Here is a 56,746-nt window from a genome sequence, read left to right on the forward strand (position 1 = left end):
ACCCGCGGCTACGCCACCAGCTGACCCCCACACCACCACACCACACCGCATGCCGAAGGGCCGGACCCCACCACCGGGGTCCGGCCCTTCGGCGTGAGCGTCCACGCGTCCTCAACCAGCAACTACCGAAGACGATGAGCCGTCCCGGCCGCCAGCGACTCAGCCAGCCGGCGGGCCGGCGGACCGCGCTGGCTCAGCACCCACCGCGGGCTCGGCGTCCACCGCCCGCTCGGCGTCCACCGCCCGCTCGGCGTCCACCGCCCGCTCGGCGTCCACCGCCCGCTCGGCGTCCACCGCCCGCTCGGCGTCCACCGCCGGCCCAGCACCCACCGCCCGCTCGGCGTCCACCGCCCGCTCGGCGTCCGCCGCGGGCTCGGCGTCCACCGCGGGCTCGGTTGCCCCGATGCGGTGAGCTCGTCGGCGTAGCCACCAGGTGCTGGCCAGACCGGCGAGCACCGCGAGGACCAGTCCGGCCCAGGAGATGTCCTTGAGCCAGTGCTCGGCCGCCCGGCCCACGCTGAACAACAGGTAGGTGGTGCCGAACGCCCAGACCAGCCCACCGGCGGCGTTGGCCAGCAGGAATCGCCGGTACGGCACCCGCAGTGCCCCAGCGAGCGGGCCGGCCAGGATCCGCAGCAGCGCGACGAAGCGGCCAAAGAACACAGCCCTTACGCCGTAGCGGGCGAAGCTCTGCTCGGCTCGGACGAGTTGGGCGGGTCCGAGATGGCGGGGGAACCGCCGGCCCAGTCGGGCCAGCAGTGGCCGACCACCGCGCCGGCCGACCGCGTACCCGATGGAGTCGCCGACGATCGCGCCGGTGGCCGCGGCGGTGGCCACCCACTCCGGTTCCACCACGCCCGTGGCGGCGAGCAGTGCGCTGCTGACCAGGACGATCTCGCCCGGCAGAGGGATGCCCATGCTCTCCACGCCGATGACGCCGCCGACGAGCAGGTATACCGCGATCGGTGGCAGCGACACGAGCCAGTGCTGGACGTCGAACACGGTTGACCCCTTCTCCGACCGGGCCCCGAACCCTACCCGCGGCCAGCTGGCTCGGTGGTCCTCCGCATCCCCCGTAGGCCGTCCTAGGAGGCTAGGGGTGAGGGTGGGCTGGAGGCCGACACTCGGGTTGCGCAAATAGCAAGACGGACGTACGGTTTTGTTAAGAGCGTGATCGGGCGGTAAGTGTCACCTAACCTCGGCGGTACCCCGACCGGTGCGACAGACTGCTCAGGACTACTTACGGTCGCTGGTGTGAAGGAGTACGACGTGGCGAGCCTCGACACCTTCGGTGCGAAGACCCAGCTACGCGTCGGAGACGCGAGCTACGAGATTTTCAAGATTGACAAGGTGGACGGCCACGCACGACTGCCGTACAGCCTGAAGATCCTGCTGGAGAACCTGCTGCGGACCGAGGACGGCGCGAACATCACCGCCGACCACATCGAGCAGCTCGGCGCGTGGGACTCGAGCGCCGCCCCGAGCGTCGAGATCCAGTTCACCCCGGCGCGGGTGCTCATGCAGGACTTCACCGGCGTGCCCTGCGTGGTCGACCTGGCCACCATGCGCGAGGCCGTGCGTGACCTGGGCGGCGACGCCAGCAAGGTCAACCCCCTCGCCCCGGCCGAGCTGGTCATCGACCACTCGGTGATCGCCGACCTGTTCGGCCGCGAGGACGCGTTCGCCCGCAACGTCGAGCTGGAGTACGAGCGCAACAAGGAGCGCTACCAGTTCCTGCGCTGGGGCCAGACCGCGTTCAACGAGTTCAAGGTCGTCCCGCCGGGCACCGGCATCGTGCACCAGGTCAACATCGAGTACCTGGCCCGCACCATCATGGAGCGCAACGGCCAGGCGTACCCGGACACCGTGGTCGGCACCGACTCGCACACCACGATGGTCAACGGCCTGGGTGTGCTGGGCTGGGGCGTCGGCGGCATCGAGGCCGAGGCCGCGATGCTCGGCCAGCCGGTCAGCATGCTGATCCCCCGGGTGGTGGGCTTCAAGCTCTCCGGTGAGATGCCGGCCGGCACCACCGCCACCGACCTGGTGCTGACCATCACCGAGATGCTGCGCAAGCACGGTGTGGTCGGCAAGTTCGTCGAGTTCTACGGCCCCGGCGTGAGCGCCGTGCCGCTGGCCAACCGGGCCACCATCGGCAACATGTCCCCGGAGTACGGCTCCACCGTGGCGATCTTCCCGATCGACGCGGAGACGGTCCGCTACCTGGAGCTGACCGGTCGCGACGCCGCGCAGGTCGCTCTCGTCGAGGCGTACGCCAAGGAGCAGGGCCTCTGGCACGACCCGAACCACGAGCCGGACTACTCGGAGCGCCTGGAGCTGGACCTCGCCACCATCGAGCCGTCGCTCGCCGGCCCGAAGCGCCCGCAGGACCGGGTGCCGCTGGGCAGCGCCAAGACGCTGTTCCGCTCGGCGCTTACCGACTACGTCTCCGACGACTCGGCCGGCGAGCGTGACTTCAAGCCGGGCGTTCCCCGCGAGGAGCTGCCGCGCGGCGCCAACGGCCCGGCCGACGAGGCCAGCGCCGAGTCCTTCCCGGCCAGCGACCCGCCGGCCAACGAGTTCAGCGACCCGGCCGACGAGCCGCGTGACCTGGAGACCGCGGCGGTCGGCGCGGGCGGTCGGGCCAGCAAGCCGGTACGGGTCACCGGCGCCGACGGCGTCGAGTACGAGCTGGACCACGGCGCCGTGGTGATCGCCGCGATCACCTCCTGCACCAACACGTCCAACCCGCAGGTGATGATCGGTGCCGCGCTGCTGGCCCGGAACGCCGTCGACAAGGGCCTGAGCCGCAAGCCGTGGGTGAAGACCACCCTGGCGCCGGGCTCGAAGGTCGTCATGGACTACTACGAGCGGGCCGGCCTCACCCCGTACCTGGACAAGCTCGGCTTCAACCTGGTCGGCTACGGCTGCACCACCTGCATCGGCAACTCGGGACCGCTGCCCGAAGAGGTGTCCGCCGCGGTCAACGAGCACGACCTGTCGGTCGTCTCGGTGCTGTCGGGCAACCGGAACTTCGAGGGCCGGATCAACCCGGACGTCAAGATGAACTACCTGGCGTCCCCGCCGCTGGTGGTCGCGTACGCGCTCGCCGGCACCATGGACATCGACCTGGCCAACGAGCCGATCGGTGAGGACACCGAGGGCAACCCGGTCTACCTGCGGGAGATCTGGCCGAACAGCACCGAGATCCAGGACGTCATCGCCCAGGCGATCGGCGCGACCGGGTTCAGTGCCGCGTACGCCGATGTCTTCGCCGGCGACGAGCGGTGGCAGTCGCTGCCCACCCCGACCGGCGACACCTTCGCCTGGGAGAGCGACTCCACCTACGTGCGCAAGCCCCCGTACTTCGAGGGCATGCAGCAGGAGCCGAGCCCGGTCGTGGACATCGCCGGCGCGCGGGTGCTGGCGAAGCTGGGTGACTCGGTGACCACCGACCACATCTCGCCCGCCGGCGCGATCAAGGCCGACTCTCCGGCCGGCACGTACCTCGCCGAGCACGGCGTGCCGCGTCACGAGTTCAACTCGTACGGTTCCCGGCGGGGCAACCACGAGGTGATGATCCGGGGCACGTTCGCCAACATCCGGCTGCGCAACCAACTGGTCCCCGGGGTGGAGGGTGGCTTCACCGTCAACCACCTCACCGGCGAGCAGACCTCGATCTACGACGCCTCCGTGGCCTACCAGGAGGCCGGCATCCCGCTGGTCGTGCTGGCCGGCAAGGAGTACGGCTCGGGTTCGTCGCGGGACTGGGCTGCCAAGGGCACGATGCTGCTGGGTGTGCGGGCGGTCATCGCCGAGTCGTACGAGCGGATCCACCGCTCCAACCTGATCGGCATGGGTGTGCTGCCGTTGCAGTTCCCGGTGGACGTCACCGCCGAGTCGCTCGGTCTCACCGGCACCGAGACGTTCACCATCACCGGGGTGACCGCCATCAACGACGGCGACACCCCGCGCACGGTGCGGGTCAGCACCGACACCGGCGTGGAGTTCGACGCGGTGGTGCGGATCGACACCCCCGGTGAGGCGGACTACTACCGGCACGGCGGCATCCTGCAGTACGTGCTGCGCCGCATGATCGCCAACTGATCGCGTAGACCTGAGAAGGGCCGCTTCCCGCGCTGGCGGGGAGCGGCCCTTCTCCGTCTGCCGGCGGACGCTCGCGCTCGAGCCGGCAGACCGAGCGGGCGAAACGCCGATCGTCCCGGTGCCCCGGAGTGCTGCGTCGAGCCCTTTGCTCTGCTTCACTCGGCGCAACGCTGACAGCCCTTTCTGTTGCGCCCGTTGAAGCAGAGCAAAGGGCGTACAAGTGGTGCGACCAGCTCAGGAGCCCGACCGGTTTTCGTGCTCAGCGCAGCCTCAGCGCGACCGCGCGGGCCTCCTCGTCGGTGAGCGGCAAAAACCACAGGAAGCGGCGGACGATGGCGACCGGATCGGGGCCGCCCGGTCGGCCGCGCAGGTCGCGGATGGGTTCCGGCCCTGGGCCGAGATCGAGCGCGAAGCGCTGTCACTGCGGTGGTTCGAACTCGCGTGGGTACCCGGCCTCTTCCAAACGAAGGCGTACGCGCTGGCGACGCTTGTCGGCGAGGCGTTGACGCCTGCCGAGGCCGACGATCTCGCCGAAGCGCGGCTGAGTCGGCAGGCCGTCCTGCGTCGGGAACGCCCGCTGCGCATCATCGCGGTCCTCGACGAGGGAATCCTCCGGCGCACCCTCGACGGCGACCGGGCCATGATGCGCGAGCAGTGCGAACAACTGGCCGCGCAGGCCACGCTGCCGAACGTGTCGCTGTTCGTCGTGCCCGCCGACGTCGGCATGTATCCGGGCCTCGGCGGGCCGTTCACCATCGCGGAAATGCCGGACGGGGGGCGGGTCGCGCACGTCGACAGCCAGGCACAGGCGCAGCTCATCGACAAGACCGCAGACCTTGCTAGCCTGGATCGACGGTGGGAGCGCATTCGCGATGGAGCCCTGTCGCGTGCGCAGTCCCTCAATCTCCTCAGAGAAGCGGCGGCATCATGGACCTGACCGGCGCTCGGTGGCGCAAGAGCACCAGGAGTGGCAACAACGGCGGGAACTGCGTCGAGGTGGCCGACAACCTCGCGGGCGTCATCGGCGTACGCGACTCGAAAGACCCGGCCGGTCCGGCGCTCGCCTTCGACCCGACGGCCTGGACCCGATTCCTGGTGTGGGCCAAGCGCGGCTGACCGCCACTGCCCTAGCCGGCGAGTTCGGCCGCCCGGTCGAGCAGCGCACGGCGCTCGGCGATCGATCCCACCGCTGCCGCCGCCTCCCGGAACAGGATGGCAGCGCGTGTCCGGTCACCCTGGCGGGCAACCAGATCGGCCCGTACGGCCACCGCGAGCGGGTTACCGACCAACCCTCCCCCGTCGTGTGCCGCGTCGAGTAGGTCCAACCCGGCGGCCGGCCCGTACGCGTAGCCCCGGGCGACCGCACGGTTGAGCGCGATCACCGGCGAGGGGCGGATGTCGGCGAGCGCGTCGTAGGCCCGAGCGATCGCCGGCCAGTCGGTGTCATCGGCCGAGGCGGCGGTGGCGTGGCACGCGGCGATCCGGGCCTGCCACGCGTACGGCCCGTCGCGGCGTACCCGATCGAGCGCGGCGAGGCCCTCGGCGATGCCGGCGCGGTCCCACCGGTCGCGGTCCTGCCGCTCCAGGGTGAGCAGGGCGCCCGCGGCATCCCGGCGGGCGTCGCGGCGGGAGTGCTGGAACAGGAACAGCGCCAGCAGCGCGGCCACCTCGGACTGCTCCGGCATGAGCCGGTCGAGGAGCCGGGCCAGTCGGACCGCCTCGTCGGCGAAGGCCGGCTCGCCGTCGGCGACGTAGCCCCGGGTGAACAGCAGGTAGAGCACGGCGAGGACGCCGGGTAGCCGCTCGGTCAACGCCGGCCCGCTCGGCACCCGGTACGGGATGCCGGCCTGGGTGATGCGGGTGCGCGCCCGGGTCAACCGGCGGGTCATCGTCGACTCGCTGACCAGCAGCAGGCGCGCGATGTCAGCGGTCGGCACGCCGCAGACGGTTCGCAGCGTCAACGCCACCCGGGCCTCCATCGCGAGCGCCGGATGGCAGCAGGTGAAGATGAGTCGCAGCCGGTCGTCCACCACGTCCTGCCCCATGTCTGGCTCGGGCTGCGGATCGGACGGCGTGAGCAACGCCAGGTCGTGCAGCTTGCGGCGTTCCACGGTGGCCCGACGCAGCACGTCGAGCGCCCGGTTACGGGCCACGGTCATCAGCCAGCCACCGGGGTTGGTCGGCACACCGTCACCGGGCCAGCGTTCCAGGGCCACGGCCAGCGCCTCCTGAGCGCAGTCCTCGGCCAACGCCCAGTCCCCGGTCACCCGGATCAGGGTCGCGACGATCCGGGGGTACGCCTCGACGCCAGCGGCAGCGACGGCCTCCGCCGTCGCCACGCCGGCCGGTGCCTGGACACGCACCGGCCGGCGCTGCGAGGTGGACAACGTCGTCAGTCGCTCAGGTCCGCGAACGGACGCAGTTCCAGTCGTCCTTCGCGGGCCATCGGGTGGCTGCGCGCCACCTCGATCGCCTCGTCCAGGTCGGCGCAGTCGAGCAGGTCGAAGCCCACGATCACCTCGGCGGTCTCCGCGAACGGCCCCTCGGAGACGAGCAGCTCACCGTCGCGGACACGGACGGTGGTGGCCGCGCTGGTCGCCGCCAGCACGTTACCGGTCAGGCGGCGACCACGAGAGTCTTTCTCCGCCACCCATTTGTGGATGTCGGGCAACTCGGTGGGGTCGGTGTCCGGCTCGGTGTCGCTGCACACGAACATCAGGTACTTCATCTGGTCGCTCCCTGGTCTCTCGGGGTATCGCCAGCATGACGATCGGGCAGCCGCGTTCCGGACACCCTTCCCGAAAAAAACCCGGTCAGTTCCCGTTGGCGGCGCGGCGGCGAGCCTCGCGGGTCTTCATGGCGTGCTCCATCAGCGTGACGAGCACCTCCTTGCTCGACTCGCGCTGCCGGGCGTCGCAGAGCAGCACCGGCACCCCCGGGTCCAGGTTCAGCGCGGCCTGCACCTCGTCGAGCCGGTACTTGCGGGAACCCTCGAAGCAGTTCACCGCGACCACGAAGGGCGTGCCCCGGCCCTCGAAGTAGTCGATCGACGGGAAGCAGTCGGCGAGGCGGCGAGTGTCCGCCAGCACCACCGCGCCGATGGCGCCCAACGCCAACTCGTCCCAGACGAACCAGAACCGGTCCTGGCCGGGCGTGCCGAACAGGTACAGCACCAGGTCGTCGCTGATGGTGATCCGGCCGAAGTCCATGGCCACGGTGGTGGTGGTCTTGCCCTCCACCCCGGACAGGTCGTCGATGCCGACCCCCGACTCCGTCAGCACCTCCTCGGTGCGCAAGGGCCGGGTCTCGCTGACCGCGCCAACCATTGTCGTCTTGCCCACGCCGAAGCCGCCCGCGACCAGGATCTTGATCGCGGTGGGCAGTGGGGTCGCTCCCGCCGGCCGGTCAGAGTGCCCGTAGTCCATTGATTACCGCCTCGAAGATGCTGTTGTCGGGAAGGCCGGCTGTGGTCTGCGGCTCGCGGACCTGCACGAGGCTGCGAGCCGCCAGGTCACCGAGGAGCACCCGGATGGTGCCCACCGGCAGGTCGAGATGAGCGGCGATCTCGGCGACGGACTGTATGCGTTGGCACAGCCCGACGATCGCCAGGTGCTCCGGACCGAGACCAACCTCCGGCGTCACCTCGGCTCGGGTCGCGGTGACCAGGGAGATCAGGTCGAACGTGCCGGTGACCGGTCGGGCCCGCCCGCGTGTCACCGCGTACGGCCGAACGACCGGGCCAGCGTGGTCATCCACCCACTGATGGTCTGCGGACTCCCCCTGGACCGTCATCGCCGCTACCTCTCGCCGGCCGGCTGTTCGGTGCGGGACGGCGACGCGACGTACTTGCCGACGCGGGTGACGAGCATCGCCATCTCGTAGGCGATCAGGCCGACGTCGGCGTCCTCGGTGGCGAGCACCGCCAGGCAGGCGTTGCGGCCGGCCGCGGTGACGAACAGGAACGACGACTGCATCTCGATGATGGTCTGCTGCACCTGCCCGCCACCGAAGCGCTTACCCGCGCCCCGGGCCAGGCTCTGGATGCCGGCCGCCATCGCCGCGAGGTGCTCGCCGTCGTCCCGGTTCAGCCCCTGGGAGGAGGCCATCAACAGTCCGTCGCTGGACAGCGCGACCGCGTGCTCGGCCTGCTTCACCCGGCCCACCAGATCATCCAGCAACCACGTCAGGTCGGCACTCGAAGCCGTCTTCTGGGTCACTTCGTCGTCCTCTTCTCGCCCGGCTTGTCGCCGTACTCGTCTGGGGTTGACCGTCACGCTGCGCGGAAACCGCATCAACGGCGTCCGGTCAGGTCACTTCCGGATCCTCGGCCGGCTCGGGCGCCGCTGTTGGCGGGGCGTCGGAGGCGCCGCCCAGCAGCCGCGCCGCGTCGGTCCGACCGCGCCGGGTGCCGGTCTGGTAGGAACTCATCATCTTGCGCACCTGCTCCGGCTGGCGCACCACGTCGTCGTGGTCGCTCTCCGTCGCGGGTTCGTCGCGCAACTCCGGCACGATGCTCGCCTGCCGGACCCGGACCGGCAGGCCCGTGTTCGTCCGGTCCGCCGCGGCGCGCTCCGGTGCGGACCCGTCGTCATCGTCCACATTCGACTCCGTGGTGTCCGTGCCGGTCGTCGGCCGGGTGCCGTTGACCGCGGGCAGACCGGTGGGCAGCGTCGGCCCGTCCAGGGCCGGCTGTCCCAGGGCGCGACGGACCCGGGTGGGCAGCTCCGGCGTTTCGGTGTCCGGCGTCGCCCGCTGCCGGGTGGGCAACACCGCGTCCGCCTCGGTGCCGTCGGCCTGGTCCGTCCCGGTGGCGATCGACGTCGACGCCGCCGCCTCGGCCGTGACCTGCGGCACGCCCGAATCGGCCGTTCCCGGTGCCGTCGGCCGCGCGGCCAGCGCGAAGGTGGCGGGGCGGACGCTGTCGGAGAGGGCTGCGGGCAGTGGGATCGCCGGTGCGCCGGTCCGCATCCCACCCGAGTTCCCGGGGTCCGCGGTGCCCTCGGTGATCAGCTCCGTCGGGATCAGCACGACCGCGGTGGTGCCGCCGTACGGCGACTCCTTGAGCCGGACCCGGACACCGTGCCGCTCGGTCAGTCGGCTCACCACGTAGAGCCCGAGCCGCGCGGCGTTGGCGAGGTTCAGCTCCGACTGGTCGACGATGCGGTCGTTCGCGGCGGCCAGGTCGTCCTCGCTCATGCCGAGGCCCCGGTCCTCGATCTCGATGGCGAAACCGTTGGCCACCAGTTGGCCGCGCACCTCGACGGTGGTGTGTGGTGGCGAGAACGACAGGCCGTTCTCGATCAGCTCGGCGAGCAGGTGGATGACGTCGCCGACCGCACGGCCGGCGAGCGAGACCGGCCCGAGCGGCAGCACGTTGACCCGCGTGTAGTCCTCCACCTCGGCGACCGCGCCGCGCACCACGTCGACCATCGGCACGTTGCGCCGCCAGGCCCGGCCCGGGGTCGAGCCGGAGAGGACGATCAGGTTCTCCGCGTTACGCCGCATCCGGGTGGCCAGGTGGTCGACCCGGAACAGATCCTCCAACTCCTCCGCGTCGTGCTCGCGCCGCTCCATCGCGTCCAGCAGGGTGAGCTGGCGGTGCACCAACGCCTGGGTACGCCGGGCCAGGCTGAGGAAGACGTCGCGGACGCTACGCCGCAGCTCGGCCTGCTCGACAGCGGTCCGCAGGGCGGTCTCCTGCACCGCGTTGAACGCCTTGCCGACCTGGCCGACCTCGTCGTCGCCGAAGTCGAGGGGAGGCGCCTCGGTGGCCACGTCAACCTCCTCGCCGTGGCCGAGGCGCTCCACCACCCGGGGCAGCCGCTCGTCGGCGAGCTGCCAGGCGGCCTGACGCAGTCGTTCCAGCTGACGCAGCAGGGCCCGGGCCGTGGTGATCGAGACGACGATGGAGGCGATGACGGCGAGCAGACCGAGGCCGGCGGCGAGCACCAGCCGGATGACGACCCAGATCGCGACCGGGGTGGCCCGCTGAACCAGCGCGTCCCCGCCGGCCAGCGTGGCAGCCTCCTGCTCCTTCAGGGCGGGAGCGAGGGCTGCCTGCCAGTCAGCGGCGCCGACCGGCAGCGGCGCGTTCGGTCGAGCACTGGCGACCAGGCGGTCCTCAAGCGCCCGGAGCGTGGCGAAGGCCGGCCCCTCGGTCATCTGGACGTACCGCTGACGGTCGGCGTCGGGCAGTTCGGGCAGTGCCTCGGAGACGAGGAACCGTTGCGCGCCCACCAGGTGCGCGAACTGGGCTGCCTCCTTGTCGCTGATGCGACCCGCCGCCGCGACGCCGGCGAAGAGGGCGTCCTCCTGCGACATCAGTTCGCGCACGCGGAACAGCTGGGTGAGGGTGACGGTGTCCTTGGCGATCTGCTCGTCGTCGAGCTGACCCATGGCTCCGTACACCCGGAACAGCCCGTCGAGGACCCCGGTGTACGCCGCCGCCGCTCCAGCCCGGTCCACCGTGCCGGCGACGACTGCCTCCCGCATCTGGCCGAGCCCATCCAGCCCGGTGATGACCCCGTCGATCCGCGTGATCAATTCGTCGCTCGACGCGAATCGGGCGCGCCAGTTGCGGGACGCCTCGGCGAAGGCGGCGGACTTCTCCTCGCTGCGCTCGTGCTGGGCCTGCAGCTGCTGCGCCAAGCCCGGGTCGCGACGTCCAAGGTAGGCCACCGACAACCGGCGCTCCTGCTGGAGCTCGGTGACCAGCGATTCACTGGGTTGGGCAACCTGCGCGTCGAGCGTCTGCACACCGAGCACGTTGAACCCGTCGCGCAGGGTCACCCACGCCGCGAACGCCCAGAGCGCGGCGAGTGAGACCAGCAGGGCCACAATTTTGGTGCGCAAACTTGCACTGCGGGAAGCCATCCCACCCGTCCCTCGACCGTTTCGATTGGCTGAATGAGCCCAGCCCCCGGCCCGGCGCACGCTAGCAGTGTCCGGAATTTCACTCAAGCGGTGCAGTCCAGCGGCTTGCTGGGATATGGGCGGAACCGTTCACCCGGGACGCAGCCGCCGCCCGGGCAGCCACCACTGCCGCTCGTACGATCAGTAACGGATGGTAGAGGTCCTTGTCATGCCACAGTGGACTCTCCTGGGCCGCATCCTGCATTGTGGACAGATAGTGAGCAGCGGCGACCGTCGCGGCACGGATCCTGGCTGACGGCGGCACTGCCAGCAGCACCAGCAGGCCGTAGGCGGTCTCCTCCGCCGTGCCCTGCCATCGTCCCCACGAACCGTCGGCCCGCTGATTCTCGAGCACCCACGAGACGGCCCGCCGCAGCGCCGCGTCGGCCGACGGACCGCCGTACTCCAGCAGTGCGAGCACCACGCAGTAGGTGGCGTAGTAGGGCGAGGCGTGCCAACGATCAGTCCATCGACCGTCGGCGTGTTGGTGGTCGATCAGCCAGCCGGTGAGCCGGCGCAGCACCGGTGCCGCGACCGGGTCGTCGCCGCCGAGGCATCGCCCGAACGCCTCCACCACATGCGCGTTCGTGGTCACCGACGCGCCGTCCTCGCCCTGCCAGGTGCCGAAGTGCTCCCCCGTGTCGAACCGCCGCAGGCACGTCGGATCGGTCGGGTGACCCAGGAGGGCCAGCGTGTAGAGCGTCACCGCCGTCGTGTCGGCGTCGGTGGGCAGCCCCGGCCCGGTTGCCGCACCGTCCGGCCCGAGGGCGTCGCGCAGCCCGGCCGGCAGTTCCGGCGGCACCCTCGTCAGCACACCGGCCCGTGCCAGGGTGCTCAGCACCCACGACCGTTCGAACACGGTGATCGGCGTGGCACACGGGACCGCTCCGCCGTGCTCGCCGAGCGCCCGGATCAGGTAGTCCAGCGCGGCGGATTGAGTACCGTCGGGGTTACCGACCCACGCGGCGGTGGCGGCCGGCGAGGCTCCGACCGGGCCGGCGGCGGTGGCGGTGACACCTGTCGCACGCCGGGCGGCCGGCCCAAGGATCTCCAGCGCGTGCAGCAGCTTGGGCGGAATCGGCCGACCGGAGCCGACCAGCAGGCGTACCCGGTCGAGCCGCTGCCGATCCATGCCCGCGGGCATCGGCGGCGGGCCGACGCCTCGCCAGTGGGCCAACCACGTCGGCGGATCTTCGAGGTGGCCGGCGATCCAGTCGACAAGTGCCGGGACGATCAGGTCCGCAGCCGGCAGGTCCGGCACGGGACAGGTCGAGGGGCCGGCCACCCGATCGAACACCAGGCGTAGCGCCCGGTCGATCGCGTCGTGCACCGCCGCCGGGGACCAGCCCACCGGCTCGTCGTGCAGCGACGCCGCGAGCAGCCCCTCCACGGCGCTCAGGGTGGGCACCAGCGCATACCCGTCCGGCCCGCCCCAACCTCCGTCCGGACGCTGCCCGGTGAGCAGGTACTGGATCCGGTCGGCGTGTCGGGGCAGCCAGGGAGCCAGGGAGACCAGACGGCCAGTCTCGTACGGCGACGCGGATGTCCGCCCGGACGGGTGCCGGCCCAGCTCGGCAATCAGCTCCTCGACGGCGCGCGTCGACCCGGCATCCTCCGCCGCGCCGGCGTCCCGGGCCAGTGCCTCGGTGCTCACGACACACCCCAGAAGTCGGTGCTCCGGTAGAAGCCGGTGGTGTAGCCAAGCTGTCGGGTCAGGTATGCCGCCTCCCTCGGGCAGTCGGCCCGCAACTCGCCGAGCAGGTCGGTCGCCTCCGTGACCAGCCGCGCCAACTCCTGCTCCACCACTGCCCGGTCCTCCACCAGCATGATCGCGTTCAGGTCGCCCCAGCGGAGGTCCCGCTCGTAGGTGCTCAGGTCGTTGACCAGCCGAAGAGCGCGTTGCACCGCGTCACTGGCGAGGACCAGCCGGTCGAGCCCCGCCTCCGTGTCGGCCCCGCCGGTGCGAATCCAGTGCACGACGTTCACGACGGTGCAGGCCAGGTTGTCCGCGTTGTGCAGGTACTCGGTGAGGGTGGGCCGCGGCTGGAGGTCGTTCCTCATCGTCGTCTTCCACAGCCACTCCTGCCGCATCGCGTGCAGGGTCCGCCGGGCCGCCGCCCGCCACGCCCCGCCCAGTTCGGCGAAGGCCGGCTCGGCGGCCAGGTCGGCGAGAAGATCGGCGAGGAGGTGACCCAGCGGGTCGTCCGTCGTCGCGGACGCACCGTCCGCGACGAGGAGCTGCCGGCGTACCAGGTGGTCAAGCTCGACGGCGGAGGCGGCCAGCCGGTCCACCTGCCAGTCCAGCGCGAACCCCCAGAGGACCGCCCGGTTGGTCAGACGCAGCTCGGCTGCCTCGCACCAGGGCGCGCTGAACGCGATGGCCAACGCGATGCTGCTGGTCAGAGCGCCATCGAAGGGCCCCTCGGCGAAGAGGTCCGGATGGGCGGCCAGGCACCGTTGCAGGTCCCGTTGGCCCTGAGCGGCCAGGGCACAGACGCGGCCGTGCTCGGCCGCCTGCTGAAGTGCGTCCTCAACCATGCGTGGTTGTGCCACCCGCTAGGCCAGGGCCGGTTGCCGATGGGGGGTGAGCAGCAGCGGCACCCGTTTCCCTGGTCGGAGCGTCGCGGCGAGCCGCGGCGATGGCATCCCGGGCGTGCAGAGCCGGTAGCGGAAGCGGCTGAGCAGCGTCGCCACGATCAGTGGTGCCTCGACCTGGAAGAAGTACTGGCCGATGCACTGGTGGGCGCCGCCCCCGAACGGGTAGTAGGCGTACCGGTGGGCGCGCCGGGGAGCGTCGGGGGCGAAGCGCTCCGGGTCGAAGACCGTCGGCCGGTCCCAGAGGCGGGCCAGTCGCTGGGTCACGTACGGACTCAGGATGACCGTGTCACCAGCCCTGACCCGGGTGCTGCCGACGACGTCGTCGGCGATCGCGGTGCGCGGCACCAACCAGGCGGACGGATAGGCGCGGACGAGTTCGTCGAGCACCATCCGGGTGTAGCGCAGCTCGCCAAGCTGTTCGTGGCTGATCACGTCGCCCGGGCCGACCACACGATCAAGCTCCGCGTAGAGCCGCGCGGCGACGTCGGGCTGTTGCTCCAGCAGCGGGAAGAGCCAGGTGAGCACCGTGTACGTGGTCTCGGTGGTGGTGACGAAGATCGACACCAGGTCGTCGCGTACCCGCTGCTCGTCGAGCTTGTGGCCGTGCGCGTCACGGCCCCGGGCCAGCGACGCGACGAAGTCGTCGCTTCCGTCGTCGTGTGCTCGCTCGGCACGGACCAACGGCAGCAGAATGGTGTCGATGTTCTGGACCGCCCGCCGCAGTGCGCGGTCGCCGGGCATCGGCACGGCGTCCGGCAGGAACGGGATGAGCAGCCGGAGGCGCAGTGCGGTCGCCGCGGTGTCCTGTTCCGCGACGATCCGCATACCGTCGGCGACGGGGAGCTTGTCGCCGAAGAAGACCCGGCTGACGGCCTGGCAGATGATCCTCGAGATCTCGCTGGCCGCGTCGACCGGTTCGCCGTTGCGCGCCGGGACGCCCAGCTCGTCGACCGCATCGCTGATTGCCTGGCTCAGACCGTCCACCACCGCGTCGATCCGCTTCGCGGTGAAGTGCGGCTGGAGCCGTCGGCGACTCGCCTCCCACTGCGGGCCTTCGGCGAGGATGCCGTCACCGCCGATCTTCTTGACCGACTTCCACAACATGCTGTCGCCGGCCCGCGTGTAGTTGGCGGCGTTGTCGCGCAGCACGTGCTGGACGTGTGCGGGCTCGACGACCAGGTACGGCCGGATGGTGCCCAGGTTGAGCTTGACGACCTGCCCGGGCGACGCGTCGGCCAGCCCGACCATCGCGCCCAGTGGATCCCGGAGCAACGCGGGCAGCGCGCGCCGGAGGACGGCCACATGCGGGCCGCGGCGTGCCGAGATGGTCGGCTCAGTCATCGTTCACCTACACGGATCCTCTCCGGTGGCATCGCACTGCGGGTTGCGCTCCGTGCTGCCTCGGCGATGGCGCGTGACCATCAGGGCAGAGCATCGCATTCACGAATCTGCTTCACCAGCGCAGCCATCGGGAAGATTCCTCGCGTCGGTCGAGCGATGTGCGCCCGTGATCCGGAACCGCTCGGGACGACCGGAGGATCCCGCAGGTGGCACACTGCGGGGCGAGCACCGGGTGAGCCGGCCCGCGTTGAGCGTGAAGAACAGCACATTGACGCGTCGCTGGGTGGTGTGTTGCGGCCTGCCGTCGGTCTCCCAGGGTGCCCGCAGAGGTACGAATCCAGGCGCTCGCGAAGACGCTGTGCCAGGCTCAGGAGCATGGACGACAAGACCATCCTGAACCGGATCACCGAGCTGGTCGACGAGGAACACAAGCTGCGGGCGGACGCCCAGGCCCACGAGTCGGGCACCGAGGGCGAGACCAGTGAGCGGTTGCGCGCCCTGGAGGAGTCCCTCGACCAGTGTTGGGACCTCCTGCGCCGCAGGCGGGCCGCCCGGGACACCCACGGCGACCCGGACGCACAGGGCGAACGACCCAAGCCGGAGGTGGAGCGCTACCTCCAGTAACCCCGGCGGGTCGGGCGGCCGTGCCGCCCGACCCGCTCCGATCAGCGCAGGCCCGCCTCGCGCAGCAGCTCACCTGTCAACGTGCCGGGGTCGACCTGCTCGGCGGGCAGACCACGGGCCGCGAACCAGGTGCTGACCACCCGCACGTCCCGGGCCAGGAACTCCGGCCCCTGCGGGTTCGCCACCACGTCGACCACCTGCGGCAGGTCGATCACCACCAGACGGCCCCGGTGCACGAGCAGGTTGTACGGCGACAGGTCGCCGTGCGCGTAGCCGGCGCGGGCCAGCACCCGCAGCGCCTCCACCAACTGAGCCCACAGGTCGCGCAGCTCGGCCGGATCGGGTCGCAGTTGTGCCAGCCGGGGCGCCGCCTCCCCCGACTCGGCGTCACCGACGAACTCCAGCATCAGCTCGGTGCCCCGCAGCTGCACCGGGTACGGCACGGCGATCCGGTCGTTCCCGGCGCTGATGTCCCAGAGCCGGGCCAGGGCGGCGAACTCGGCGGCGGCCCACTGCCCGGCGATCATCTGCCGGCCGAACGCCGTCCGGCTGGCCATGGCCCGGTTCTCCCGGGAGCGGCGCACCCGGCGGCCCTCCAGATAGCCGGCGTCCCGGTGGAACAGGCGGTGCTCAGGCTCGCGGTAGCGCTTGACCGCCAACAGGCAGGACCTGTCGGTGTCGGGTACGGCCCGGCGGACCAGGTGGACGTCCGCCTCCTTGCCGGTCTTCAGCACACCCAACTCGGTGTCCTTGGCGGCCAGCTCGGTGATCAACCAGCCCGGGTGCGGCTGGGGTCCGTGGACGGCGTCATCCCAGGACGACCAGCGCTCGCCGGTGTCCGGGTCAGGGTCGCTGTCCGGGTCCGCGGGCGGCTCGGTGGGCCGCCCGCGCTTCAGAAACTGTGGTTCGTCGTCGTCGAAGCGGCTCTTGCCGCGGCTCCGGCGCTCGAGCGCCGGAAGGTCGTGATCGCGCACTGTGGTGAGGTTCCCTTGGTCGAGGCTGAAGAAGGCAGCTGACAGCGAAAGGCGACGACGGCCATGGCCGACCTCCTTCTCCCTCGACCGGGCACAAGCCCGGGATGCACCATGCGCCGACAATGCTCGCCGCAGCCCGTCGGCGGGTCAATCGAATTACTCCCGGGCACCGCCCGCGCCGCCCGACCAGGATCCGAGGCAGCAACATCGGGGATGTTGCCGCCTCCGCGCGTCCCGAGGCAGCAACATCGGGGATGTTGCGCGAATCTTGGGGCGGGCGCGCGGGACGGGCGCGCGGGACGGGCGCGCGGGACGGGCGCGCGGGACGGGCGCGCGGGACGGGCGCGCGGGACGGGCGCGCGGGACGGGCGTTCAGCGGGCGAGGATGGTGGCTACCGCGGCGATCAGCCCGTCCGCAGTGCGGCTGGGCGCGAACCGGACGTCCGACCAGGAGCGCCCCCGGTGCAGCCAGACACTGGGCAACCCGACCGCGGCGGCGCCACCGATGTCCGCCTCCGGGCTGTCGCCGACCACCCAGGCGCCGCGCAGCGGCATCCGGACCCGCTGGGCGGCGAGCGCGAAGATCCGCGGGTTGGGCTTGCTGACCCCGCACTCCTCGGAGATCACCCAGTCCGCGACGTAGCGGTCCAGGCCGGTCCGGCGAATCTTGGCGTCGTCGACACGTACCGTGCCGTTGCAGACCACCACCGGCACCCAGCCGGCGTCGTCGGCGATCCGCAGCGCGCAGGCGGTGAGCGGGTCGAGCCGGGTCTGCGCCACCACCCCGTCGTGCAGCTCCTCCACCAGGTCGATCGAGGGGATGCGCAGCTCGTAGCGGTCCCGGATGGCGTCGGCGAGATCCCAACGGTCGGTCAACCCGTCGGCGTCGATCGAGATCAGCCATTCGATGTCGGTGGGGGGCGCGCCGATGCCGTCCAGGAAGCGCTCACCCCAGCGGCGGAACGGCCCGGCCCGATCCAGCAGGGTGTTGTCCAGGTCCAGCAGGAGCAGTGGCACTCGGGCACCCTACGGGACCGATGTGTCCGCCAACAGATGCAGCGGGTACCGACCTGACGATGTGCTCAGCCGGACATCGACGACCGGGGGCCGCCCTGGTCCGCGAGCCGGTCGGCGAGCATCGAATGGGCCGCCCGGGTGGCCGCGAGCTCGGTCGGGTCAAGCGTCGCCACCAGCACCGCCGTACCGTCGTCGGCACCCCGGTCCAGCACCCGTCCCTGCGGGTCGTAGATCGCCGCGCCGCCGTTGAACCGCCACGGGTCGACGCCGCCGACCGCGTTGGCGAAGACCACGAACATCGTGTTGTCCAGTGCTCGCGCGGCGTAGTAGAGGTCGCGGCGGTGCTCGGAGCCGGCCAGGTATCCGCTGGGGCACAGGTAACCGTGTGCGCCGTCGAGGGCTGCGGCCCGGCCGTGCTCCGGGAAACAGCCGTCGTAGCAGATGCCGAGGCCGAGCCGCCAGTCGTCGACGAGCAGCGTGGCGCCCCGATCGCCGGCGCTGAACAGCTCGCGCTCGTCGCCCCACAGCTGCTGCTTGTCGTAGCCGACCCGGACCGCGCCGGTCCGGTCGACCACCAGCGCGGCGATGGTCCGGCGGCCGTCCGGGTATCGGGCGGCGGCACCGACCAGCGCGGTGACGCCGGCCTCGCGCGCCGCGGCGCGCAGCGGGTCGAGCCGGGGATCCGCGACCATTCCACCCGGACCGGCCGTGACGTCCGTGCCGGCCGGGTCGGCGGCGAGGGTCGGCGGGTGGTACGCGCAGAGGAACAGCTCCGGCAGAACGGCCACCCGGGCGCCCCGGTCGGCGGCTCGGCGAACCAGGTCGGCGGCGGCGACCGCGTTTCCGGCGACGTCTCCCGGCGTGGGCGTGGCCTGGATGGCGGCCACGGTCAGCGGGGCGGTGGGCACGGGGCGGGGCGTGGTCACCGGGCGATGGTAGACGGCGACATTCCAAGCCGTACGTACGGTTTGCATGCCCCCGGGGTGACCTGCGACGATCGACGCGTGCCCAGAGTAAGCCAGGACCAGCTCGACGCGCGCCGGCAGGAGATCCTCGCCGCCGCACGGGCGTGTTTCGCCCGGCTCGGCTACGAGGGAGCCACCGTACGCCGCCTCGAGGAGGCCACCGGCCTGTCCCGCGGCGCCATCTTCCACCACTTCCGCGACAAGGACTCGCTCTTCCTGGCCGTCGCCGAGGACGATGCCGCCGCCATGGTGGAGACGGTGGCCCGCAACGGTCTGGTGCAGGTGATGCGCGACCTGCTCGCCCGCGCCATGTCGCCGGACACCACCGGCTGGCTGGGCAGCCAGCTGGAGGTCTCCCGCCGGCTGCGCACCGACCCGGCGTTCGCCAAGCGCTGGGCCGAGCGGTCCGCCGCGATCGCCGAGGCGACCCGCGACCGGTTGGCGCGCCAGCGTGACGCCGGGGTGCTGCGCGAGGACGTCCCGATCGACGTGCTGGCCCAGTTCCTGGAGCTGGCCTACGACGGCCTGGTGCTGCACCTGGCGATGGGCCGACCGGCCGGTGACCTGGGGCCGGTGCTCGACCTCGTCGAGGAGGCCGTTCGCCGCCGCTGACCGCCGGGGGCACCGGTCCGCCGGCCGTGGCGAGGCTGCTCCACAATGGGGCCGCCGATCCCCTCCGGCGACAGGAGCAGTCGATGATCGTCAACGCCGCTTCGGGCGACACCTGGGGCATCCCCAGCCCGGCCTTCCTCCGGTTCTACCTCGTGGCGGCCGTCGTGCTGGTGGCGATCGGGGTGTACTACCGGATCCGCCTGCTGACCGCCCCGGGGGGCCGGCCCACCACCCTCGACCCGCTCGGGCCGCAGCAGGTCGCGTACCTCAACGGCGGCCCCCAGCTCGCGGTGCACGCCGCGTTGGGCGGGCTGCGCGGCAGCGGCGCGATCGCCGTACGACCGGACCGCCGGCTGACCACCGTCGGTGCCGCGCCGACCGGGCTCACCCCGCTGGACCAGGCCATCCACTGGGCCGCCCACCAGCACGCGCGGGTCCGGGACCTGCCCCAGGACGAGCGCGTCCGCACCGCGCTCGACCAGCTCCGCACCGGCCTGGAGCAGCGCGGGTTGCTGACGACCGAGGCCTGGCGTGAACGGGCCAGCCTCTGGAACAAGATCAGGCTGGCCCTGCTGGGCGTCGGCGTACTCCGGCTGTTCTTCGGCCTGGGCAACGGCCGTCCGGTGGGCTACCTGCTGCTCACCCTGGCCGGGCTCCTGGTCGCCGTGCTGCTGCTGGGCCGGGCACCCCGGCACACCCGGGCCGGACGGGCCGCGCTGCGCGACATCCGACGCCAGCACACCCACCTCGCGCCCGCCTCCGCGCCGGCCTACGCCACCTACGGGGCGGCCGGCGCGGCGATGGGCGTGGCCCTGTACGGCACCGCCTCGCTCTGGGCGCTCGACCCGGGATTCGCCGAGCAGGCCGAGATCCAGCGCCAGGCCATCTCCAGCAGCGGCGGTTGGACGGGCGGCTCCGACGGATCGTCCGGTGGCGGAGGCGACAGCTCCGGTGGCGGCGGCTCCTGCGGCGGCGGTGGAGGTGGCGGTGGAGGTGGCGGCTGCGGCGGTGGCGGCGGGTGCGGCGGATGACCGGGCCGTCCGGGGTGGGCATCGGCTGGCGACCCGAGATCGCCGGCTTCGTGGCCGACCTGCCCGGGCTGCGCTTCGTCGAGGTGGTGGCCGAGGCGGTGTCCGCGTCCGGCCCGCTCCCACCCGGCCTGGCGCAGCTGCGGGAGCGCGCGGTCACCGTCGTACCGCATGGGGTGCGGCTCTCCCTCGGCGGCGCCGAGCCGGTCGACCCGGCCCGGGTCGCCCACCTGGCCGCGGTGGCGCACCGCCTGGACGCCCCGCTGGTCAGCGAGCACATCGCGTTCGTCCGCGCGGGCGGCCTGGAGGCCGGCCACCTGCTGCCGCTGCCGCGCAGCCGGGAAGCAGTCGACGCGGTCTGCGCCAACGTGGCGCGGGCACAGGCTGAGCTTCCGGTGCCGATCGCGTTGGAACCGATCGCCGCGTTGCTCGACTGGCCCGACGACGAGCTGGACGAGGCGGACTTCCTCACCGAGATCCTCGACCGGACCGGGGCGCTGCTGCTGTTGGACGTCGCCAACGTGCACGCCAACGCCCGCAACCGGGGCGCCGACCCGCTGGCGTTGCTGGACCGGCTGCCGCTGGAGCGGGTCGCGTACGTCCACGTGGCCGGCGGAGCGGAACGCGGCGGCTTCTACCACGACACCCACACCGACCCGGTGCCGTCGGCGGTGCTGGAGCTGGTCGAGGCGCTCTGCGCCCGACGGCGACCACCGGGGCTGCTGCTGGAACGCGACGGCCACTACCCGCCGGCCGCCGAACTCCGCGCCGAACTGGACGCCCTGGCCGCCGCGGCGGGCCTCCCGGCCGTGACATGACGGGCGCACCCGACGGCGACGCCGCTCCCGCGCCCCGGGCGGGACTCGCCGAGCGACAGGCCGAACTGGTCGCGGCGCTGGTCGCCGGGGGTGAGCCACCGACGGGATTCGCACCCGGCCCGCTGGCCGCCACCCGCGCGGCCCTGCTGGGCAAGCGGGCCGGCGAGGTGGCCCGGCACTGGCCACTGCTCGCCGCCGGCCTCGGTGCCGGGTGGTCGAAAACCTTCGCCGACTGGGCCGCCCGACGACCCACCGCCGGATCACTGCGCGACGGTTGGGACCTGGCCCGCGCACTGCGCGACCAGCAGGCGCTCCCCCCGGTGGCCGCCGAGGAGTTGGCCGTCCGGGAGGCGCGGCTGCGCTACGACGGGCTGCGGGCGCCGCGTCCGCGCCGGGCGCCGGCGGTGGGCCGCGTCGGCGGCGCCGTCGCGGTGCAGGTCGCCGGCCGGGTACGCCTGCTGCGCCCCGCCCCACGGGTATCCACCCCTGCTGGCGACGCCGTGCCGGATGCGGCAAGATCGGAGTCATGGACCTCGGACTGACCGACCGCGTGTACGTGCTCACCGGCGCCTCCCGGGGCCTGGGTTACGCGACCGCGCAGAGCCTGGTCGCGGACGGTGCCCGGGTGGTGCTCTCGGCCCGGGATCCGGAGGCAGTGGCTGCCGCCGCGGAGCGTTTGGGTGGTCCCGAGCACGCCGTCGGGGTGACCGCCGACCTCACCGACCCGGAGACCCCGGGGCAGCTCGTCGCCGCCGCCCAGGAGCACTTCGGCCGGCTCGACGGCGCACTGATCTCGGTCGGCGGCCCACCGGCGGGCAACGCCGCCGCGATCACCGACGAACAGTGGCGGCTCTCCTTCGAAACGGTCTTCCTGGGCACCATCCGCGCGGTCCGCACGGTCGCCGCCGCGCTGCCCGAGGGCGGTGCGATCGGGCTGGTGCTCTCCACCTCGGCTCGCGGCCCGGTGCCCGGCCTGGGCATCTCCAACGGTCTACGGCCCGGCCTGGTCGGCGCGGCCAAGGACATCTCCGACGACTACGGCCCGCGCGGCGTACGGGTGGTCGGCCTGTTGCCCGGCCGGATCCTGACCGACCGCAACCGGGAACTCTTCGCCGCGACCGGCGACCCGGAGCAGGCCCAGGCCGCCGCGGAGGCCAGCATCCCGCTGCGCCGCCTCGGCGACGCCGCCGAGTTCGGCCGGGTGGCCGCGTTCGTGCTCTCCCCCGCCGCGAGCTACCTCACCGGGATCACCCTGCCGGTCGACGGCGGGGCGCTGCGCGGGCTGTGACCCTCGACGGGGCCCGACCTGCCGCTGCGGTGACGCCCCCGCCCGAGCCGGCCCAGCCCGACCGCCCGGCCGTTGATCGACTCGGCTTCAAGGAAACCGGGCTGTCGGAGCGACCTGGACACCCCGACATCAAGGAACCCGAGTCGATCAAGGCGGCGACCGGGACGACACGGCCGAGCCGGGCGGACCTGGCGGCGGCCGCTGACCGGACCATTCCCGACGTCCTCGCGCCGGGGCTGGCGGTGCTCTTCGTCGGCATCAACCCGGGCCTCTGGTCGGCCGCGACGGGCTGGCACTTCGCCCGGCCCGGCAACCGCTTCTGGCCCGCCCTGCACCGGGGCGGGTTCACCCCCCGGCTGCTGCACCCGAGCGAACAGGCCGAGCTGCCCGCGCTCGGGCTCGGCATCACCAACATGGCGGCCCGGGCCAGCGCCCGCGCGGACGAGCTGAGCACGGAGGAACTTCTCGCCGGCGCGGCGATCCTCACCGAGAAGGTGGCCCGGTACCGGCCGCGCTGGGTGGCGGTGGTGGGGGTGACCGCGTACCGGATCGGTTTTCAACGGCCGAAGGCCACCTTCGGGCCGCAGCCGGAGCTGCTGGTCGGCGCCCGACTGTGGGTGCTACCCAACCCGAGCGGCCTGAACGCGCACTTCAAGCCGGTCACCCTGGGCCTGGCCTTCGCCGAGCTGCGCGTGGCGACCGACCTACCGGACCGTCGGCCCGCCGGACCACCCGACCGATGATCGACTCGGATTCAAGGAAGTCGGGCGGTTGGGGCGACTATGACGCCCCGACTTCCGGGAACCCAAGTCAATCAACACGCGGGGCTCGCCTGAGTGACAGTTACGGACGCGACCCGTGGTCGGTTGCCGTCAGTTGGCGGCGGCGGGTGGCAGCACCTCGTCGGCGCGGTACGTGCCCAGGGGCATGACCACCGGCTCGGGGCCGGTCGCGTCGACGAACGGGGTGGGCGAGTCGGCGACCGCGAACTGGGTCCGGTACAGCTCGGCGTAGAGCCCGCCGACCGCGACCAACTCGTCGTGCCGCCCGCGCTCGACGATGCGCCCGCCGTCGAGGACCAGGATCTGGTCGGCGTCGCGCACGGTGGAGAGCCGGTGGGCGATCACCAACGCGGTACGCCCGGCCAGCGCCACCGACAGCGCCCGCTGCACCGCCGCCTCGCTCTCCGAATCCAGGTGTGCGGTCGCCTCGTCGAGGATCACGATCGACGGGGCCTTGAGCAGCAGTCGGGCGATGGCGATGCGCTGCTTCTCGCCACCGGAGAAGCGGTAGCCGCGCTCCCCCACCGTGGTGTCCAGACCGTCGGGCAGCGCCCGGACCAGGTCAGCCACCTGCGCCCCGGCCAGGGCGGCCCAGATCTCGTCGTCGGTGGCGTCCGGCTTGGCGTACCGCAGGTTCTCGGCGATCGTCTCGTGGAACAGGTGCGAATCCTGCGTGACGACGCCGATCTCGTCGCGCAGCGAGGCCAGGCTCGCGTCCCGCACGTCCACCCCACCGACGAGCACCTGCCCGTCGGTGACGTCGTAGATCCGGGAGATGAGCATCGACAGCGTCGACTTGCCGGCGCCGGACGGGCCGACGAGGGCGACCATCTGCCCCGGCTCGACGCTGAACGAGACGCCCTTGAGCACCGGCTCGTTGACGGTGCGGTCGAGCGTGGCGACCTCCTCCAGGGAGGCGAGGGAGATCTCGGCGGCGCTCGGGTAGCGGAACCGGACCTCCCGGAAGGCGACCCGGCCGGCGCCCCGGGGCACCGCCACCGCGTCGGGCTTCTCCACGATCCCCGGCTTGAGGTCGAGCACCTCGAAGACCCGGTCGAACGAGACGAGCGCGCTCATCACATCCACCCGCACGTTGGAGAGCGCGGTGAGCGGACCGTACAGGCGGGTCAGCAGCAGCGCGAGGGTCACCACGGTGCCCGCGCTGACGCCGCCGGTCACGGCGAGCCAGCCACCGAGGCCGTAGGTGAGCGCCTGCGCCAGTGAGGCGACCAGCAGCATCGCGACGAAGAACGTACGGGAATACATGGCGGACTGGATGCCGATGTCCCGCACCCGCTCGGCCCGGTCGGCGAACCGACGGGCCTCGATCTCGGGCTGGCCGAAGAGCTTCACCAGCAGCGCGCCGGCCACCCCGAACCGCTCGGTCATTGTCGCGTTCATCTTGGCGTCGAGGTTGTACGACTCACGGGTGATGTCGGCCAGCCGCCGCCCGACCCGTCGGGCCGGGATGATGAAGATCGGCAGCAGCACCAGCGAGAGCGCGGTGATCTGCCAGGAGAGGGTGAACATCACCGCGGCGGTGAGCACGAGTTGGATGACGTTGCTGACCACGCCGGACAACGTCGACGTGAACGCCCGCTGGGCGCCCAGCACGTCGTTGTTGAGCCTGCTGACCAGGGCGCCGGTCTGGGTACGCGTGAAGAACTGCAGAGGCATCCGCTGCACGTGGTCGTAGACCCGGGTGCGCAGGTTGAAGATGATGCCCTCGCCGATGCGGGCCGAATACCACCGCTGGGCCAGCGAGAGCAGCGCGTCGGCGACCGCCAGCGCGGCGATGAACAGGGCCAGCCGCACCACGAGCCGGCCGGCCTCGGCGTCGCCCCGGTTGATCGCGTTGATGACGTCGCCGGCGAGCACCGGTGTGGCCACGCCGATGACGGCGGCCAGGACCACGGTGACCAGGAAGACGATGATGTCGCGCCGGTAGGGCTGGGCGAAGGCCACGATGCGTCGGGCGACCCCGCGCTTGAGCCGATGGGTGGAGACCTCGTCGCTGTTGCGCATCGACCGGAGCATGCTCCACCCGGCCATGCCACCGCCGGACATCGGGTTGGACATCGCTCACCTCCGGGGTCGTCGGGCGGACTGCACCGTCAGGCCAATTCTCCCGACAGCTGTGACAACCTCGGTCGTAACCCGGATCTTCCCGGCCGGTCCTTACCTATTCTCCCTGGCCAGCCAGATCGCGCAGTCGGCGGGTCTGCGCCTCCCGCTCGGCGCGCTGCTGGTCGGCGTGCGACCGCCCGGCCGCACCCACCAGCAGTGCCTTGATCTCCACCACCGCGTCCCGGGCCCCGGCGAGCAGCCCGGCGGTCAGGTCCTGGACCGCGCCAGCCAACTCGGCCGGTGGCACCACCAGGGTCGCCAGCCCGATCCGGTCCGCCTCGGCGGCGTCCAACCGGCGGCCGGTCGCGCAGATCTCCAGTGCCCGCGCGTAGCCGACCAGTTCCACGAGACGCTTCGTGCCGGCCAGGTCGGGCACCAGGCCGAGGGTCACCTCAGCCATCGACAGCTTCGCGTCCGTGCTCAGCACGCGCAGATCGCAGGCGAGCGCGAGCTGGAAGCCGGCGCCGATCGCGTGGCCCTGCACGGCGGCGACGGAGATGACGTCCGGCCGGTGCAGCCAGGTGAAGCCAGCCTGGAACTCCGCGATGCGTTCGGCGCATTCCTGCTCGGGCAGCGTGGCCAGCTCCGCGAAGGAGCCAGGGCCGGAAGCGCCAGCCACCGCGAGGTCGAGGCCGGCGGAGAACGCACGCCCCTCGCCCCGGACCACCACCACCCGCACGTCACCGGGCAGCTCACGGGAGAAGTCGCTCATCGCCCGCCACATGGCAGGCGTCTGAGCATTGAGCACGTCGGGCCGGCACAACGTCACCGTGGCGACCGGCCCGTCGCAGGTCAACCGAACCCCGGTCGCCTCGGTGGTCACCGGGCGGTCCGGGGCGTGGCGCTTGTCGACGACGCGGGGAGGCGGGTCACGCCTTCTTGCGGCGCCGGGCACCGCCGCGCTGACGCAGCTGCACCCCTGACTCGGTGAGCACTCGGTGGATGAACCCGTAGGAACGGCCGGTCGAGGCCGCCAACGCGCGGATGCTCTCCCCCGACGTGTACCGCTTTACCAGGTCCTTGGCGAGCGTCTGACGCTCGGCTCCGACGATCCGGCGACCCTTCTCAGTGCTGGTGGCTGTGCCAGTGGCTGCCATGCTGTGTCCTCACGTCCCAGACTGTGCGGTTCGGATACGGTCCCACCTATTAGACCGCCTCGAACGATCATGCGCCAGATATCAACTCTTCGCCAACCGACACGCTATGCAATGTCAGCTTCCCGATAGAGTGATCCTGGCAATCGACCCGGCGCGGTGTCCAGGCGTACCACGGCCGTGTGCTGGCGGCCGGCCACGACCCGTAGCCTTCGGTCGTGATCGACCTGTTGGGCACCGCGGCCGGAGCGGCAGTGGTCTTCGCCGCCACCGACATCGACGACATCGTCATCCTGACTCTGTTCTTCGTCGCGGCCCGCACCACCGGTCGGCCCCGACCCTGGCAGATCGTCGCCGGCCAATACCTGGGCATCGGCGCGCTCGCGCTGGCCAGCGCGGTGGTCGCGGCTGGCCTGCTGGTGGTGCCGGACCCGTGGACGGGGCTGCTCGGGTTGCTGCCGATAGCGCTGGGCGTACGCGCGCTACGGGGTTCCGACGACGACGAGACCCCCACCGTCGTCACCGGCCTGCTCGGGGTGGCCGGGGTGACGATCGCCAACGGCGCCGACAACGTGGCGGTCTACGTACCCGTCTTCCGTGCCCTCGGCCTGGCCGACAGCGCGATCTTCCTGCTGGTGTTCGTGCTGCTGATCGCCCTGTGGTGCGCCGCCGGCGCGTGGCTGGGCGGGCACCCCCGCGTGGTCCGGCTGGTCGAACGTGCGGGCCACTGGCTGGTGCCGGCGATCTTCGTCGGCGTCGGGGTGGTGATCCTGGTCGGCTCCGGCGTGCTGGGCCGACTGGTCGACCTGCTCGGCTGAGAACCTCGCCCGGCCCGACCGCGGGTGACGACGCCGGGCGCGTTCCGCGAGGCGGAGCTGGACCGCCCGGCGGCGACGCCGGTCAGGCCAGCTCGACCAACTCCAGCAGGTCGTCGCTCCAGGCGTCCTCGTCGCCGTCGGGCAGCAGGATCGCGCGGTCCGGCTTGAGCGCGAGCACCGCGCCCGGGTCGTGGGTGACCAGGACGATCGCGCCCGGATAGTTGGCGATGGCGTCGAGCACCTGCTCCCGGCTGACCGGGTCGAGGTTGTTCGTCGGCTCGTCCAGCAGCAGCACGTTGGCACCGGAACAGACCAGGGTGGACAGGGCCAGCCGGGTCTTCTCACCACCGGAGAGCACCCCGGCCGGCTTGTTCACGTCGTCACCGGAGAACAGGAACGCGCCGAGGATCTTGCGCAGGTCGGTGTCGGACTGCTCGACGGCGGCGGCCCGCATGTTCTCCAGCACGGTCCGCTCCACGTCGAGGGTCTCGTGCTCCTGGGCGTAGTAGCCCAGCCGCAGGCCGTGACCCGCGTGCACCTCGCCGGTGTCCGGGGTGAGCAGCCCGCCGAGCATCCGCAGCAGAGTGGTCTTGCCGGCGCCGTTGAGCCCGAGGATGGCCACCCGGGAGCCCCGGTCCACCGCGACGTTGACGTCGGTGAAGATCTCCAGCGAGCCGTACGACTTGGACAGGCCGGTCGCGGTGAGCGGGGTCTTACCGCACGGCGCGGGGTTGGGGAACCGCACCTTGGCCACCCGGTCGGCGACCCGTACGTCCTCCAGGCCGGAGATCAGCTTCTCGGCGCGGCGGGCCATGTTCTGCGCGGCCACGGTCTTGGTGGCCTTGGCCCGCATCTTGTCGGCCTGCGCCATCAACGCGCCGGCCTTCTTCTCCGCGTTGGCCCGCTCCCGACGGCGACGCCGCTCGTCGGTCTCGCGCGCCTCCAGGTACGCCTTCCAGCCCAGGTTGTAGACGTCGACCACGGATCGGGTGGCGTCGAGGAACCAGACCTTGTTGACCACCGACTCCAGCAGCGCGCCGTCGTGGGAGATCACGATCAGGCCGCCCTTGTGGTTGGCGAGGAAGCCGCGCAACCAGGTGATCGAGTCGGCGTCGAGGTGGTTCGTCGGCTCGTCGAGCAGCAGGATGCCGCCGCCGTTCTCGCCTGCGTCGCGGAACAGGATCCGGGCCAGTTCGATGCGCCGGCGCTGACCGCCGGAGAGGGTGCCGATGGTCTGCGCGAGCGCCCGGTCGGGCAGCCCGAGGTTCGCGCAGATGCGGGCGGCCTCGGCCTCGGCCGCGTACCCGCCGAGCGCGGCGAACTGGTCCTCCAGCGCGCCGTAGCGGCGGACCAGCTTGTCGCTGGTGTCGTCGGCGAGGCGTGCCTCGATCTCCTGCATCTGGGACATCAGGACGTCCAGGCCGCGCGCGGAGAGCACCCGGTCGCGGCCGGTCACCTCCAGGTCGCCGGTGCGCGGGTCCTGCGGGAGGTAGCCGATGGCGCTGCGCGCGTCGATCTGGCCGGCGTACGGCTGCCCCTCGCCCGCCAGCACCTTGAGCGTCGTGGTCTTGCCGGCGCCGTTGCGACCGACCAGGCCGATCCGGTCCCCCGGCTGCACGCGCAGGGTGGTGTCGGACAGCAGGATCCGGGAACCGGCACGCAGTTCCAGGCCGGTGGCTGTGATCATGTTTTCGGGCTCGCTCTCGGGGTCTGGAAGGCTGACTCGGGGCACGCGAAACGGCCGGCGGGCTCAAGGGGCCCGACGGCGCGGGGCGGTTCAGCCTTCGCAGCGCAGCACCTGACAAGTGTACCGGGCGCCGCTGAAGGGTCCGCCCGGATTACCGATCAAGATCATCGGGTACCGAAAGCGCTGTCCGGACCCCGTCCGGCACTTCACCGACACAACGACTTTCACACGACATTCAGCGCATACGGCGATCGGGGTCAGCATGGAACTCAACGAGCGGGCCGAACTCGACACCTCCCAGGTCAACGACCGGGGTCGGGGCGGTGGTGGGGGCGGTGGCTTCGGCATCCCGATCCCCGGTGGCGGCGGCCGGGGCGGCATCATCGGCATCGTGGTGGCGGTGCTCGTCGCGCTGCTCGGCGGCGGGTTCGGCCTGAACGCGATGACCAACGGCGACGAGGGCGGGGGGCAGGCCGGCGGCAGTGACCTGTCGCAGTTGTGCTCGCGCGACAACCCGCAGCGCTTCGACGACCTCCGCTGCCGCAACCTGGCCTTCGTCAACAGCATCCAGGCCTACTGGCAGACGGCGTACCCGGAGCTGGGCAACGGTAAGTACGAGCCGACCGACACCAACTACTTCCAGGCCGCCGTGAGCACCGGCTGCGGCCAGGCCGACTCGGGCGTCGGCCCGTTCTACTGCCCCGCCGACCGGCAGGTCTACATCGACCTGAGCTTCTACGAGGAGCTGGCCTCCCGGTTCGGCGCCAAGGGCGAGTTCGCCCAGCCCTACGTGCTCGCCCACGAGTACGGACACCACATCCAGAACCTGCTCGGCACCAACGCCAAGGCCGGCCAGGGCGACCAGAGCGGCCCCCGCTCCGCCTCGGTGCGGCTGGAGTTGCAGGCCGACTGCTACGCCGGCTCCTGGGCCAAGCACGCCAGCGAGACCAAGGACAAGACCGGCCAGGAACCGCTCTTCACGTCGATCACCCCGGGCGACATCACCGAGGCGCTGAAGGCCGCCGAGACGATCGGCGACGACAGCATCCAGGAACGCTCCGGCGGGCAGGTCAACCCGGACTCGTTCACCCACGGCACCTCGGAGCAGCGGCAGCGCTGGTTCCAGCAGGGCTTCGACAGCGGCGACCCGAAGACCTGCGACACCTTCGGCACAGACCAGCTCTGACCCGCGCTCCGGTCGCCGTCCGCGTCGATCACTCGGTTGTGGTGTCCGGGAGGGGTCCACCACAACTCCCTGATCGGGGCGGGCGGCGCGGGCGTGTCAGTTCAGCTGGGACACCTGGTAGTGGCTGATCAGCCAGTCGTCGTCGATCGGGCGCAGCAGCACGCCGAGGTGGACCGTCAGCGGCGGGCGGTCGGCGAAGCCGAACTCGACCTCCAGATAACCGAGGACAAGATCGTCGGCGAGCCGCCGGGTCTCCCGGATCTCGTAGGCGGCGGTCAGGCCGAGCGGCTGGGCGGCGTAGTACGCGGCAACCCCGGCACGGCCCACGGTGTACGGGCGCAGCCCCTGGAAGATCGCGTCCTCGGTGAAGTACGACGCGACCCGGTCCGGCTCGTGGGCGTCGACCGCCGACTTCCAGCGGTCGAGGACGGTACGCAGGATCTGCGCCTCGGACATGAGGATCTCCCTGGGAGTGTTGCGGCCACGGGTTACCGCGGCGATGGGCCCATCCTCGGACCGGCAGCACGGCAGCACACCAGGAACGCCGTTCTTCCCTCCGTCGAGCGCCGAGGTCACTCGGGAGCCGGGTCGCGCAACCGGATCCACACCGCACGGGCCGCACCCACCGCCGCGACAAGCACCGCGTGGCGCGGCTCCGGCACGTCGAGCAGCCGCTCGGCCCGCAGCGGCACCAGCGGGGCCAACCGCCGGTCGGCCAGCACCGTGTCCACCGCCTTCCGGTCACCGCCGCAGACCAGCGCGGTCAGCGCCGCCGCCTCCGGCAACAGCAGCCGTACGGCCAGGTCCGCCGCATCGCCCAGCGCCGCCTTCGCCTGGTTGTCGCGCCGCCGGGCGAACCGGTGCTGCGACCATCCCCCCGCCGCGGTGCGCCCCTGCACGTACCGGGTGTCCACCTTGGAGACGACAAGATCGGTGCCCTCGGCCACACCGACGGCCACCGCGCCCTTGCGGGCCAGCAACAGACCGATCCGGCGGGGCGCGACGGCGTGGGCCACGAACCCGGGGACGTCGTCGCTGGCCGGCGCGCCCGGTGGGGCGTACAGCTCAGCTGTTGATCCGTCGGGGGCGGTGAGCAGCAGGCCGTACTCCCGCACGGTCGTGCCGGGCGGGCCGTGCCGGTCGGCGAAGCCCTCGACCCAGCGGCCGATTCGGGCCGGGTCGACCTCGACCCACCGACCGCCCCCGGCTGCTGGTCGACTGCTCACCGCCCGACCGTACGGCACGACGGACGCGAGCGGGCCCTCGGGCGGGGCCGCTCAGCGCGGCAACAGCGCGACCACTGCCAACGTGGCGATCAACGCGCTGGACACCAGGCCGGTGACCAGTCGTCCGCGTGGGCTGCTCAGCGCCCGGCCGACCACGGTGCCGCCGCCGGCGATGACCAGCTGCCAACTCGCCGACGCCAGGAACACACCCGCCACGAAGAGCACCACCGCGCCCGGGTCCGCGTCGGCGGTGTCCCGACGGCCGAGCACCAGCGCGGTGAAGTACAGCACCGTCGCCGGGTTCAGCAGGGTCAGCCCGAGCAACGCCGCGTAGGCCCGCCCGGGCGTGCTCAAACCACGCCCGACCGGTGCCGTCGGCGTCTGCCGCGAGCGGTGGGCGGACCAGGTCCGCCACAGACCGTGCCCGGCGAGCCCCAGCAGGACGACGGCGGCGACCACCCGCAGCGGCCCGGCGACCGGCCCGATGATCCCGGCCAGGCCGGCGCCACCGAGCGCGGCGACCGCCGCGTAGATACCGTCGGCCGTCGCCACCGCGAGCGCCGCCGCCGCACCGACCCGAAACGAGGTACGCGCACTCAGCCCCAGGATCAGGATCGCGATCGCGCCGACGGGGATGGCGACGCCGTAGCCAGCCACCAGACCGGCCAGGAACGCCCCGCTCACGATCGTCGGTGCCGGATCGAGGCTCGTCTCCGGACCGGCCGCTGTCGACGCACGGCAGTGGCCGCACGGACAGAGACCTGCATCGGGTACGCCTCAATCACACGCGCATCCTGCGCGCCGAAGCCACGCCCGCGCCACCGCATTTCCCGGCCCCATGCCGTGCAACCGCGCCGCGCGCCATGCACGCTCCCGTGCCCTCACAACCCCTGCCCCGCGCCGAGCCCCGCGCCAGCGCCATGCGTCCCCACGCCATGCACGCCGTGCCCAGCGCCATGCGCCATGCGCCAGCGCCATGCATCCCCACGCCAGGCACCCCCGTCCCACGCCGTGCACCCCCGTGCCTGCGCCCTCACGCCCCGCGCCACGCACCCCGCGCCGTGCCGGCGTCATCCCTGGTCCCTCCCCGGGGCAGTGACCAAGATCCGTGCAACTTCGGGGATGTTGCTGCCTCAGAGGCGCCAGAGGCAGCACTATCGCTGATGTTGCGCGGATCTTCGGTGGGCTTGAGGCTCTCGAACGAGAGATCGTGCTTGATCCTGGTTTTAGTGGCCTCAGCGACGTGCCGACACCACTACAACCACGATATTGCGCGATCTTGCAGGGTGCGACGGCGCGACGCAAGGACACGCAACGCGGGCGCAGGGCGCAAGGACGCAGAGCGCACGGCGCAAGGACGCGGGCGCAGACACCGCGAGGACGCAGAGCGCAGACACCGCGCAGGGACGCGGACGCAGGACGCACCTGCGCACGGCGCAGGGACGCGGGCGGGCCTGGCGAACTCCCTGCGCGCGGGGCCAGGGGCGTAACGCATCGAGCGCGACACCCCGCGGGGTGTCGCGCTCGACGGGCAGAGCCGACCGGAGTCGGCTCAGACGTTGAAGCCGAGGGATCGGAGCTGGTCCCGACCCTCGTCGGTGATCTTGTCCGGGCCCCACGGCGGGAGCCACACCCAGTTGATCCGGATGTCGTTGACCAGGCCGCCGCCAGGGCCGGTGGTCAGCGCCTGCCGGGTCTGGTCCTCGATCACGTCGGTCAACGGGCAGGCCGCCGAGGTGAGTGTCATGTCGAGGGTGGCGACGTTCTCGTCGTCAACGTGCACGCCGTACACCAGGCCCAGGTCGACCACGTTGATGCCCAACTCCGGGTCGACGACGTCCTTCATCGCCTCCTCGATGTCGGCGATCATGGCCTTGCTGACGCCGCCCGCCGGGGCGACCGCGTCGCCGCCCGCCGGGGCGACCATGTCGCCGCCCGCCGGGGCGACCGCGTCACCGGCAGCCGGGGCGACCGCGTCACCGGCAGCCGGCGGCACTGCGCCGTCGCTCGTCACGGCGTCGGTCGTCAGGGCGTCGGTCTGCGACGCCGCGACGGCGTCACCGGCCTCCGGCGTCGCCGCGGTAGCGGTGTTCTCGCTGCTCATGCCGTCCCTCCGCATCGCTTCGTGATGCCACCAGGCACCACGGTGTCATTCGCTCGCTGACGCTCGCTCACGCCTTCACCTCCGGGCTCGCGCCCACACCGGCGCGTGCCGCGGCGTCCTTGAACGCCATCCACGGCAGCAGCGCGCACTTGACCCGGGCGGGGTAGCGGGCCACACCCGCGAAAGCAACCCCGTCACCGAGCACGTCCTCGTCCGGCGTGACCTGGCCACGTCCGGACATCAACTCCACGAACGCCTCGTGCACCTCGAAAGCTTCCCCGGCGCCCCGACCGCGCAGCAACTCGTGCAGCACGCTCGCCGACGCCTGGCTGATCGAGCAGCCCATCCCGTCGTACGAGATGTCGTGCAGGACCGTGCCGTCGGTGGCCACCCGGACGGTGACCTCGTCGCCGCAGGTCGGGTTGACGTGGTGCGCCTCCGCGACCTGGTCACCCGGGTCGTCGGCGTCGCGCAGGCCACGCCCGTGCGGGCGCTTGTAGTGGTCCAGGATGATCTCCTGGTAGAGCTGGTCGAGCTGCATCAGTCGAACACCTTCCGCACCTGCTCCAGACCGGCCACCAGAGCGTCGATCTCCTCGGTGGTGGTGTAGAGGTAGAACGAGGCCCGGGTCATCGCCGGGACACCGAACCGGCTGCACACCGGCTTGGCGCAGTGGTGGCCCACCCGCACCTGCACGCCGAGCGAGTCGAGCACCTGACCCACGTCGTGCGGGTGCACGTCACCGAGCGCGAACGAGATGGTGCCGCCCCGGCCGACCGGCACGGTCGGACCGAAGATCCGCAGGTCGGGCACCGCACCGAGGGCGTCCAGCGCGTACGCCGTCAGTTCCTTCTCGTGCCACTGGATCGACGGCATGCCGATCCCGGTGAGGTAGTCCACCGCGGCGCCGAGCGCGACCGCCTCGGCGATCGGCGGCGTGCCGGCCTCGAACCGGGCCGGTGGCGCGGCGAACGTCGAGCGGGCCATGGTGACCGTCTCGATCATCGACCCACCGCCGAACACCGGTGGCATGGCCGCCAGCAGCTCACCCCGACCCCAGAGCACACCGATGCCGGTCGGGCCGAGCATCTTGTGGCCGGTGAAGACGATGTAGTCGGCGTCCAGGTCGACGACGTCGATCGGCAGGTGCGGCACCGACTGCGAGCAGTCGAGCAGCAGCAGCGCGCCCACCTCGCGGACCCGCGCGGTGATGCGGGAGGTGGCGTTGACCGTGCCGAGGATGTTGGACATGTGCACCAACGAAACGATCTTCGTCCGTTCGGTGACCAGATCCTCCAGGCCCGACTCGTCCAATCGCCCCTGCTCGGTGACCGGGAACCAGCGCAGGGTCGCGCCGGTCCGTTCGCAGAGCAGCTGCCACGGGACGATGTTCGAGTGGTGCTCCATCTCGGAGATCACCACCTCGTCGCCCGGCCCCAGCCGGAACCGCGGGTCGGCGTCCGGGCGCAGCGAGGCGTTCGAAAAGGCGTACGCCACGATGTTGATCGCCTCGGTGGAGTTCTTGGTGAACACCACCTCGTTGACGCTCGGCGCGGAGATGAACGCGGCGATCTTCGCCCGCGCCCCCTCGTACGCCTCGGTGGCCTCGGTGCCGAGGGTGTGCACCGACCGCGACACGTTGGCGTTGTGCCGCGCGTAGTGCTCGTCGAGCACGTCGAGCACCTGCCGGGGTTTGTGCGAGGTGTTGGCGCTGTCGAGGTAGACCAGCGGGTGCCCGTTGATCTCCCGATCGAGGATCGGGAAGTCGGCGCGCACCCGGGCCACGTCGAAACGCGGCACGTCGTCGTACTGCGGCATCCCCGCAGGGATCGCGATGCTGGTCATCTCGGCAGCGCCTCTCCCGCTCAGGCCTTGGCCGTGCCGGCCCCGGCGGCGTACCGCTCGTAGCCCTCGGCCTCAAGCTTGTCGGCCAGCTCCGGGCCGCCCTGCTCGACGATCCGGCCGGCCACGAAGACGTGCACGAAGTCCGGCTTGATGTAGCGCAGGATCCGCGTGTAGTGGGTGATCAGCAGCATGCCGGTGTCGCCGTTGTCGCGGACCCGGTTGACGCCCTCGCTGACCACGCGCAACGCGTCCACGTCGAGGCCCGAGTCGGTCTCGTCGAGGATGGCGATCTTCGGCTTGAGCAGCTCCAGCTGGACAATCTCGTGCCGCTTCTTCTCACCGCCGGAGAAGCCCTCGTTGACGTTGCGCTGGGCGAACGCCGGGTCCATCTGCAGGCGCTCCATCGCGCCGCGCAGCTCGCCACCCCAGGTGCGCAGCTTCGGCGCCTCGCCGTCGATGGCGGTCTTCGCGGTGCGCAGGAAGTTGGCCACCGAGACGCCGGGCACCTCGACCGGGTACTGCATGGCCAGGAAGAGGCCGGCGCGGGCCCGCTCGTCGACGGTCATGGCGAGCACGTCCTCGCCGTCGAGGGTCACCGTGCCGCCGGTGATCTCGTACTTGGGGTGACCGGCGATCGAGTACGCCAGGGTGGACTTGCCGGAACCGTTCGGACCCATGATCGCGTGGGTCTCACCGGACTTCACGGTCAGGTCGACGCCGGCCAGGATCGGCTTGAGCTCACCCTCGGGCAGCTTGACCGACACCTTCAGGTCGCGGATCTCCAGGGTGCTCATTATCGGGTCACTCCATTACTCGGCGTCAGGCTGAGGTAGATGTCGCCGTCGCGGACTTCGACGGGGTAGACGGGGACGGGTTCGGTGGCCGGCAGGCCGCTCGGCGCGCCGGTGCGCAGGTCGAAGCGCGAGCCGTGCAGCCAGCACTCCAACGTGCAGCCGTCGACCTCGCCCTCGGAGAGCGCGACGGCGGCGTGCGAGCACTCGTCGTAGGCGGCGTAGAACTCGCCGTCCTCGCCGTGCACAAGCGCGATCGGGGTGCCGTCGACGTCCGCGCTGACCGCGGTGCCCTTCGGCACGTCCTCGGTGGAGCAGATGCGGATCATCAGGCGCCCGCCTTGGTGAGCCGGGCCTCGATCGCGTCGCCCAGGCGCTCGCGCAGCGACTCCACCGGGATCTTGTTGATCAGCTCGGCGAAGAAGCCGCGGACCACCAGGCGGCGGGCCTCGCTCTCCGGGATACCCCGGGCCATCAGGTAGAAGAGCTGCTCGTCGTCGAAGCGGCCGGTCGCGCTGGCATGGCCGGCGCCGGCGATCTCGCCGGTCTCGATCTCCAGATTGGGTACGGAGTCCGCCCGCGCGCCGTCGGTGAGCAGCAGGTTCCGGTTGATCTCGTACGTGTCGGTGCCGGTCGCCTCGGCCCGGATCAGCACGTCGCCGACCCAGACGGTGTGCGCGTCCTCGCCCTGCAGCGCGCCCCGGTAGCCGACGTAGCTGCGGCAGTCCGGCACGGAGTGGTCGACCAACTGCCGGTGCTCCAGGTGCTGCCCGGAGTCGGCGAAGTAGACGCCGTACAGCTCGGCCTCGCCACCCCGATCGGTGTATTCCACACTCGTGAACTGCCGGACCAGGTCACCACCGAGCGAGACCTGGATGTGGACGACCCGGGCGTCGCGGCCCAACTTGATGGTGACGTGCTGCGCCTGGACCGCGTCCTCGGCCCAGTCGGCGACCGTGACCAGGGTCAGCTTCGCGCCGTCGGCGACGAACACCTCGACGTTGTCGGCGAGCGTGGCCGAGCCCTCCTGGGAGAAGACGACGGTGGCCTCCGCGAACCGACCCACCTGGACCTGGGTCCGGGCGAAGGCCAACTCCTCGGGGTACGCGCCCAGCAGCCGGACGATCACCGCGTCGGACACGACGGCGTCGGCCGCCACCTCGACAAGCGCGACGCGCGCCGCCCCGCCGTGGGCCAGCGCGCTGACCCGGTCGGTCGGCACCGACGCGGACACGACGCTGGGATCGGTCGGCTCGACGAGCCGCACCGACACCCCGGCCGGCAGGTCCGGGTGCTCGACGGTGACGCCCCGGCCGGTGGCGGCCGAGGTGTCCGCCGTGGCCAGGCCGCGCAGGCGCTTGAGCGGGGTGAAACGCCACTCCTCCTCCAGGCCGGTGAGGGCCGGGAAGTCAGCGACGTCGTACGAGCGCAGCGCCTGCGACTTGGTGCTGGGCGGCGCGGAAGCCTGGGTAGTCATGTCTTCCTTGGTCTGTCTGTTCCGTGACGACGAGGGTGGGGCGGGGTGCGGGCGGGCCGAGGTTCCGGCCCGCCCCGCGGGAGCGGCGGCGTCAGCCGACCGCGCCCTCCATCTGAAGCTCGATCAGGCGGTTGAGCTCCAGGGCGTACTCCATCGGAAGCTCCTTGGCGATCGGCTCGATGAAGCCGCGGACGATCATGGCCATCGCCTCGTCCTCGCTCAGACCCCGGCTCATCAGGTAGAAGAGCTGGTCATCACTGATCTTGGAGACGGTCGCCTCGTGCCCCATCGACACGTCGTCCTCGCGGATGTCGACGTACGGATAGGTGTCCGAGCGGGAGATGGTGTCGACCAGCAGGGCGTCGCACTTGACCGTGCTCCGGCTGTGGTGCGAACCCTCCAGGACCTGCACCAGACCCCGGTACGAGGTGCGGCCGCCGCCACGGGCGATCGACTTGGAGATGATGGTCGAGGAGGTGTGCGGGGCGGCGTGCACCATCTTGGCGCCGGCGTCCTGGTGCTGGCCCTCGCCGGCCATCGCCACCGAGAGCACCTCACCCTTGGCGTGCTCGCCGGTCATGTAGACCGCCGGGTACTTCATGGTCACCTTGGAGCCGATGTTGCCGTCGACCCACTCCATGGTCGCGCCCTCGTGGCAGACGGCGCGCTTGGTGACCAGGTTGTAGACGTTGTTCGACCAGTTCTGGATGGTCGTGTAGCGGCAGCGCGCGTTCTTCTTCACGATGATCTCCACGACCGCGCTGTGCAGCGAGTCGGAGGAGTAGAGCGGCGCGGTGCAGCCCTCGACGTAGTGCACGTACGCGCCCTCGTCGACGATGATCAGCGTCCGCTCGAACTGGCCCATGTTCTCCGTGTTGATCCGGAAGTAGGCCTGCAGCGGGATCTCGACCTGCACACCCTTCGGCACGTAGATGAACGAGCCACCGGACCACACGGAGGTGTTCAGCGCGGCGAACTTGTTGTCGCCGACCGGGATCACCGTGCCGAAGTACTCCTTGAAGACATCCTCGTGCTCGCGCAGCGCCGTGTCGGTGTCCAGGAAGAGGACGCCCTGCTCCTCAAGGTCCTCACGGATCTTGTGGTAGACGACCTCGGACTCGTACTGCGCCGCGACACCGGCGACCAGCCGCTGCTTCTCCGCCTCCGGGATGCCCAGCCGGTCGTAGGTGTTCTTGATGTCCTCGGGCAGGTCCTCCCAGCTGGTGGCCTGCTTCTCGGTGGACCGCACGAAGTACTTGATGTTGTCGAAGTCGATGCCGGTGAGGTCCGCGCCCCAGGCCGGCATCGGCTTGCGGCCGAACAGCCGCAGACCCTTCAGCCGCAGGTCGAGCATCCACGCCGGCTCGTTCTTCTTGGCCGAGATGTCCCGCACCACCGCCTCGTTGATGCCGCGCTGGGCGACCGCCCCGGCGGCGTCCGGGTCGGACCAGCCGTACTCGTACCGACCCAGGGCGGCAAGCTGCTCTTCCTGGGTCAGGGGCTGGACAATCTGCTCGGTCATCTATCTGTCCTCACAGTGGTGACGGGATTACCGGATTGAGCACGCCCCGGCTGGGTCGGGATGTGCGTGGTGCACACCCCGTCGCCGTGCGCGATGGTGGCAAGGCGCTGTACGTGGGTGCCGACCAGACGGGAGATCACCGCGGTCTCGGCCTCGCACAGCTGAGGGAACTCGGCGGCCACGTGCGCCACCGGGCAATGGTGCTGGCAGAGCTGACCGCCGGAGGCGATCGTGGTCGCGTTGGCAGCGTAACCCTCGGCGGTGAGCGCCGCGGCGAGTGCCTCGGCTCGCGCGAGGGGATCGTCGCCGGCGTCCTCCATGGCCGTCCGGCAGCGCGACTCCAGGGCGGAGACCTGCTCGGTGGCGAACGCCTCGACCGCCTCCGATCCACCGTTGCGGACGATCCACCGCAGCGCCGCGGTGGCCATGTTGTCGTAGTGATGGGTGCCACAGCGGACCCGGCCGGCCTCGGTCAGCATGAACACCTTGGCCGGACGCCCCCGACCGCGGCTGCCCCGCACGGCCTGCTCGCGGGCGTACACATCGCCGTCGGCGAGCATCGCGTCGAGGTGCCGGCGGATCGCCGCCGGGCTGAGCCCGAGGGCGACGCCGAGCTGCGCGGCGGTGGTGGCACCCTGCTCCAGCAGCAGTTGGGTGACCCGGTCGCGGGTGGAGATCTCCGCCGCGTTGATCCCACCGGGCATCACCGACGCGGCCACGACCGGCGCGGACGCGGACGCGCCGACGGCCGGGACAGCCGTCGGCTGGTGCCCGGGGAGCGCCGCCGCGTTTTTCACAACGCCAACGTTACGTAATTACCCGGAGGGTCGCAAACCCGGGCCCCGGTGATCCGAACCACCGAGCCGACGGAGTCGGCCGAACCTCGATCACTACAGTGCGTAGGATTTGCGCCGTGAACCGAATCGCCCGTCCGGTCCCCGGCATCCTGCTGCGCCGCCTCGCGCTCGCCTCGATCATCGCGAACGTGGGCATCGTCCTCACCGGCGGGGCCGTCCGGTTGACCGCCTCGGGCCTCGGCTGCCCCACCTGGCCGCGGTGCACCGACGATTCGTACGTCACCACCCCCGAGATGGGTGTCTACGGGGTGATCGAGTTCAGCAATCGGATGCTCACCTTCGCGGTGGGCCTGATCGCGCTGGCCACCGTGCTGGCCGTACTGCTGCACCGGCCCCGCCGACCCGGGCTCCTCGCCCTGGCCGTGGCGGTCTTCCTGGGCATCCCCGCCCAGGCGGTGATCGGTGGCATCACCGTGCTGACCAACCTCAACCCCTGGGTGGTCGGCCTGCACTTCCTCGCCTCGATGGCGGTGATCGCCGCCGCGTACGCCCTCTGGCGGCGCATCGGCGACCCGGACGGCCCGACCGTGGCCGTGGTGCCCACGCCGCTGCGCGCGCTGGCCCGGGTCACCACCGGCGTGGCGGTCGCGGTGCTGGTCATCGGCACCTGGGTCACCGGCAGCGGCCCGCATGCCGGCGATCACGGCGCCGCCCGCAACGGGCTCGACCCGGAGTCGATCTCGCAGGTGCACGCGGACGCCGTCTTCCTGCTGATCGGCCTCTCGGTGGCGCTGATCTTCGCGTTCCGCGCAGTCGGCGCGCGACGGGCCACCCGCGCCGCGATCGTCCTGGTCGCCGTGGAGCTGGGTCAGGGCCTGATCGGCTTCGTGCAGTACTTCACCCACGTGCCGGCGATCCTGGTCGGCGCACACATGCTCGGCTCCTGCCTGGTGCTGCTGGCCGCGCTGTCGGTGCAGTGGTCGACCCGCGAGCGCCGACCGGTCACCCCGGCCGCCGAGACCGCCCCGGCGAACACCGCACCTCCGGTCGCAGCCACCGCCTGACCGCCTGGCTGCCCCCGGCCCCGCCGGCCACCGCCCGGCCGCCTGGCCGGCATCGGCGTGCCCGCAGGCACCGCGCACCGCGCGCACCGCGCGCAGCCCGCACCCCGCACCGCGCGCACCGCGCGCAGCCCGCACCCCGCACCGCGCGCACCGCGCGCAGCCCGCACCCCGCACGGCGCGCAGCCCGCACCCCGCGCACCGCACGCACCGCACGCACCGCACGCACCGCGCGCACCGCGCCAAGATCTGCGCAACTTCCCCGATGTTGCTGCCTCAGACACGCAGGAGACAGCAACATCCCCGATATTGCGCGAATCTTGACGACGCACAGCGCCCCCGAGAGGCCGGCAAAGAGTTCGGGGCGCCCGCGCCGTCAAGATCGTGCTCGACCCTGGATGTAGTGGGATCGGGCGTACGTGATGCCACTACATCCAGGATTTTGCGTGACCTTGTCGGCGCAGACGCTCCGCGTCGGCCTGACGCAGCAAACCGCCACCCGCGATCCGGCACGTGGGTGTCACGGCCGCACGATCCGCACTCCTTCGGGGAAGGTTCGCCGTGATCGACTCGGTTTCCTTGATTCCGCGCTGTCCGGGCCGGTCCGATGGGCCGACTTCCGGAAAGCCGAGTCGATCACGGTGAGGCCGAGTCAATGACAGGGACCTGTGGGCGCGGTGCCATCGCCGGGCGCTCGGCAGCGCGGGTCAGGCCTCGCGGGCCAGGTGGGTGGCGATCGCGGTGGCGAGGCGGTCCGGTGCCCCGTCGGCGTACCCGATGAACAGCGACGGCTCGGTCAGCTCCAGCTCGACCAGGACCGGCTCCCCGTCCGGGCCGGGGATCAGGTCGACCCGGGCGTAGAGCAGTTGCCGCGTGCCGCCGGGCACCGCGGCGAGGGTCCGCTCGGCCACCGCCAGTTGTGCGGGTCGGGCGGTACGGGCGGTGATCTCCTCGGCCTTGTAGAGCCCGTCCGGGCCGAGGTCCGGACCGGTGAGCATCGGGCCCTTGCGGATCGCGTGGCTGAAGGCGAGCCCGTCCGGGCCGGCCAGGAAGAGCAGCGCCGTCTCACCCTCGGTGTCGATCGCCCGCAGGTACGGCTGGACCATGGTCACCCGGCCGGCGTCGGAGAGCCGGCGGACGTGTGCGGTGGCCAGGTCCCGGTGTTCCGGGTCGGCCAGGTCGTACCGGCCGGTGTCCTGACTGCCGGCGCTGACGGCGGGCTTGAGCACGTACTCGCCGGCCTCGGCGGGTGGCTGCCAGCGCTCCCCCGGCTCGACCCACGACGTCGGTACGGTCGGCACCCCGGCGGCGCTCAACTCAGCGAGGTAGCGCTTGTCGGTGTTCCAGCGGACCACGTCGGCCGGGTTGACAAGCGCCGGGACGGTTGCCGCCCAGGCGACGAACTCGTCGCGGCGCAGCGCGTAGTCCCAGGGGGATCGGAGCACGACCAGGTCGAAGGCGGACCAGTCGACGTCGGGGTCGTCCCAGACCTCGGTCGCGACGGAGATGCCGCGGGCCTGGAGCGGAGTGAGGACCAGCCGGTCGTCCGGGTCGAGATCGACGAGGTCGGCGCAGGTGACGAGAGCGACCCGGGGTTCCCCCCGGGTCGACTGGTGATGGGTGGTCAATTGAGCTGGCTGTTCAGCGGGCCATCGTGCGGCGGGCCATGGACCGCCAGAGGTCGTTGCTGGGACGCATCTGGTCCATCAGTTCACGCTCCCAGGCGTTCTCGACGGTGACTCCCGCCTTGGCGCACGCCTCCCGCGCGGTGACGGTGTCGTCGGCGAACTGGTCGCCCCACTCGCCGTCGGAACCCACCAGGACGATTCGTGCGCCACGCTTGCCGACGTACTCGATGACCGCCTTCGCGCCGCCGTGGCCGGCGGCGAATGCCTGAAGGCCCGCGACCAGGCCTTGGGGTGCCTGCTCGGCGGTCTGCTCGGCCGTCAGCGTCGTATCGGAACCATCTGCCATGACGCGAAGCCTAAGCAGACTCGCACCCGCTCGGGCGAGAACCATGAACCTTTTGTGATGCCAATTACCTACAGGTTTAACGACGACCACAGCGCACCTGCCCGGTTATATCCGGACTTTTGCCCACAAACATAGCGGGCAAATCGCCGTCCGGCCGGCACAGTTGAGCGGTTCCGACTCATGCTGAAAGTTACTCTGATGTGACGTTAAACGCGGACAACTCATCCATGGCCATGATTAGTCAGAAGCGCGTCGCCAGGCACAGCCGGCGCGGGCGGATCAGATCAGCGCGTCGAGCGCGACGGCGACGAACACGATCGTCAGGTACGTCGTGGACCAGTGGAACAGTCGCATCGGCTTGACCGCCTCGCCACGGGTCGCGCGGCGGCAGAGTCGGTGCGCCTCGAGCACGAAGATGGCACCCACCACCAGGGTCGGCACCCCGTAGATCGCGCTGAGCCCCAGCGGCCAGACGGCCAGGGAGGTGAGCACGGTGAGCCACGCGAAGATCAGGATCTCGGCGTTCACCCGGCGGACCGAGGCCACCACCGGCAGCATCGGGATCCCGGCGCGGGCGTAGTCGTCCTTGTATTTCATGGCGAGCGGGTAGAAGTGCGGCATCTGCCAGAAGAAGACCACCGCGAAGAGCCCCCACGCGGCCGGCGCCAGCGAGCCGGTCACCGCCGCCCACCCGATCAGCACTGGGGCCGCCCCACAGGCGCCGCCCCAGAAGGTGTTGGTCGGAGTGGACCGCTTGAGCCACAGCGTGTAGATGACGTCGTAGTAGACGATCGCGGCGAGCGTCAGCCCGGCGGCGAGCAGATTGGTGAACGCCGCCATCAGGGCGATCGACACCGCCGCCAGGACCAGACCGAAGACCAGCGCGTTACGCGGTGACACGGTGTGCGCCGGCAGCGGCCGACGCTTGGTACGCCGCATCAACTGGTCGATGTCCCGGTCGATGTAGCAGTTGAGCACGCTTGCCGCGCCGGCGGCGAGCGAGCCACCGATCAGCACGACGGCCATCAGCCACAGCGACGGGAGCCCGCCGTCGGCGAGCATCATCGCCGGGACGGTGGTGACCAGCAGGAGTTCGACGATCCGCGGCTTGGTGAGCGCCACGTACGCCGACACCATCGCGCGTACGTCCCGCCGGGCCACCGGACCCTCGGCAGCCCGTGCCGGGTGCTGCCCGGCCGGATTGCTCGCGGGGCGCTCGGTGATCATGCTCACGGATTGCCACCTTCCGGCATCGGGCACGGGGAGATCGGATCGGTCGGGACCGCACGGGCCCGCACACCGACCCACACACTACGCGTTGTCGTTTTGGCTGCCCGGCCGACCCGACAACGGTGCGGGCCGTCACACCACCGGGTTGAACCAAGCATCCGGAACGTCACCTCGCGCACACCATGCGGAGATCCCCGGGCGCACGTTTAGGGACGCTCGATAAGGTCATCGGTGAGGGTTCCGCCCATCTGCCGAGGAGCACAACCATCGTGGCTGCCAAACGACCCGAGCACTCCGCACTGAACTGGTCCGACCTCGATCGCCGGGCCGTCGACACCGTCCGCGTGCTAGCTATGGACGCCGTAGAGAAATCCGGCAACGGCCACCCGGGCACCGCGATGAGCCTCGCGCCCGCGGCGTACCTCCTCTTCAACCGCGTCATGCGGCACAACCCGGCCGACCCGAACTGGCCCGGCAGGGACCGGTTCGTCCTCTCCGCCGGGCACTCCAGCCTGACGCTCTACATCCAGCTGTTCCTGTCCGGCTACCCGCTGAGCCTGGACGACCTCAAGTCGCTGCGGCAGTGGGGCTCGCTCACGCCGGGTCACCCCGAGCACGGGCACACCCCGGGCGTGGAGACCACCACCGGCCCGCTCGGGCAGGGCCTGGGCAACGCGGTCGGCATGGCCATGGCGGCCCGCCGCGAGCGCGGCCTGTTCGACCCCGAGTCCGAGCCCGGCGCGTCGGTCTTCGACCACAACATCTGGTGCATCGTCTCCGACGGCGACATCGAGGAGGGCATCAGCCACGAGGCCAGCGCCCTCGCCGGGCACCAGCAGCTGGGCAACCTCACGGTGATCTACGACGACAACGAGATCTCCATCGAGGACGACACCCGGATCGCCAAGAGCGAGGACGTGGCCGCGCGTTACGAGGCGTACGGCTGGCACGTCCAGACCGTCGACTGGCGCAGCGGCGACGCCGACCAGGGTGACTACCACGAGGACGCCGAGGCGCTGTACGCCGCGCTGGTGGCCGCCCGTGCCGAGTCCGGTCGTCCCTCCTTCATCGCGCTGCGCACCATCATCGGCTGGCCCGCGCCCAACAAGCAGAACACCGGCAAGATCCACGGCTCGGCGCTCGGCGCCGACGAGGTGAAGGCCACCAAGCGGATCCTCGACTTCGACCCGGAGCAGACCTTCCAGGTGGACGAGGAGGTGCTCGCCCACGCCCGCACGGTGATGGGCCGCGGCTCCGACGCCGAGCAGGAGTGGACCGGCGCGTTCGACGCCTGGAAGAAGGCCAACCCGGAGCGCACCGCGCTCTACGAGCGGATGGCTGGTCGCGTACTCCCGGACGGCTGGACCGACGCGCTGCCGGTCTTCCCGGCGGACGCCAAGGGCGTCGCCACCCGCGCCGCCTCGGGCAAGGTGCTGGAGGCCCTCGCGCCGGTGCTCCCGGAGCTGTGGGGTGGCTCGGCCGACCTGGCCGAGAGCAACAACACCACGATGAAGGGCGAGCCGTCGTTCATCCCGGCCGCGCACGCCACCAAGGACTTCCCCGGTCACGAGTACGGGCGCACGCTGCACTTCGGCATCCGTGAGCACGCCATGGGCGCGGTCCTCAACGGCATCGCCCTGCACGGCGGCACCCGCCCGTACGGCGGCACGTTCCTGGTGTTCAGCGACTACATGCGCCCGTCGGTGCGGCTGGCCGCGCTGATGAAGCTGCCGGTGACCTACGTCTGGACGCACGACTCGATCGGTCTGGGCGAGGACGGCCCGACGCACCAGCCGGTGGAGCACCTGACCGCGCTGCGCGCCATCCCGGGCCTGGACGTGGTGCGTCCGGCGGACGCCAACGAGACGGCCTGGGCCTGGCGGCAGGCGCTGGAGCACACCGACCGGCCCACCGCGCTGGCGCTGAGCCGCCAGCCGCTGCCGACCCTGGACCGCGACGTCCTGGGCAGCGCCGAGGGCGTGGCCAAGGGCGGTTACGTGCTGGCCGAGGCGTCCAACGGCAAGCCGCAGGTGATCATCGTCGGCACCGGTTCCGAGGTGCAGCTCTGCCTGACCGCCCGGGAGCGGCTGGAGGCCGACGGCACCCCGACCCGGGTCGTCTCGATGCCCTGCCAGGAGTGGTTCTACGAGCAGGATGAGGCGTACCGGGAGTCGGTGCTCCCCCGCGGGGTAAAGGCACGGGTGAGCGTGGAGGCGGGCATCGCGATGTCCTGGCGCGGCATCGTCGGTGATCTGGGCGAGAGCGTGAGCCTGGAGCACTACGGAGCGAGCGCCCCGCACACCGTGCTCTTCGAGCAGTTCGGGTTCACCGGCGACCGGATCGTGGCGGCGGCACACGCCTCACTGGCCCGGGTGGGCGACATCACCGGTTTCACGACCGGCAACTGAGGGAGCGTGGACGGCATGACGGACAAGCTGAATGAGCTCACCGCCGCGGGTGTGGCGGTCTGGCTCGACGATCTTTCCCGGGTGCGACTGAGCTCCGGCGGGCTGGACGAGCTGCGCCGTGAGAAGCACGTGGCCGGTGTCACCACCAACCCGACGATCTTCGCAAAGGCCCTGAGCGACGCCGACGAGTACAACTGGCAGCTCCGCGACCTCGCCACCCGTGGCGTGGACGTGGAAGAGGCCGTACGCATGCTCACCACGTACGACGTGCGGTGGGCCTGCGACGTGATGCGCCCGTCGTACGACGGCAGCGAGGGCGTCGACGGCCGGGTCTCGATCGAGGTGGACCCGCGCAGCGCGCACGACGCGGACAAGACGGTCGCCGAGGCCAAGGCCCTGTGGTGGTTGGTCGACCGCCCCAACCTCTACATCAAGATCCCGGCCACCGAGGAGGGCCTGTCGGCGATCACCGACACCCTCGCCGAGGGCATCAGCGTCAACGTGACGCTGATCTTCGGCCTGGACCGCTACTCGGCGGTCATGGAGGCGTTCCTCACCGGGCTGGAGCAGGCCAAGGCCAACGGCCACGACCTGTCGAAGATTGGCTCGGTCGCGTCCTTCTTCGTCTCCCGCGTCGACTCCGAGGTCGACAAGAGGCTCGAGAAGGTCGGTTCCGACCAGGCGAAGGCACTGAAGGGCAAGGCCGCCGTCGCCAACGCCCAGCTGGCGTACGAGCGCTACACCGAGGTGTTCTCCTCCGACCGGTGGAAGGCGCTCGCCGCCGCCGGCGCGCACCCGCAGCGGCCGCTGTGGGCGTCCACCTCGACGAAGAACCCGGACTATCGCGACGTCATCTACGTCGAGGAGCTGATCGCCCCCGGTACGGTCAACACCATGCCGGAATCGGTCATCCACGCGTACGCCGACCATGGCGAGACCCGCGGCGACACGATCACCGGCTCCTACGACGCGGCCCGCAAGGTCTTCGCGGACCTGGAGTCGGTCGGGGTGGACATGGACGACGTGATCGCCACCCTGGAGCGCGAGGGCGTGGAGAAGTTCGAGGCCAGCTGGCAGGAGCTGCTCGACGGCGTCCGCAAGTCGCTGGAGGCTGCGGCCAAGGGCAAGGGTGCGCCGAACAAGGCCGCCAAGGGCAACGCCAAGAGCGCCGAGAAGGCCGGTGGCGCATGAGCGAGCGCAGCACGCAGCGAAGCGGAGTGACGGCATGAGTGACCTTCTCGCAGGGCCGGTGGAGGCCGCTGCCGGCCTCGCCGTCTACGGCGCGGACGCGGTCGACAAGTCCGCGCCCGCCTCGACCCGGGACGCGCTGGTCAAGGCCGGCGTCCCGGGCAAGCTGGCCGGCAAGGACGCGAGCCTGTGGGGTCCGGACGCCGAGGCCGAGGCCAAGGTCCGGCTCGGCTGGGTCGACACCCACCAGCGCAGCCGCGAGTTGCTGGTGCAGCTCGCGGAGCTGAAAGCCGAGCTGGCCGACCTGGACCACGTGGTGCTCGCCGGCATGGGTGGTTCGTCGTTGGCCCCCGAGGTGATCACCCGGACGCTGGGCCGGCCGCTGACCGTGCTGGACACCACCGACCCGGGCCAGGTCCGGGCGGCGCTCGGTGACCGGCTGGAACGCACCGTCGTGGTGGTGGCCAGCAAGTCCGGCTCGACGGTGGAGACCGACAGCCACCGTCGCGTCTACTGGCAGGCGTTCCTGGACGCGGGGATGACCGAGGCGGAGGCCGGCCGGCACTTCGTCATCGTCACCGACCCGGGTTCGCCGCTGGAGACCACCGCGACCGAGATGGGCGCGTTCACGGTGCTCGCCGACCCGAACGTGGGCGGCCGGTACTCGGCGCTCACCGCGTTCGGCCTGGTGCCCTCGGCGCTGGCCGGGGTCGAGGTCGCGGAACTCCTCGACCAGGCCGACGCGCTGGCCGCGTCGCTCGGCGCGGACCGGGACAATCCGGCGTTGGCGCTGGGCGCCGCCCTGGGCGCCGCGGCCACGCTGGCCCGGGACAAGGTCGCCCTGGTCTCCGACGGCACCGGCATCGACGGTCTCGGTGACTGGGCCGAGCAGCTGATCGCCGAGTCGACGGGCAAGGCCGGGGTGGGCATCCTCCCGGTGGTCGTGGAGTCGCCGCAGAGCCCCGGCGCCAGCGGTGCGGACGTGCTGACGGTCAGCTACGGGGGCTCGCTGGCCCCCGGTGACGTGCCGGGTGGCGGCGCCACCCCGGACGTGGCCGTCAACGGCCCGCTGGGCGCGCAGTTCCTGGCCTGGGAGTACGCGACCGCGGTGGCCGGCGTGGTGCTCGGCATCGACCCGTTCAACCAGCCGAACGTCACCGAGTCCAAGGAGAACACCAACAAGATCCTGGCCTCGGGCCTGCCGGCGGAGTCGCCGTCGTTCACCGAGGGCGCGATCGAGGTGTACGCCCCGCAGGGTGCTCCCGGGGACCTGGCCGGCGTGCTGCGCTGGCTGCTCGACGGGCTGGGCGACGACGGCTACCTCGCGGTGATGGCGTACCTCGACCGGTTCGCCGACGCCGACACGGCCCGGCTGCGGCCGCTGCTGGCGCAGGCGGGCGGGCGGCCGGTCACGTTCGGCTGGGGTCCGCGGTTCCTGCACTCCACGGGCCAGTACCACAAGGGCGGCCCGCAGGTGGGCAGCTACCTCCAGGTGACCGGCGCGGTCGCCGAGGACCTGGCGGTGCCGGGCAAGCCGTACACCTTCGGTGAGTTGCAGGCGGCGCAGGCCGCCGGGGACCGGCAGGCGCTCGCCGGTCGGGAACGCCCGGTGCTGCGGCTGCACCTGACCGACCGTGCCGCCGGTGTCGCCCAGCTGCTCGACGCCGCCGGTGACCTGCCGGCGTGAGGATGGACGACGTGACTGAAGCGGAGCGAGGAGGTGGTTCGGTGAACCCGCTACGCGACCCGCAGGACCGCCGGTTGCCCCGGATCCCGGAGCCGTGCGCTCTGGTGATCTTCGGGGTGACCGGCGATCTGGCCCGTAAGAAGCTACTCCCTGCCGTCTACGACCTGGCCAACCGAGGGCTGCTGCCGCCCGGTTTCGTGGTGCTCGGCTTCGCGCGCCGCGACTGGGGTGACGGCGACTTCGAGACCCTTGCGTGCGAGGCCGCCCGCAAGCACGCTCGTACCCCCTGGCGGGAGGAGGTGTGGGCACGGCTGGCCGGCAACATCAAGTTCGTCGGCGGCTCGTTCGACGACGACGCCGCGTTCGACCAGCTCGCCTCGACGCTCGACGACCTGCGCCAGACCCACGGCATCACGGGCAACGCGGCGTTCTACTTCTCCATCCCCCCGGCCGCGTTCCCCGTCGTGCTCAAGCAACTGGCCCGCACCGGGATGGCCGACAACGAGAAGTCCGGCGGTTGGCGTCGGGTCGTCGTGGAGAAGCCGTTCGGCAACGACCTGCCCTCGGCGAAGGCGCTCAACGACCTCGTCGACGACGTGTTCACCCGGGAGGACGTCTTCCGGATCGACCACTACCTGGGCAAGGAGACCGTTCAGAACATCCTCGCCCTGCGGTTCGCCAACAACCTGTTCGAGCCGCTGTGGAACTCCAAGTACGTCGACTCGGTGCAGATCACCATGGCCGAGGACGTCGGCATCGGCACCCGTGCCGGTTTCTACGACACCGTCGGCACCGCCCGGGACGTGCTCCAGAACCACCTCCTGCAACTTCTCGCCCTGGTGGCGATGGAGGAGCCGACCAGTTTCGACGCCGACGAGATCCGGGCCGAGAAGCTGAAGGTGCTCAAGGCGATCACCCTGCCCAAGGATGTGGCTCGGGACACCGTGCGCGGCCAGTACCTGCCCGGGTGGGTGGGCGGCGAGCGCGCGGTCGGTTACCTGGAGGAGCGGGACGTCCCCACCGACTCCACCACGGAGACGTACGTGGCGGTGCGGCTGGGCATCCAGAACCGCCGGTGGGCGGAGGTGCCGTTCTACATCCGGGCCGGCAAGCGGCTGCCCCGGCGGGTCACCGAGGTCGCCATCATGTTCAAGAAGGCGCCGCACCTGCCGTTCAACGACGCCGACATGGAGTCGCTGGGCAACAACCAGTTGGTCATCCGGGTGCAGCCGGACGAGGGTGTGGTGCTCAAGTTCGGCTCGAAGGTGCCGGGCACCACGATGGAGGTCCGCGACATCGCGATGGACTTCCAGTACGGCGAGGCGTTCACCGAGTCCAGCCCCGAGGCGTACGAGCGGCTGGTGCTGGACGTGCTGATCGGGGACCGCACCCTGTTCCCGGACGCGGCCGAGGTCGAGCAGAGCTGGCAGGTGATCGACCCACTGGAGCACGCCTGGGCGGGCACCAAGCCGGAGCCGTACCGGGCCGGCGAGTGGGGGCCGCGCGCCTCCGACGAGATGCTGGCCCGCGAGGGCCGCGCTTGGAGAAGAGCATGATCGGGCTGTGGGACACCACCGGCAACGAGGTGGTCAAGGCGCTCGCCGCCGAGCGGCGCAGCGCCGGTGGCGTGGCCAGCGGCATGGCGCTCACTCTGATCGTGGTGGTGGACGAGAAGCGGGTCCGCGAGGCGGAGGCGGCGGCGACGATCGCCGCCGCCGCCCACCCGTGCCGGCTCGTGGTGGTGGTTCGCTCCGAGATCGAGCGGGACCGCAACCGGCTGGACGCGGAAATCGTGGTCGGTGGCCGGCTCGGCCCGTGCGAAGCAGTTGTCACCCGGATGTACGGCCGACTGGCCCTGCATGCCGAGTCGGTGGTCATGCCGCTGCTGGTCCCGGACGTGCCGGTGGTCACCTGGTGGCACGGCGAGCCGCCGGCGGAGATCGCCACCGACTTCCTCGGGGTGGTCGCCGACCGCAGGATCACCGACTCGGCGCAGGCCGCCGACCCGGTGGAGGCGCTGCGGCAGCGCGCCCGGGACTACGCTCCGGGCGACACGGACCTGGCGTGGACCCGGATCACCCCGTGGCGGACCCTGGTCGCCGGGGCGTTCGACACCGCGAGCGAGCGGGTCGTCGAGGCGACGGTGGTGGCGCCGCCCACCGACCCGACGGCCGCGCTGATGGTCGGTTGGCTGTCCAGCCGGCTCGGCATCACCCCGCACCTGGTGGACTCCGACGAGTTTCCCCGGATGCGGGAGGTGCGGTTGAGCTGCGCCAACGGCGATCAGTTGTCGTTGACCCGCGAGGACAGCATGGCGGTGTTCCGGCGTACCGGTCAGGACGACCGGGCACTGCCGCTGGTCCGCCGTCCGCTCGGTGACGAGTTGGCGGAGGAGCTGCGGCGTCTGGACGCCGACCAGGTGTACGCGGAGGCGCTGGGCGCGACGGTCGGGCTGCGTGGGCTGGAGCAGCGCCCCGCGCAGCGGGTGCACGTGTGGAAGGATCCGGCCACCGCGCGGCGCGCCGAGGCCGGCGTCACCGCTCACTCCGGCACCAGCGGCGAGAGCTGAGGCCCTGCCGGGGCACGACGTCGGGGCAGGGGCCGGTGTAGTCCGGTCCCTGCCCCGGAGCACACCATCTCGGGCGAACCGGTCCGGGCACGACGCGACAGCGACCGCCGCGCGGTCGGGAAACGAAGGCGCATTCCATGAGTGAGGCGAGTGTCGCCGTCCACGCCGACGCCGACCTGCTGGCGCAGGCCGTGGCGGCCCGGTTGCTGGTGAAGCTGCTCGACGCCCAGGCCGACCGGGGTGAGGCCTCGGTGGTGCTCACCGGCGGGCGGGTCGCCGCGGCCGTGTACCGGGCGGTGGCGACGCTGCCCGCCCGCGACGCGGTGGACTGGTCCCGGGTCGACGTGTGGTGGGGCGACGAGCGGTTCCTGCCCTCCGGTGATCCGGACCGCAACGAGACCCAGGCCCGAGCCGCCCTGCTGGACGTGGTGCCGCTGAACCCGGCCCGGGTGCACCCGATGCCGCCTTCGGACGGCCCAGCCGGCAACGACCCCGAGGCGGCGGCTGCCGTGTACGCGGAGGAGCTGGCGCGCGCCGCCCGGCCCGGGCACGCTACGCTGCCGCACTTCGACGTGCTGATGCTGGGCGTCGGCGAGGACGGGCATGTCGCCTCGGTCTTCCCCGAGCACCCGGTGGGCTACGAGACCCGGCCGGTCAGCGCGGTGCGGGGCAGCCCCAAGCCGCCGCCGACGCGGACCACGCTCACCCTGTCGGCGATCAACACCGCCGAGGAGGTCTGGCTGGTGGCGGCCGGCGCCGACAAGGCCCGCGCGGTGGGCATGGCGTTGGCCGGTGCCGGGCCGGTGCAGTTGCCGGCCGCCGGGGTGCACGGGGTGGGTCGCACCCGCTGGCTGCTGGACCGGGCGGCGGCAGCCGACGTACCGGCACGACTGCGCAGCCTGCGCTAGTCGGAGCCGCCTACTCGCCCCGGCGGCGGCGTAACGCCGCCAGTGCCTCGTTCAGCAGGGCCTCCCCCTCCTCGGCGGTGCGCCGCTCCTTCACGTACGCCAGGTGGCTCTTGTACGGTTCGGCGCGGGTCCGGCCGGGCGGGTTCTGGGCGTCCCGGCCGGCGGGCAGGCCGCACCGGGGGCAGTCCCACCGGGAGGGCGCCTCGGCGTCCGCGGCGATCCGGATGTCGATCCGGTGGTCGTTGCGGCACCAGTAGGTGACGTCCTGTCGGGGGGCGGGTTGGTGTCGCTCGTCGGGGCGCATGGGCGCGGAACCGACTCGGGCGCCGCGGATGACGTTGCCACTGGGCATGGCTGCTCGCTCCTGTCGTCGGAGGGGACCCGCCATCAAAGAGGGGTGAACGGCGGGCGACGCGGTGCAGCGGAGAAAAGCCTGCGCGCGGCCCGTCGAGTGACGGACCGCGCGCAGATTGTACGACTGAACGAGCGTGCTCAGGTGCCGCTGTTCATCTGCAGGCGGAGCCAGAGCCCGAGCCCGACGATGGCGGCGAACCAGACGACACTCACCAGAACCGTGTAGCGGTCCAGGTTTTTCTCTGCCACGGAGGAGCCGGCGAGGCTAGAGCTGACGCCACCGCCGAACATGCTCGACAGACCGCCGCCCTTGCCGCGGTGCAGCAGGATAAGCATGGTGAGCAGAATGCTCGTGATGATCAGCAACACGATCAACGTGTATGCGAACCAGATCGGCATGGCTGGGGTCAGTCCTCTCGTAGCGATCCTCGCCCGGTCTGATCGGGCACGGCGGCACCGACCGGCGGACGGGCGGTGTCCAGGATACCGAGCGATCAGCGAGCGATGTGCTCCGGGAAGCGGCAGATCTGAGCGAATTCCTCCGCGTCCAGGCTGGCGCCCCCCACCAGGCCCCCGTCCACGTCCGGCTGGGCCATGATCGAGGCGACGTTGGACGCCTTGACCGAGCCGCCGTAGAGGACCCGGACCTGGTCGGCGGTCTCCTGGTCGAAGCGCTCCGCCAGTCGTTGACGGACCGCCCCGCAGACCTCCTGGGCGTCCTCCGGCGTCGCGGTCTTGCCCGTGCCGATCGCCCAGACCGGCTCGTACGCGATCACGACCTGCCGCACCTGCTCGGCGGTGAGCCCGGCGAGGCCCCCGTCGAGCTGGTCGGCGCAGTGCGCCACGTGGGTGCCCTGCTCGCGGACGTCCAGCCCCTCCCCCACGCAGAGGATCGGCGTCAGGCCGTGCGTCAGCGCCGCCTTCACCTTGGCGTTGACAAGTGCGTCGTCCTCGTTGTGGTAGGCCCGCCGCTCCGAGTGCCCGACCACCACGTAGGTGCAGCCGAGCTTGGCCAGCATCGGACCGGAGATCTCCCCGGTGTACGCGCCGGACGCGTGTGCGGAGAGGTCCTGCCCGCCGTAGCCGATCAGCAGCTTGTCGCCGTCCACCGCGGTCTGCACCGTCCGCAGGTCGGTGAAGGGCGGCAGCACGACCGTCTCAACCTCGGTGAGCTGCTTCTCGGTGAGGCTCGCCGCCAACTTCTGCACGAGCAGGTTGGCCTCGAGGTGGTTGAGGTTCATCTTCCAGTTGCCGGCCATCAACGGCCGACGGGTGGTGCTCGACATTCAGTTCTCCAGGGCCGCGATGCCGGGGAGGGTCTTGCCCTCAAGGTATTCCAGGGAGGCGCCGCCGCCCGTGGAGATGTGCCCGAAGGACGACTCGTCCAGCCCCAGGGCACGGACCGCCGCCGCCGAGTCACCGCCACCGACGACGCTGAACGCGTCGGCCTTGGTGATCGCCTCGGCGATGCCCCGGGTGCCCGCCGCGAAGGCAGGCATCTCGAACACGCCCATCGGACCGTTCCAGAAGATCGTCTTCGCCGGGGACAGTGCGGCGCTGAAGCCGGCCACCGTCTCCGGGCCGACATCCAGACCGAGCCGGTGGCTCGGGATGCCGTCGACCCGGACCGTGTCGTGCGCGGCGTCCGGGGCGAACGCGTCCGCCACCACCACGTCGACCGGCAGCATGATCTTGCCGTTGGACCGCTCCAGCAGGTTGCGGCAGGTCTCGACCATGTCCTTCTCCAGCAGCGAGGTGCCCACCTCCAGGCCCTGGGCCTTGAGGAAGGTGAAGCACATCCCGCCACCGATGAGCAGCCGGTCGACCGTGGGCAGCAGTGCCTCGATCACGGCGAGCTTGTCGGACACCTTCGACCCACCGAGCACCACCACGTACGGCCGTTCGGGATCGGCGGTGAGCCTGGAGAGCACCTCGACCTCACGCAGCACCAGCCGGCCCGCGACGTGCGGCAACCGGGCCGGCACGTCGAAGACACTCGCGTGCTTGCGGTGCACGGCGCCGAACGCGTCGTCCACGTACGCGTCGCCGAACGCGGCGAGCTGGTCGGCGAAGGCACCCCGCTCGGCCTCGTCCTTGCTGGTCTCGCCCGCGTTGAAGCGCAGGTTCTCCAGAAGGGCGACCTGGCCGTCGCCCAGGTCCGCGACAGTGGAACGGGCGGACTCACCGACGGTGTCGGTCGCGAAGTGCACCGGCGCGCCGAGCAGCTCACCGAGCCGCCCGGCGACCGGGCGGAGGCTGAACTGCGGGTCCGGCGCGCCCTTCGGGCGGCCCAGGTGCGAGCAGACGACCACCTTCGCGCCGGCCTCGACCAACGCGCCGAGGGTCGGCAGCACCGCGCGGATCCGGCCATCGTCGGCGATCCTCACTCCGTCCGGAGTGCCGCCTTGCGGCGCGGAGGCGGAGTTATGATCGCTGATGGCTCCGGACTGCTTGTCGAGCGGGACGTTCAGGTCGGCGCGCACCAGCACGCGCCGACCTGCCACCCCCTCGGCGAGCAGGTCGTCGAGGGTCCGGATGCTCACAGCGACGAACCGACCAACTTGACCAGGTCGACGAGCCGGTTGGAGTAGCCCCACTCGTTGTCGTACCAGCCGACGACCTTGACCTGGTTGCCAACGACCTTGGTCAGCGGCGCGTCGAAGATGCACGACGCCGGGTCGGTGACGATGTCGGAGGAGACGATCGGGTCCTCGTTGTAGACCAGGATGCCCTTGAGCGGGCCGTCCGCGGCGGCCTTCAGCGCGGCGTTGACCTCGTCCACGGTGGTCTCCCGACCCACGTTGACGGTGAGGTCGGTGACCGAGCCGGTCGGGATCGGCACCCGCAGCGCGTACCCGTCGAGCTTGCCCTTGAGGTCCGGCAGCACCAGGCCGATGGCCTTGGCGGCGCCGGTCGAGGTCGGGACGATGTTCAGCGCGGCGGCCCGGGCCCGACGCAGGTCCGAGTGCGGCGCGTCCTGGAGGTTCTGGTCCTGGGTGTACGCGTGGATCGTCGTCATCAGACCGTGCTGGATGCCGAACGTGTCGTGCAGGACCTTCGCCATCGGGGCGAGGCAGTTGGTGGTGCACGAAGCGTTGGAGATGATGGTGTGCTTCGCCGGGTCGTAGGTGTCGTGGTTGACACCCATGACGACGGTGACGTCCTCGTTCTTCGCCGGGGCGGAGATGATGACCTTCTTGGCCCCGCCGGCGACGTGCGCCTTGGCCTTGGTGGCGTCGGTGAAGAAGCCGGTCGACTCGATGACGACGTCGGCGCCCACCTCGCCCCACGGCAGCTTCGACGGGTCCTTCTCGGCGTACGCCTTGATGGTCTTGCCACCGACGGTGATCTCGTCGGCGGTGGCCTTGACCTCGTAGGGCAGGCGGCCGAGGATGCTGTCGTACTTGAGCAGGTGGGCGAGCGTGCCGTTGTCGGTCAGGTCGTTCACCGCCACGACCTCGATGTCGGCGTCAGACGCCAGCACTGCCCGGAAGAAGTTACGGCCGATTCGGCCAAAGCCGTTGATGCCAACCCGGATGGTCAAGGTCCCATCTCCTCGCGTTCTGGTCCACCGGCTTCAGACAACGGGCCGGCGGGAATGGTGTGCGCCGACCGTTGGAGCCGGCC

At 71.4% G+C, this 56,746-nt stretch carries 55 protein-coding genes; 19 read left to right on the plus strand and 36 right to left on the minus strand.

What is annotated here, in order from left to right; all coding sequences use genetic code 11:
• Nucleotides 1-159 precede the first annotated feature (159 nt).
• The gene (locus AB0C25_RS34385; protein ID WP_357379033.1) at nt 160-1,002 is read right to left on the minus strand and encodes a VTT domain-containing protein; all 843 of its coding nucleotides are present in this window, start codon (nt 1,000-1,002) and stop codon (nt 160-162) included.
• A gap of 252 nt (nt 1,003-1,254) precedes the next feature.
• Between AB0C25_RS34385 and AB0C25_RS34390 the strand changes: the two genes are divergently transcribed.
• From AB0C25_RS34390 to AB0C25_RS34400, 3 genes are all read left to right on the plus strand, one after another.
• Nucleotides 1,255-4,107, plus strand: coding sequence for an aconitate hydratase (locus tag AB0C25_RS34390; protein WP_357379035.1), 2,853 nt, complete (start codon nt 1,255-1,257; stop codon nt 4,105-4,107).
• A gap of 343 nt (nt 4,108-4,450) precedes the next feature.
• A complete protein-coding gene (locus tag AB0C25_RS34395) occupies nt 4,451-5,044 on the plus strand; it encodes a DUF5753 domain-containing protein (protein ID WP_357379121.1) in 594 nt (197 codons plus the stop codon).
• The gene (locus AB0C25_RS34400; RefSeq protein WP_357379037.1) at nt 5,035-5,223 is read left to right on the plus strand and encodes a DUF397 domain-containing protein; all 189 of its coding nucleotides are present in this window, start codon (nt 5,035-5,037) and stop codon (nt 5,221-5,223) included. The genes AB0C25_RS34395 and AB0C25_RS34400 overlap by 10 nt, the downstream gene beginning before the upstream one ends.
• An 11-nt stretch (nt 5,224-5,234) precedes the next feature.
• Here AB0C25_RS34400 and AB0C25_RS34405 read toward each other — a convergent pair whose 3' ends face one another.
• From AB0C25_RS34405 to AB0C25_RS34445, 9 genes are all read right to left on the minus strand, one after another.
• Nucleotides 5,235-6,470 carry a sigma-70 family RNA polymerase sigma factor gene (locus AB0C25_RS34405; protein ID WP_357379039.1) on the minus strand — a complete coding sequence of 412 codons (1,236 nt, stop codon included), beginning with the start codon at nt 6,468-6,470 and terminating at the stop codon, nt 5,235-5,237.
• 29 nt (nt 6,471-6,499) lie between these two features.
• Nucleotides 6,500-6,835 (minus strand): YciI family protein, encoded by a 336-nt coding sequence (locus AB0C25_RS34410; protein ID WP_357379041.1) that lies wholly within the window; start codon nt 6,833-6,835, stop codon nt 6,500-6,502.
• 85 nt (nt 6,836-6,920) lie between these two features.
• Nucleotides 6,921-7,532 (minus strand): ATP/GTP-binding protein, encoded by a 612-nt coding sequence (locus AB0C25_RS34415; RefSeq protein ID WP_357248744.1) that lies wholly within the window; start codon nt 7,530-7,532, stop codon nt 6,921-6,923.
• On the minus strand, nt 7,513-7,899 hold the full coding sequence (locus AB0C25_RS34420; protein ID WP_030337267.1) for a DUF742 domain-containing protein: 387 nt from the start codon (nt 7,897-7,899) through the stop codon (nt 7,513-7,515). Before AB0C25_RS34420 ends, AB0C25_RS34415 begins: the two co-directional genes overlap by 20 nt.
• 5 nt (nt 7,900-7,904) lie before the next feature.
• Complete coding sequence (locus AB0C25_RS34425) at nt 7,905-8,324, minus strand: roadblock/LC7 domain-containing protein (protein ID WP_357379043.1); 420 nt, start codon at nt 8,322-8,324, stop codon at nt 7,905-7,907.
• Nucleotides 8,325-8,412: 88 nt separating this feature from the next.
• A complete protein-coding gene (locus AB0C25_RS34430; protein ID WP_357379045.1) occupies nt 8,413-10,980 on the minus strand; it encodes a nitrate- and nitrite sensing domain-containing protein in 2,568 nt (855 codons plus the stop codon).
• A 79-nt stretch (nt 10,981-11,059) separates the two neighbouring features.
• Nucleotides 11,060-12,673, minus strand: a complete 1,614-nt coding sequence (locus tag AB0C25_RS34435) for a prenyltransferase/squalene oxidase repeat-containing protein (protein ID WP_357379047.1) — start codon at nt 12,671-12,673, stop codon at nt 11,060-11,062.
• Nucleotides 12,670-13,557, minus strand: a complete 888-nt coding sequence (locus AB0C25_RS34440) for a terpene synthase (RefSeq protein WP_357379049.1) — start codon at nt 13,555-13,557, stop codon at nt 12,670-12,672. The genes AB0C25_RS34435 and AB0C25_RS34440 overlap by 4 nt, the downstream gene beginning before the upstream one ends.
• 18 nt (nt 13,558-13,575) lie before the next feature.
• Nucleotides 13,576-14,958, minus strand: coding sequence for a cytochrome P450 (locus AB0C25_RS34445; RefSeq protein WP_357379051.1), 1,383 nt, complete (start codon nt 14,956-14,958; stop codon nt 13,576-13,578).
• Between the two features lie 375 nt (nt 14,959-15,333).
• On the opposite strand from AB0C25_RS34445, the gene AB0C25_RS34450 reads away from it, so the two are divergent.
• Nucleotides 15,334-15,582 (plus strand): DUF2630 family protein, encoded by a 249-nt coding sequence (locus AB0C25_RS34450; protein WP_357069883.1) that lies wholly within the window; start codon nt 15,334-15,336, stop codon nt 15,580-15,582.
• Nucleotides 15,583-15,623: 41 nt separating this feature from the next.
• On the opposite strand, the gene AB0C25_RS34455 is transcribed toward AB0C25_RS34450, so the two are convergent.
• The 3 genes from AB0C25_RS34455 to AB0C25_RS34465 form a co-directional block, all read right to left on the minus strand.
• Nucleotides 15,624-16,556, minus strand: coding sequence for an RIO1 family regulatory kinase/ATPase (locus AB0C25_RS34455; RefSeq protein WP_357379053.1), 933 nt, complete (start codon nt 16,554-16,556; stop codon nt 15,624-15,626).
• A 372-nt stretch (nt 16,557-16,928) separates the two neighbouring features.
• The gene (locus AB0C25_RS34460; protein WP_357379055.1) at nt 16,929-17,573 is read right to left on the minus strand and encodes an HAD family hydrolase; all 645 of its coding nucleotides are present in this window, start codon (nt 17,571-17,573) and stop codon (nt 16,929-16,931) included.
• Nucleotides 17,574-17,638: 65 nt separating this feature from the next.
• Nucleotides 17,639-18,499 (minus strand): carbon-nitrogen hydrolase family protein, encoded by an 861-nt coding sequence (locus AB0C25_RS34465; RefSeq protein ID WP_357379057.1) that lies wholly within the window; start codon nt 18,497-18,499, stop codon nt 17,639-17,641.
• Between the two features lie 78 nt (nt 18,500-18,577).
• Here AB0C25_RS34465 and AB0C25_RS34470 point away from each other — a divergent pair, with 78 nt between their 5' ends.
• The 6 genes from AB0C25_RS34470 (at nt 18,578) to mug (ending at nt 23,027) form a co-directional block, all read left to right on the plus strand.
• The gene (locus tag AB0C25_RS34470) at nt 18,578-19,150 is read left to right on the plus strand and encodes a helix-turn-helix domain-containing protein (RefSeq protein ID WP_357379059.1); all 573 of its coding nucleotides are present in this window, start codon (nt 18,578-18,580) and stop codon (nt 19,148-19,150) included.
• Between the two features lie 83 nt (nt 19,151-19,233).
• Entirely contained in the window at nt 19,234-20,181 is a 948-nt protein-coding gene (locus AB0C25_RS34475; RefSeq protein WP_357379061.1) for a TIGR04222 domain-containing membrane protein, read from the plus strand.
• Nucleotides 20,178-20,996, plus strand: a complete 819-nt coding sequence (locus tag AB0C25_RS34480) for a DUF692 domain-containing protein (RefSeq protein WP_357379063.1) — start codon at nt 20,178-20,180, stop codon at nt 20,994-20,996. Before AB0C25_RS34475 ends, AB0C25_RS34480 begins: the two co-directional genes overlap by 4 nt.
• Nucleotides 20,993-21,538 carry a hypothetical protein gene (locus AB0C25_RS34485; protein WP_357379065.1) on the plus strand — a complete coding sequence of 182 codons (546 nt, stop codon included), beginning with the start codon at nt 20,993-20,995 and terminating at the stop codon, nt 21,536-21,538. The genes AB0C25_RS34480 and AB0C25_RS34485 overlap by 4 nt, the downstream gene beginning before the upstream one ends.
• Entirely contained in the window at nt 21,523-22,284 is a 762-nt protein-coding gene (locus AB0C25_RS34490; protein ID WP_357379067.1) for an SDR family oxidoreductase, read from the plus strand. Before AB0C25_RS34485 ends, AB0C25_RS34490 begins: the two co-directional genes overlap by 16 nt.
• 128 nt (nt 22,285-22,412) lie before the next feature.
• Nucleotides 22,413-23,027, plus strand: a complete 615-nt coding sequence (mug, locus tag AB0C25_RS34495; RefSeq protein ID WP_357379123.1) for a G/U mismatch-specific DNA glycosylase — start codon at nt 22,413-22,415, stop codon at nt 23,025-23,027.
• Nucleotides 23,028-23,156: 129 nt separating this feature from the next.
• Here mug and AB0C25_RS34500 read toward each other — a convergent pair whose 3' ends face one another.
• From AB0C25_RS34500 to AB0C25_RS34510, 3 genes are all read right to left on the minus strand, one after another.
• Nucleotides 23,157-25,133 carry an ABC transporter ATP-binding protein gene (locus tag AB0C25_RS34500; protein ID WP_357379125.1) on the minus strand — a complete coding sequence of 659 codons (1,977 nt, stop codon included), beginning with the start codon at nt 25,131-25,133 and terminating at the stop codon, nt 23,157-23,159.
• A 115-nt stretch (nt 25,134-25,248) separates the two neighbouring features.
• On the minus strand, nt 25,249-26,016 hold the full coding sequence (locus AB0C25_RS34505; RefSeq protein WP_357379069.1) for an enoyl-CoA hydratase/isomerase family protein: 768 nt from the start codon (nt 26,014-26,016) through the stop codon (nt 25,249-25,251).
• 46 nt (nt 26,017-26,062) lie between these two features.
• The gene (locus AB0C25_RS34510) at nt 26,063-26,290 is read right to left on the minus strand and encodes a helix-turn-helix domain-containing protein (RefSeq protein WP_007462679.1); all 228 of its coding nucleotides are present in this window, start codon (nt 26,288-26,290) and stop codon (nt 26,063-26,065) included.
• Between the two features lie 215 nt (nt 26,291-26,505).
• Here AB0C25_RS34510 and AB0C25_RS34515 point away from each other — a divergent pair, with 215 nt between their 5' ends.
• A complete protein-coding gene (locus AB0C25_RS34515; RefSeq protein ID WP_357379071.1) occupies nt 26,506-27,105 on the plus strand; it encodes a cadmium resistance transporter in 600 nt (199 codons plus the stop codon).
• 82 nt (nt 27,106-27,187) lie between these two features.
• Here AB0C25_RS34515 and AB0C25_RS34520 read toward each other — a convergent pair whose 3' ends face one another.
• Nucleotides 27,188-28,792 (minus strand): ABC-F family ATP-binding cassette domain-containing protein, encoded by a 1,605-nt coding sequence (locus AB0C25_RS34520; protein WP_357379073.1) that lies wholly within the window; start codon nt 28,790-28,792, stop codon nt 27,188-27,190.
• A 262-nt stretch (nt 28,793-29,054) separates the two neighbouring features.
• On the opposite strand from AB0C25_RS34520, the gene AB0C25_RS34525 reads away from it, so the two are divergent.
• Complete coding sequence (locus AB0C25_RS34525; RefSeq protein WP_357379075.1) at nt 29,055-29,978, plus strand: neutral zinc metallopeptidase; 924 nt, start codon at nt 29,055-29,057, stop codon at nt 29,976-29,978.
• Nucleotides 29,979-30,074: 96 nt separating this feature from the next.
• On the opposite strand, the gene AB0C25_RS34530 is transcribed toward AB0C25_RS34525, so the two are convergent.
• The 11 genes from AB0C25_RS34530 to AB0C25_RS34580 all read right to left on the minus strand — a co-directional run bounded on the left by AB0C25_RS34530 (nt 30,075) and on the right by AB0C25_RS34580 (nt 39,647).
• A complete protein-coding gene (locus AB0C25_RS34530; RefSeq protein WP_357379077.1) occupies nt 30,075-30,434 on the minus strand; it encodes a nuclear transport factor 2 family protein in 360 nt (119 codons plus the stop codon).
• Between the two features lie 116 nt (nt 30,435-30,550).
• Nucleotides 30,551-31,204 (minus strand): acVLRF1 family peptidyl-tRNA hydrolase, encoded by a 654-nt coding sequence (locus AB0C25_RS34535; RefSeq protein ID WP_357379079.1) that lies wholly within the window; start codon nt 31,202-31,204, stop codon nt 30,551-30,553.
• Nucleotides 31,205-31,255: 51 nt separating this feature from the next.
• Nucleotides 31,256-31,888, minus strand: coding sequence for a LysE family transporter (locus AB0C25_RS34540; protein WP_357379081.1), 633 nt, complete (start codon nt 31,886-31,888; stop codon nt 31,256-31,258).
• A gap of 868 nt (nt 31,889-32,756) precedes the next feature.
• A complete protein-coding gene (locus AB0C25_RS34545; protein WP_357379127.1) occupies nt 32,757-33,131 on the minus strand; it encodes a metal-sulfur cluster assembly factor in 375 nt (124 codons plus the stop codon).
• A 244-nt stretch (nt 33,132-33,375) separates the two neighbouring features.
• On the minus strand, nt 33,376-33,849 hold the full coding sequence (gene sufU, locus AB0C25_RS34550; RefSeq protein ID WP_350865704.1) for a Fe-S cluster assembly sulfur transfer protein SufU: 474 nt from the start codon (nt 33,847-33,849) through the stop codon (nt 33,376-33,378).
• Nucleotides 33,849-35,153 carry a cysteine desulfurase gene (locus tag AB0C25_RS34555; protein WP_357379084.1) on the minus strand — a complete coding sequence of 435 codons (1,305 nt, stop codon included), beginning with the start codon at nt 35,151-35,153 and terminating at the stop codon, nt 33,849-33,851. Before AB0C25_RS34555 ends, sufU begins: the two co-directional genes overlap by 1 nt.
• A 20-nt stretch (nt 35,154-35,173) precedes the next feature.
• Nucleotides 35,174-35,947, minus strand: coding sequence for a Fe-S cluster assembly ATPase SufC (gene sufC, locus AB0C25_RS34560; protein WP_357069837.1), 774 nt, complete (start codon nt 35,945-35,947; stop codon nt 35,174-35,176).
• Nucleotides 35,947-36,273, minus strand: coding sequence for a non-heme iron oxygenase ferredoxin subunit (locus AB0C25_RS34565; protein WP_357379086.1), 327 nt, complete (start codon nt 36,271-36,273; stop codon nt 35,947-35,949). Before AB0C25_RS34565 ends, sufC begins: the two co-directional genes overlap by 1 nt.
• The gene (sufD, locus tag AB0C25_RS34570) at nt 36,273-37,421 is read right to left on the minus strand and encodes a Fe-S cluster assembly protein SufD (RefSeq protein ID WP_357379088.1); all 1,149 of its coding nucleotides are present in this window, start codon (nt 37,419-37,421) and stop codon (nt 36,273-36,275) included. The genes AB0C25_RS34565 and sufD overlap by 1 nt, the downstream gene beginning before the upstream one ends.
• A 91-nt stretch (nt 37,422-37,512) precedes the next feature.
• Nucleotides 37,513-38,943, minus strand: a complete 1,431-nt coding sequence (sufB, locus tag AB0C25_RS34575) for a Fe-S cluster assembly protein SufB (RefSeq protein ID WP_266244341.1) — start codon at nt 38,941-38,943, stop codon at nt 37,513-37,515.
• Complete coding sequence (locus tag AB0C25_RS34580; RefSeq protein WP_357379129.1) at nt 38,940-39,647, minus strand: transcriptional regulator; 708 nt, start codon at nt 39,645-39,647, stop codon at nt 38,940-38,942. Before AB0C25_RS34580 ends, sufB begins: the two co-directional genes overlap by 4 nt.
• A gap of 191 nt (nt 39,648-39,838) precedes the next feature.
• Here AB0C25_RS34580 and AB0C25_RS34585 point away from each other — a divergent pair, with 191 nt between their 5' ends.
• Nucleotides 39,839-40,804 carry a COX15/CtaA family protein gene (locus tag AB0C25_RS34585; protein WP_357379090.1) on the plus strand — a complete coding sequence of 322 codons (966 nt, stop codon included), beginning with the start codon at nt 39,839-39,841 and terminating at the stop codon, nt 40,802-40,804.
• Between the two features lie 704 nt (nt 40,805-41,508).
• On the opposite strand, the gene AB0C25_RS34590 is transcribed toward AB0C25_RS34585, so the two are convergent.
• The 3 genes from AB0C25_RS34590 to AB0C25_RS34600 form a co-directional block, all read right to left on the minus strand.
• A complete protein-coding gene (locus tag AB0C25_RS34590) occupies nt 41,509-42,429 on the minus strand; it encodes a hypothetical protein (protein WP_357379092.1) in 921 nt (306 codons plus the stop codon).
• A gap of 13 nt (nt 42,430-42,442) precedes the next feature.
• The gene (locus AB0C25_RS34595) at nt 42,443-42,775 is read right to left on the minus strand and encodes a hypothetical protein (RefSeq protein ID WP_357379094.1); all 333 of its coding nucleotides are present in this window, start codon (nt 42,773-42,775) and stop codon (nt 42,443-42,445) included.
• A 279-nt stretch (nt 42,776-43,054) separates the two neighbouring features.
• Nucleotides 43,055-44,008, minus strand: coding sequence for a heme o synthase (locus tag AB0C25_RS34600; RefSeq protein ID WP_357379096.1), 954 nt, complete (start codon nt 44,006-44,008; stop codon nt 43,055-43,057).
• A gap of 266 nt (nt 44,009-44,274) precedes the next feature.
• On the opposite strand from AB0C25_RS34600, the gene tkt reads away from it, so the two are divergent.
• The 6 genes from tkt (at nt 44,275) to pgl (ending at nt 52,765) form a co-directional block, all read left to right on the plus strand.
• Nucleotides 44,275-46,413 (plus strand): transketolase, encoded by a 2,139-nt coding sequence (gene tkt / locus AB0C25_RS34605; protein WP_357379098.1) that lies wholly within the window; start codon nt 44,275-44,277, stop codon nt 46,411-46,413.
• Nucleotides 46,414-46,428: 15 nt separating this feature from the next.
• Nucleotides 46,429-47,604, plus strand: a complete 1,176-nt coding sequence (gene tal, locus AB0C25_RS34610; RefSeq protein WP_357379100.1) for a transaldolase — start codon at nt 46,429-46,431, stop codon at nt 47,602-47,604.
• Nucleotides 47,605-47,638: 34 nt separating this feature from the next.
• Nucleotides 47,639-49,288, plus strand: coding sequence for a glucose-6-phosphate isomerase (locus tag AB0C25_RS34615; protein ID WP_357379102.1), 1,650 nt, complete (start codon nt 47,639-47,641; stop codon nt 49,286-49,288).
• A 2-nt stretch (nt 49,289-49,290) separates the two neighbouring features.
• Complete coding sequence (gene zwf / locus AB0C25_RS34620; RefSeq protein ID WP_357379131.1) at nt 49,291-50,844, plus strand: glucose-6-phosphate dehydrogenase; 1,554 nt, start codon at nt 49,291-49,293, stop codon at nt 50,842-50,844.
• Nucleotides 50,841-51,857, plus strand: coding sequence for a glucose-6-phosphate dehydrogenase assembly protein OpcA (locus tag AB0C25_RS34625; protein ID WP_357379104.1), 1,017 nt, complete (start codon nt 50,841-50,843; stop codon nt 51,855-51,857). Before zwf ends, AB0C25_RS34625 begins: the two co-directional genes overlap by 4 nt.
• Nucleotides 51,858-51,994: 137 nt before the next feature.
• Complete coding sequence (gene pgl / locus AB0C25_RS34630) at nt 51,995-52,765, plus strand: 6-phosphogluconolactonase (protein WP_357379106.1); 771 nt, start codon at nt 51,995-51,997, stop codon at nt 52,763-52,765.
• 10 nt (nt 52,766-52,775) lie between these two features.
• On the opposite strand, the gene AB0C25_RS34635 is transcribed toward pgl, so the two are convergent.
• The 5 genes from AB0C25_RS34635 to gap form a co-directional block, all read right to left on the minus strand.
• Nucleotides 52,776-53,117 (minus strand): RNA polymerase-binding protein RbpA, encoded by a 342-nt coding sequence (locus AB0C25_RS34635; protein ID WP_357379108.1) that lies wholly within the window; start codon nt 53,115-53,117, stop codon nt 52,776-52,778.
• Between the two features lie 140 nt (nt 53,118-53,257).
• The gene (gene secG, locus AB0C25_RS34640; protein WP_355033235.1) at nt 53,258-53,518 is read right to left on the minus strand and encodes a preprotein translocase subunit SecG; all 261 of its coding nucleotides are present in this window, start codon (nt 53,516-53,518) and stop codon (nt 53,258-53,260) included.
• A gap of 95 nt (nt 53,519-53,613) precedes the next feature.
• Nucleotides 53,614-54,405, minus strand: coding sequence for a triose-phosphate isomerase (gene tpiA / locus AB0C25_RS34645; protein WP_357251392.1), 792 nt, complete (start codon nt 54,403-54,405; stop codon nt 53,614-53,616).
• On the minus strand, nt 54,406-55,662 hold the full coding sequence (locus AB0C25_RS34650) for a phosphoglycerate kinase (RefSeq protein WP_357379111.1): 1,257 nt from the start codon (nt 55,660-55,662) through the stop codon (nt 54,406-54,408).
• Entirely contained in the window at nt 55,659-56,663 is a 1,005-nt protein-coding gene (gene gap / locus AB0C25_RS34655) for a type I glyceraldehyde-3-phosphate dehydrogenase (RefSeq protein ID WP_357379113.1), read from the minus strand. Before gap ends, AB0C25_RS34650 begins: the two co-directional genes overlap by 4 nt.
• Nucleotides 56,664-56,746 lie beyond the last annotated feature (83 nt).

The organism is Micromonospora sp. NPDC048839, from assembly GCF_040649915.1.
GTDB lineage: Bacteria > Actinomycetota > Actinomycetes > Mycobacteriales > Micromonosporaceae > Micromonospora.

Excerpts from the sequence above, each read along its gene's own strand:
- AB0C25_RS34400 (WP_357379037.1), top strand. The coding sequence starts at position 5,035 with ATGGACCTGACCGGCGCTCGGTGGCGCAAGAGCACCAGGAGTGGCAAC.
- AB0C25_RS34410 (WP_357379041.1), bottom strand. The coding sequence starts at position 6,835 with ATGAAGTACCTGATGTTCGTGTGCAGCGACACCGAGCCGGACACCGAC.
- AB0C25_RS34415 (WP_357248744.1), bottom strand. The coding sequence starts at position 7,532 with ATGGACTACGGGCACTCTGACCGGCCGGCGGGAGCGACCCCACTGCCC.
- AB0C25_RS34420 (WP_030337267.1), bottom strand. The coding sequence starts at position 7,899 with ATGACGGTCCAGGGGGAGTCCGCAGACCATCAGTGGGTGGATGACCAC.
- AB0C25_RS34430 (WP_357379045.1), bottom strand. The coding sequence starts at position 10,980 with ATGGCTTCCCGCAGTGCAAGTTTGCGCACCAAAATTGTGGCCCTGCTG.
- AB0C25_RS34440 (WP_357379049.1), bottom strand. The coding sequence starts at position 13,557 with ATGGTTGAGGACGCACTTCAGCAGGCGGCCGAGCACGGCCGCGTCTGT.
- AB0C25_RS34445 (WP_357379051.1), bottom strand. The coding sequence starts at position 14,958 with ATGACTGAGCCGACCATCTCGGCACGCCGCGGCCCGCATGTGGCCGTC.
- AB0C25_RS34450 (WP_357069883.1), top strand. The coding sequence starts at position 15,334 with ATGGACGACAAGACCATCCTGAACCGGATCACCGAGCTGGTCGACGAG.
- AB0C25_RS34475 (WP_357379061.1), top strand. The coding sequence starts at position 19,234 with ATGATCGTCAACGCCGCTTCGGGCGACACCTGGGGCATCCCCAGCCCG.
- AB0C25_RS34480 (WP_357379063.1), top strand. The coding sequence starts at position 20,178 with ATGACCGGGCCGTCCGGGGTGGGCATCGGCTGGCGACCCGAGATCGCC.
- AB0C25_RS34485 (WP_357379065.1), top strand. The coding sequence starts at position 20,993 with ATGACGGGCGCACCCGACGGCGACGCCGCTCCCGCGCCCCGGGCGGGA.
- AB0C25_RS34490 (WP_357379067.1), top strand. The coding sequence starts at position 21,523 with ATGGACCTCGGACTGACCGACCGCGTGTACGTGCTCACCGGCGCCTCC.
- AB0C25_RS34500 (WP_357379125.1), bottom strand. The coding sequence starts at position 25,133 with ATGTCCGGCGGTGGCATGGCCGGGTGGAGCATGCTCCGGTCGATGCGC.
- AB0C25_RS34510 (WP_007462679.1), bottom strand. The coding sequence starts at position 26,290 with ATGGCAGCCACTGGCACAGCCACCAGCACTGAGAAGGGTCGCCGGATC.
- AB0C25_RS34520 (WP_357379073.1), bottom strand. The coding sequence starts at position 28,792 with ATGATCACAGCCACCGGCCTGGAACTGCGTGCCGGTTCCCGGATCCTG.
- AB0C25_RS34525 (WP_357379075.1), top strand. The coding sequence starts at position 29,055 with ATGGAACTCAACGAGCGGGCCGAACTCGACACCTCCCAGGTCAACGAC.
- AB0C25_RS34530 (WP_357379077.1), bottom strand. The coding sequence starts at position 30,434 with ATGTCCGAGGCGCAGATCCTGCGTACCGTCCTCGACCGCTGGAAGTCG.
- AB0C25_RS34545 (WP_357379127.1), bottom strand. The coding sequence starts at position 33,131 with ATGGTCGCCCCGGCGGGCGGCGACGCGGTCGCCCCGGCGGGCGGCGTC.
- sufU (WP_350865704.1), bottom strand. The coding sequence starts at position 33,849 with ATGCAGCTCGACCAGCTCTACCAGGAGATCATCCTGGACCACTACAAG.
- AB0C25_RS34555 (WP_357379084.1), bottom strand. The coding sequence starts at position 35,153 with ATGACCAGCATCGCGATCCCTGCGGGGATGCCGCAGTACGACGACGTG.
- sufC (WP_357069837.1), bottom strand. The coding sequence starts at position 35,947 with ATGAGCACCCTGGAGATCCGCGACCTGAAGGTGTCGGTCAAGCTGCCC.
- AB0C25_RS34565 (WP_357379086.1), bottom strand. The coding sequence starts at position 36,273 with ATGATCCGCATCTGCTCCACCGAGGACGTGCCGAAGGGCACCGCGGTC.
- sufD (WP_357379088.1), bottom strand. The coding sequence starts at position 37,421 with ATGACTACCCAGGCTTCCGCGCCGCCCAGCACCAAGTCGCAGGCGCTG.
- sufB (WP_266244341.1), bottom strand. The coding sequence starts at position 38,943 with ATGACCGAGCAGATTGTCCAGCCCCTGACCCAGGAAGAGCAGCTTGCC.
- AB0C25_RS34580 (WP_357379129.1), bottom strand. The coding sequence starts at position 39,647 with ATGCCCGGTGGGATCAACGCGGCGGAGATCTCCACCCGCGACCGGGTC.
- AB0C25_RS34595 (WP_357379094.1), bottom strand. The coding sequence starts at position 42,775 with ATGGCAGATGGTTCCGATACGACGCTGACGGCCGAGCAGACCGCCGAG.
- tal (WP_357379100.1), top strand. The coding sequence starts at position 46,429 with ATGACGGACAAGCTGAATGAGCTCACCGCCGCGGGTGTGGCGGTCTGG.
- AB0C25_RS34615 (WP_357379102.1), top strand. The coding sequence starts at position 47,639 with ATGAGTGACCTTCTCGCAGGGCCGGTGGAGGCCGCTGCCGGCCTCGCC.
- zwf (WP_357379131.1), top strand. The coding sequence starts at position 49,291 with ATGGACGACGTGACTGAAGCGGAGCGAGGAGGTGGTTCGGTGAACCCG.
- AB0C25_RS34625 (WP_357379104.1), top strand. The coding sequence starts at position 50,841 with ATGATCGGGCTGTGGGACACCACCGGCAACGAGGTGGTCAAGGCGCTC.
- pgl (WP_357379106.1), top strand. The coding sequence starts at position 51,995 with ATGAGTGAGGCGAGTGTCGCCGTCCACGCCGACGCCGACCTGCTGGCG.
- AB0C25_RS34635 (WP_357379108.1), bottom strand. The coding sequence starts at position 53,117 with ATGCCCAGTGGCAACGTCATCCGCGGCGCCCGAGTCGGTTCCGCGCCC.
- secG (WP_355033235.1), bottom strand. The coding sequence starts at position 53,518 with ATGCCGATCTGGTTCGCATACACGTTGATCGTGTTGCTGATCATCACG.
- tpiA (WP_357251392.1), bottom strand. The coding sequence starts at position 54,405 with ATGTCGAGCACCACCCGTCGGCCGTTGATGGCCGGCAACTGGAAGATG.